The sequence below is a fragment of the Robertmurraya kyonggiensis genome (assembly GCF_005116465.1).
In the GTDB taxonomy this organism is placed as follows: Bacteria; Bacillota; Bacilli; order Bacillales; family Cytobacillaceae; genus Robertmurraya; species Robertmurraya kyonggiensis.
This window is the reverse complement of sequence record NZ_SWBM01000001.1, coordinates 1,210,627-1,268,297: the sequence shown is the minus strand read 5'-3', so window position 1 is coordinate 1,268,297 and position 57,671 is coordinate 1,210,627. Positions and strand designations below refer to the sequence as shown.

General features: G+C 38.5%; 56 protein-coding genes, 1 pseudogene, 2 riboswitches and 1 other annotated feature (1 of these 60 running past the window's edge). Of the genes and pseudogenes, 14 read left to right on the top strand and 43 right to left on the bottom strand.

The window, feature by feature from the left end:
• Positions 1-48: 48 nt before the first annotated feature.
• The 13 genes and pseudogenes from FA727_RS06445 to FA727_RS06385 form a co-directional block, all read right to left on the bottom strand.
• A complete protein-coding gene (locus FA727_RS06445; RefSeq protein ID WP_136831033.1) occupies positions 49-816 on the bottom strand; it encodes a DUF817 domain-containing protein in 768 nt (255 codons plus the stop codon).
• A 223-nt stretch (positions 817-1,039) separates the two neighbouring features.
• Positions 1,040-1,318 (bottom strand): hypothetical protein, encoded by a 279-nt coding sequence (locus FA727_RS06440; protein WP_136830065.1) that lies wholly within the window; start codon positions 1,316-1,318, stop codon positions 1,040-1,042.
• Positions 1,319-1,322: 4 nt separating this feature from the next.
• Positions 1,323-1,973, bottom strand: a complete 651-nt coding sequence (locus FA727_RS06435; protein WP_136830063.1) for a permease prefix domain 1-containing protein — start codon at positions 1,971-1,973, stop codon at positions 1,323-1,325.
• Positions 1,970-2,296 carry a PadR family transcriptional regulator gene (locus FA727_RS06430; RefSeq protein ID WP_136830061.1) on the bottom strand — a complete coding sequence of 109 codons (327 nt, stop codon included), beginning with the start codon at positions 2,294-2,296 and terminating at the stop codon, positions 1,970-1,972. Before FA727_RS06430 ends, FA727_RS06435 begins: the two co-directional genes overlap by 4 nt.
• Before the next feature lie 149 nt (positions 2,297-2,445).
• Positions 2,446-3,438, bottom strand: a complete 993-nt coding sequence (gene mgrA, locus FA727_RS06425; RefSeq protein ID WP_136831032.1) for an L-glyceraldehyde 3-phosphate reductase — start codon at positions 3,436-3,438, stop codon at positions 2,446-2,448.
• On the bottom strand, positions 3,438-4,667 hold the full coding sequence (locus tag FA727_RS06420) for a sugar efflux transporter (protein WP_158318803.1): 1,230 nt from the start codon (positions 4,665-4,667) through the stop codon (positions 3,438-3,440). Before FA727_RS06420 ends, mgrA begins: the two co-directional genes overlap by 1 nt.
• 22 nt (positions 4,668-4,689) lie before the next feature.
• On the bottom strand, positions 4,690-6,045 hold the full coding sequence (locus FA727_RS06415; protein ID WP_136830057.1) for a glycoside hydrolase family 1 protein: 1,356 nt from the start codon (positions 6,043-6,045) through the stop codon (positions 4,690-4,692).
• A gap of 20 nt (positions 6,046-6,065) precedes the next feature.
• A complete protein-coding gene (locus FA727_RS06410; protein ID WP_136830055.1) occupies positions 6,066-6,842 on the bottom strand; it encodes a Cof-type HAD-IIB family hydrolase in 777 nt (258 codons plus the stop codon).
• A 170-nt stretch (positions 6,843-7,012) separates the two neighbouring features.
• Positions 7,013-8,452 carry a glycoside hydrolase family 1 protein gene (locus FA727_RS06405; RefSeq protein WP_136830054.1) on the bottom strand — a complete coding sequence of 480 codons (1,440 nt, stop codon included), beginning with the start codon at positions 8,450-8,452 and terminating at the stop codon, positions 7,013-7,015.
• A 247-nt stretch (positions 8,453-8,699) separates the two neighbouring features.
• Positions 8,700-8,780, bottom strand: a pseudogene (locus FA727_RS24725) (GNAT family N-acetyltransferase); the annotation flags it as partial.
• 106 nt (positions 8,781-8,886) lie between these two features.
• A complete protein-coding gene (manA, locus tag FA727_RS06395) occupies positions 8,887-9,834 on the bottom strand; it encodes a mannose-6-phosphate isomerase, class I (protein ID WP_136831031.1) in 948 nt (315 codons plus the stop codon).
• 12 nt (positions 9,835-9,846) lie between these two features.
• A complete protein-coding gene (locus FA727_RS06390) occupies positions 9,847-10,728 on the bottom strand; it encodes an ROK family protein (protein WP_136830052.1) in 882 nt (293 codons plus the stop codon).
• A 16-nt stretch (positions 10,729-10,744) separates the two neighbouring features.
• Positions 10,745-11,461 carry a GntR family transcriptional regulator gene (locus FA727_RS06385; protein WP_281280853.1) on the bottom strand — a complete coding sequence of 239 codons (717 nt, stop codon included), beginning with the start codon at positions 11,459-11,461 and terminating at the stop codon, positions 10,745-10,747.
• Positions 11,462-11,862: 401 nt separating this feature from the next.
• Positions 11,863-11,970, top strand: a riboswitch (TPP riboswitch).
• 77 nt (positions 11,971-12,047) lie between these two features.
• Positions 12,048-12,137, top strand: a riboswitch (TPP riboswitch).
• Between the two features lie 74 nt (positions 12,138-12,211).
• On the opposite strand from FA727_RS06385, the gene tenA reads away from it, so the two are divergent.
• From tenA to thiE, 8 genes are read left to right on the top strand one after another with little or no spacing between them, the layout of a single operon-like run.
• Complete coding sequence (tenA, locus tag FA727_RS06380) at positions 12,212-12,886, top strand: thiaminase II (protein ID WP_136830050.1); 675 nt, start codon at positions 12,212-12,214, stop codon at positions 12,884-12,886.
• A 12-nt stretch (positions 12,887-12,898) separates the two neighbouring features.
• Entirely contained in the window at positions 12,899-13,618 is a 720-nt protein-coding gene (locus FA727_RS06375) for an ABC transporter ATP-binding protein (protein ID WP_136830048.1), read from the top strand.
• Complete coding sequence (locus FA727_RS06370) at positions 13,618-14,376, top strand: ABC transporter permease (RefSeq protein ID WP_136830046.1); 759 nt, start codon at positions 13,618-13,620, stop codon at positions 14,374-14,376. The genes FA727_RS06375 and FA727_RS06370 overlap by 1 nt, the downstream gene beginning before the upstream one ends.
• Positions 14,377-14,391: 15 nt before the next feature.
• A complete protein-coding gene (locus FA727_RS06365; protein WP_136830044.1) occupies positions 14,392-15,369 on the top strand; it encodes an ABC transporter substrate-binding protein in 978 nt (325 codons plus the stop codon).
• Positions 15,370-15,402: 33 nt separating this feature from the next.
• The gene (gene thiW, locus FA727_RS06360) at positions 15,403-15,906 is read left to right on the top strand and encodes an energy coupling factor transporter S component ThiW (RefSeq protein ID WP_438646623.1); all 504 of its coding nucleotides are present in this window, start codon (positions 15,403-15,405) and stop codon (positions 15,904-15,906) included.
• Complete coding sequence (gene thiD / locus FA727_RS06355; protein ID WP_136830040.1) at positions 15,875-16,684, top strand: bifunctional hydroxymethylpyrimidine kinase/phosphomethylpyrimidine kinase; 810 nt, start codon at positions 15,875-15,877, stop codon at positions 16,682-16,684. Before thiW ends, thiD begins: the two co-directional genes overlap by 32 nt.
• The gene (thiM, locus tag FA727_RS06350; protein ID WP_136830038.1) at positions 16,674-17,468 is read left to right on the top strand and encodes a hydroxyethylthiazole kinase; all 795 of its coding nucleotides are present in this window, start codon (positions 16,674-16,676) and stop codon (positions 17,466-17,468) included. Before thiD ends, thiM begins: the two co-directional genes overlap by 11 nt.
• On the top strand, positions 17,465-18,079 hold the full coding sequence (gene thiE, locus FA727_RS06345; protein ID WP_136830036.1) for a thiamine phosphate synthase: 615 nt from the start codon (positions 17,465-17,467) through the stop codon (positions 18,077-18,079). Before thiM ends, thiE begins: the two co-directional genes overlap by 4 nt.
• A gap of 34 nt (positions 18,080-18,113) precedes the next feature.
• On the opposite strand, the gene FA727_RS06340 is transcribed toward thiE, so the two are convergent.
• The 6 genes from FA727_RS06340 to FA727_RS24660 form a co-directional block, all read right to left on the bottom strand.
• Positions 18,114-18,632 carry a P-loop nucleotide/nucleoside kinase family protein gene (locus FA727_RS06340; protein WP_136830034.1) on the bottom strand — a complete coding sequence of 173 codons (519 nt, stop codon included), beginning with the start codon at positions 18,630-18,632 and terminating at the stop codon, positions 18,114-18,116.
• Between the two features lie 123 nt (positions 18,633-18,755).
• Positions 18,756-20,201: an N-acetylglucosamine-specific PTS transporter subunit IIBC gene (gene nagE / locus FA727_RS06335; RefSeq protein WP_136830032.1), complete on the bottom strand. Its 1,446-nt coding sequence runs from the start codon at positions 20,199-20,201 to the stop codon at positions 18,756-18,758.
• Between the two features lie 138 nt (positions 20,202-20,339).
• Entirely contained in the window at positions 20,340-20,615 is a 276-nt protein-coding gene (locus FA727_RS06330) for a hypothetical protein (RefSeq protein ID WP_136830030.1), read from the bottom strand.
• A gap of 134 nt (positions 20,616-20,749) precedes the next feature.
• Entirely contained in the window at positions 20,750-21,778 is a 1,029-nt protein-coding gene (locus FA727_RS06325) for a tryptophan--tRNA ligase (RefSeq protein WP_136830028.1), read from the bottom strand.
• 5 nt (positions 21,779-21,783) lie between these two features.
• Positions 21,784-22,030 (bottom strand) — a binding site (T-box leader).
• Between the two features lie 53 nt (positions 22,031-22,083).
• The gene (locus FA727_RS06320; protein WP_136830026.1) at positions 22,084-22,830 is read right to left on the bottom strand and encodes a hypothetical protein; all 747 of its coding nucleotides are present in this window, start codon (positions 22,828-22,830) and stop codon (positions 22,084-22,086) included.
• Positions 22,831-22,893: 63 nt separating this feature from the next.
• On the bottom strand, positions 22,894-23,157 hold the full coding sequence (locus FA727_RS24660) for a phospholipase (protein WP_220096736.1): 264 nt from the start codon (positions 23,155-23,157) through the stop codon (positions 22,894-22,896).
• Between the two features lie 174 nt (positions 23,158-23,331).
• On the opposite strand from FA727_RS24660, the gene FA727_RS06310 reads away from it, so the two are divergent.
• From FA727_RS06310 to pabB, 3 genes are all read left to right on the top strand, one after another.
• A complete protein-coding gene (locus tag FA727_RS06310) occupies positions 23,332-23,847 on the top strand; it encodes an ECF transporter S component (protein ID WP_136830022.1) in 516 nt (171 codons plus the stop codon).
• 122 nt (positions 23,848-23,969) lie between these two features.
• The gene (locus FA727_RS06305; protein WP_136830020.1) at positions 23,970-24,572 is read left to right on the top strand and encodes an anthranilate synthase component II; all 603 of its coding nucleotides are present in this window, start codon (positions 23,970-23,972) and stop codon (positions 24,570-24,572) included.
• Positions 24,541-26,253 (top strand): aminodeoxychorismate synthase component I, encoded by a 1,713-nt coding sequence (gene pabB, locus FA727_RS06300; RefSeq protein WP_136830018.1) that lies wholly within the window; start codon positions 24,541-24,543, stop codon positions 26,251-26,253. Before FA727_RS06305 ends, pabB begins: the two co-directional genes overlap by 32 nt.
• A 95-nt stretch (positions 26,254-26,348) precedes the next feature.
• Here the strand turns inward: pabB and rhaS are convergent, their stop codons facing one another.
• From rhaS to FA727_RS06250, 10 genes are all read right to left on the bottom strand, one after another.
• A complete protein-coding gene (rhaS, locus tag FA727_RS06295; protein WP_136830016.1) occupies positions 26,349-27,407 on the bottom strand; it encodes a rhamnose ABC transporter substrate-binding protein in 1,059 nt (352 codons plus the stop codon).
• Between the two features lie 67 nt (positions 27,408-27,474).
• Positions 27,475-28,497: an ABC transporter permease gene (locus FA727_RS06290; protein WP_136830014.1), complete on the bottom strand. Its 1,023-nt coding sequence runs from the start codon at positions 28,495-28,497 to the stop codon at positions 27,475-27,477.
• 3 nt (positions 28,498-28,500) lie between these two features.
• Positions 28,501-29,538, bottom strand: coding sequence for an ABC transporter permease (locus FA727_RS06285; RefSeq protein WP_136830012.1), 1,038 nt, complete (start codon positions 29,536-29,538; stop codon positions 28,501-28,503).
• Between the two features lie 48 nt (positions 29,539-29,586).
• Positions 29,587-31,101, bottom strand: coding sequence for a sugar ABC transporter ATP-binding protein (locus tag FA727_RS06280; RefSeq protein ID WP_136830010.1), 1,515 nt, complete (start codon positions 31,099-31,101; stop codon positions 29,587-29,589).
• A 99-nt stretch (positions 31,102-31,200) separates the two neighbouring features.
• Positions 31,201-31,962, bottom strand: a complete 762-nt coding sequence (locus FA727_RS06275) for a DeoR/GlpR family DNA-binding transcription regulator (protein ID WP_136830008.1) — start codon at positions 31,960-31,962, stop codon at positions 31,201-31,203.
• Positions 31,963-32,072: 110 nt separating this feature from the next.
• Positions 32,073-32,387, bottom strand: a complete 315-nt coding sequence (gene rhaM / locus FA727_RS06270) for an L-rhamnose mutarotase (RefSeq protein WP_136830006.1) — start codon at positions 32,385-32,387, stop codon at positions 32,073-32,075.
• A gap of 18 nt (positions 32,388-32,405) precedes the next feature.
• A complete protein-coding gene (gene rhaA / locus FA727_RS06265) occupies positions 32,406-33,659 on the bottom strand; it encodes an L-rhamnose isomerase (protein WP_136830004.1) in 1,254 nt (417 codons plus the stop codon).
• Between the two features lie 17 nt (positions 33,660-33,676).
• Complete coding sequence (gene rhaB / locus FA727_RS06260) at positions 33,677-35,095, bottom strand: rhamnulokinase (RefSeq protein WP_136830002.1); 1,419 nt, start codon at positions 35,093-35,095, stop codon at positions 33,677-33,679.
• Positions 35,096-35,223: 128 nt separating this feature from the next.
• A complete protein-coding gene (locus FA727_RS06255) occupies positions 35,224-36,189 on the bottom strand; it encodes an AraC family transcriptional regulator (RefSeq protein WP_136830000.1) in 966 nt (321 codons plus the stop codon).
• A 77-nt stretch (positions 36,190-36,266) separates the two neighbouring features.
• Positions 36,267-38,336: a bifunctional aldolase/short-chain dehydrogenase gene (locus FA727_RS06250; protein WP_136829998.1), complete on the bottom strand. Its 2,070-nt coding sequence runs from the start codon at positions 38,334-38,336 to the stop codon at positions 36,267-36,269.
• Between the two features lie 258 nt (positions 38,337-38,594).
• Between FA727_RS06250 and FA727_RS06245 the strand changes: the two genes are divergently transcribed.
• Positions 38,595-38,984: a cupredoxin domain-containing protein gene (locus FA727_RS06245; RefSeq protein WP_136829996.1), complete on the top strand. Its 390-nt coding sequence runs from the start codon at positions 38,595-38,597 to the stop codon at positions 38,982-38,984.
• 47 nt (positions 38,985-39,031) lie between these two features.
• Here FA727_RS06245 and FA727_RS06240 read toward each other — a convergent pair whose 3' ends face one another.
• Together FA727_RS06240 and FA727_RS06235 are read right to left on the bottom strand one after the other, a co-directional pair.
• The gene (locus FA727_RS06240) at positions 39,032-41,026 is read right to left on the bottom strand and encodes a penicillin-binding transpeptidase domain-containing protein (protein WP_136829994.1); all 1,995 of its coding nucleotides are present in this window, start codon (positions 41,024-41,026) and stop codon (positions 39,032-39,034) included.
• 25 nt (positions 41,027-41,051) lie between these two features.
• Entirely contained in the window at positions 41,052-43,079 is a 2,028-nt protein-coding gene (locus FA727_RS06235) for a peptidoglycan D,D-transpeptidase FtsI family protein (protein WP_136829991.1), read from the bottom strand.
• Between the two features lie 192 nt (positions 43,080-43,271).
• Here FA727_RS06235 and FA727_RS06230 point away from each other — a divergent pair, with 192 nt between their 5' ends.
• Positions 43,272-45,050: a BlaR1 family beta-lactam sensor/signal transducer gene (locus FA727_RS06230; RefSeq protein ID WP_306461655.1), complete on the top strand. Its 1,779-nt coding sequence runs from the start codon at positions 43,272-43,274 to the stop codon at positions 45,048-45,050.
• Between the two features lie 16 nt (positions 45,051-45,066).
• Complete coding sequence (blaI, locus tag FA727_RS06225) at positions 45,067-45,459, top strand: penicillinase repressor BlaI (protein WP_136829989.1); 393 nt, start codon at positions 45,067-45,069, stop codon at positions 45,457-45,459.
• A 101-nt stretch (positions 45,460-45,560) separates the two neighbouring features.
• Here the strand turns inward: blaI and FA727_RS06220 are convergent, their stop codons facing one another.
• The 12 genes from FA727_RS06220 to FA727_RS06160 form a co-directional block, all read right to left on the bottom strand.
• Positions 45,561-46,064, bottom strand: coding sequence for a DinB family protein (locus FA727_RS06220; RefSeq protein ID WP_136829987.1), 504 nt, complete (start codon positions 46,062-46,064; stop codon positions 45,561-45,563).
• Positions 46,065-46,156: 92 nt separating this feature from the next.
• Positions 46,157-46,510 (bottom strand): hypothetical protein, encoded by a 354-nt coding sequence (locus FA727_RS06215; protein ID WP_136829985.1) that lies wholly within the window; start codon positions 46,508-46,510, stop codon positions 46,157-46,159.
• 318 nt (positions 46,511-46,828) lie between these two features.
• Complete coding sequence (locus FA727_RS06210; RefSeq protein ID WP_136829984.1) at positions 46,829-48,565, bottom strand: methyl-accepting chemotaxis protein; 1,737 nt, start codon at positions 48,563-48,565, stop codon at positions 46,829-46,831.
• Between the two features lie 716 nt (positions 48,566-49,281).
• Positions 49,282-49,767, bottom strand: a complete 486-nt coding sequence (locus FA727_RS06200) for a GyrI-like domain-containing protein (RefSeq protein WP_136829982.1) — start codon at positions 49,765-49,767, stop codon at positions 49,282-49,284.
• 516 nt (positions 49,768-50,283) lie between these two features.
• Complete coding sequence (locus FA727_RS06195) at positions 50,284-50,508, bottom strand: hypothetical protein (RefSeq protein WP_136829980.1); 225 nt, start codon at positions 50,506-50,508, stop codon at positions 50,284-50,286.
• Positions 50,509-50,599: 91 nt separating this feature from the next.
• On the bottom strand, positions 50,600-51,361 hold the full coding sequence (locus FA727_RS06190; protein ID WP_136829978.1) for a hypothetical protein: 762 nt from the start codon (positions 51,359-51,361) through the stop codon (positions 50,600-50,602).
• A gap of 134 nt (positions 51,362-51,495) precedes the next feature.
• Complete coding sequence (locus FA727_RS06185; RefSeq protein WP_136829976.1) at positions 51,496-53,316, bottom strand: LysM peptidoglycan-binding domain-containing protein; 1,821 nt, start codon at positions 53,314-53,316, stop codon at positions 51,496-51,498.
• Between the two features lie 189 nt (positions 53,317-53,505).
• Positions 53,506-54,297 carry a nuclease-related domain-containing protein gene (locus tag FA727_RS06180; RefSeq protein WP_158318802.1) on the bottom strand — a complete coding sequence of 264 codons (792 nt, stop codon included), beginning with the start codon at positions 54,295-54,297 and terminating at the stop codon, positions 53,506-53,508.
• A gap of 67 nt (positions 54,298-54,364) precedes the next feature.
• Positions 54,365-54,688: a nucleoside triphosphate pyrophosphohydrolase gene (locus tag FA727_RS06175; protein WP_136829972.1), complete on the bottom strand. Its 324-nt coding sequence runs from the start codon at positions 54,686-54,688 to the stop codon at positions 54,365-54,367.
• A gap of 39 nt (positions 54,689-54,727) precedes the next feature.
• Positions 54,728-54,958 (bottom strand): HTH-like domain-containing protein, encoded by a 231-nt coding sequence (locus FA727_RS06170; RefSeq protein WP_136829970.1) that lies wholly within the window; start codon positions 54,956-54,958, stop codon positions 54,728-54,730.
• Between the two features lie 166 nt (positions 54,959-55,124).
• Positions 55,125-57,587, bottom strand: coding sequence for a restriction endonuclease-like protein (locus tag FA727_RS06165; protein WP_136829969.1), 2,463 nt, complete (start codon positions 57,585-57,587; stop codon positions 55,125-55,127).
• Positions 57,559-57,671: the end of an MrcB family domain-containing protein gene (locus FA727_RS06160; protein ID WP_136829967.1), read on the bottom strand. Its footprint extends 2,464 nt past the window's final position; only the last 113 of its 2,577 coding nucleotides appear in the window; the start codon falls outside the window, past its right edge — the gene reads right to left on this strand; its stop codon occupies positions 57,559-57,561. Before FA727_RS06160 ends, FA727_RS06165 begins: the two co-directional genes overlap by 29 nt.

Here is a 57,671-nt window from a genome sequence, read left to right as displayed (position 1 = left end):
AAATGGTTTTGATAACCCTTTTGCAACAGCTTTTTTTTGTCTAAGAAATTATCTATCTCTTTTTCTTTTTACTAGCTTTAACGTTGCTACGATAAGAAAGCTAACAATCACCAATAAGAGCCACGAACTTACCTTTCCTAGATGAACGAGACTCCATGCTTCGGCTTGGTTTGGATATTCCCATGCTCCAAAGAACGTGGCGATATTTTCTGCTATCCAGATAAAAAAGCCAATGAGTACGAACGATAGAGCTATTGGCATTCGATAGCGAGTTCCATTTACCTCATATGTGACCCATGATTGCCAAAACACGATTAATACTAGGGCAGATAACCACCATCGTATATCAATCCAATAATGATGGGTAAAAAAGTTCAAGTATATTGCAGTAGCTAGTGGAACAACCAACCAAAATGATGGCCACTTAATCAGTTCAACCTTCAACCGTCGCCACGCCTGGCACAGAAAACTTGCAACACTTGCATACATGAAGCCACTATACAAAGGTACTCCAAGAATTTTGAAATATCCTTCCTCAGGATAAGACCAAGAGCCCATATGTGTCTTGAAAAGCTCAAGCCCAAGTCCGATCAGGTGAAATAAAGTGATAACCTTTAGTTCATCGCGTGTTTCAAGTCCAGAACGTACCATCCACCACTGCATTAGAAGGCAGATGAGAAGTAACCAATCATACCGTGGCAAGAAAGGAAGAGGGATAATTTTTGTTATGGCCAAGGAAGCAAAAATAACGACTGGAAACAAACATGATAGTGCTTGTTCCCAGCCAAAATATACAAGTTGCTTTAATGACCTGATGAGTTTTGATTCCGTTGTTGAATATTCTATTTCCACAAATAACTCCCCTTACTTTAATTACAAACTTCTGAATAAGAATCTTTCGCAAAAAGCAGATTACCATTTTCGTCTACTTGAATTTATCACATAATTTATCGTTTTACAATAAATTTTTATTAATAAATAAACTATTTTTAATGCTTTAGGCAAAACAAAAAGCAATCCTTTTGAAAAGGAATGCCCTCTAAATCATGATTAAGACTCCATAAATGAATAAGGTGACTAAAAAAAGTAGGATTAATACATTCAATGTAAGTATCATTATTAAGATCCCTTTTCTATCTATTCCTTTTCGTAATTTTCCTAATATCAAAATGCAAGAGACGATTGATATTATTGGTGTGAAAATCATTGTAAAGTAGCCTGCATTGGGATCAGAAGCATCTTTTAATTCTTCAAATAAGGGTATCATGAAAATGAAATTAAATATTAATAGAACTGTAACGAACCAAGTAAATTTCACTACCTCAACCCCTGATGTTTACTTTTATTTTGTTTTTTCTATTAACAAACATCAATGTAAAGATCCCTCTTGCGAATAGATGTGCTATTGTTCCAATTGGTAGCACAAACAAATCCAACCATAATCCGTCTACATAATTTTCAGGATGTAGAAAAAAGGAAATGGATAAGAGGCCTGTAATAAACAAGGATGGGATCAAAAAGAAAAACCAAGGGTTTGTAATCCATTTTGTTGTATACTCTTTGCTAGCTGCTTCATAGGCAACTTCGCAAATTCCTAAAATAACAGCAATCATTAGAAAGACTAGCATGCCACCTTCCTGAAAAAAATCTCCCATTTGACGATGGTAAAATTCATTCCAGTAATATGCGAGCGTCCAAATAAATGTTGTAACCAAAAAAGTACACCAAACATATCGAACGATTTTATAAAATGGAAAAATAGATTTTTTCATTTCATGATTTAATTTTTGATGGTCACCAAAGCTTTTTATAGCATAGCTGATAGCCTCATCTTCTGAATATCCTTTAATCAAAAGTTCGTTTATGTGTTCAGTAAGGTGGGCAGTGAGTTCTTCCCTGAACTCCTCTTTTGCTACTTGCTCCATTGGTAAACCAGAAACGATTTTTGTGACATAGTTGTCGATCTTTTTCACGACAATTCCCCCAACGTCTTCTTGATTAATTGATTTATTTGCTTCCAACTATTTAGCTTTTCATCTAGGATACTTTTACCGTCTTCCGTTATCGAGTAATACTTTCTACGTTTTCCATCTAACTCTTCGCTCCAATAATGAACCACATAGTTTTTTTTTTCCAAACGCTGCAAGGCAGGATAGAGTGTCCCTTCGTTCATATTGTATGATTCATTACTTAAATTTCTTAGTTTTTTTGCCATCTCATAACCATAACAGTCTTTTTCTACTAACAATGAAAGCAATAATATGTCAATACTTCCTTTCATCAATTCCCTGTCCATCCAATAACCTCCATATTTTTCTATATAGATTGTATAACAATGCACCTCGTATAACAAGGTATATGTAAAAATTTATCTATTTTATTATTTTCTAGTCAATAAAAGGAATCCATCACTCGGATTCCTTTGATCTTCATTGTTTACTTAAGTTATTTATTCAAAATATTTTCGATTAACATTAGCTCCTCATCCGTAAAATGCAGATTATCTAGGGCCTTCACGTTTTCTTCGATTTGACTTACCTTACTTGCTCCAATCAACGCAGAGGTTACTTTCTCTCCACGTAATACCCATGCTAGAGCCATCTGCGCAAGACTTTGACCACGTTCGGCGGCTATAGCATTGAGCTTTTGGACCTTACCGACAACTTCCGCAGTTACTTGATTCTCCTGAAGAGCCCCAGTTGATTTTGCAGCGCGGGACTCCTCAGGAACGCCGTTCAAATATTTATTTGTTAATAGCCCTTGTGCTAACGGGCAAAAAGCAATAGAACCTACTCCATTATCCTCTAATACATTCTGCAAACCGTCTTCGATCCAACGATTAAACATCGAATAGTTTGGTTGATGAATAACGAGTGGAGTGCCTAGTCGATTCATAATTTCAATCGCCTCTGCTGTTTGCTCTGCACTATAGCTAGAAATTCCAACATATAACGCTTTCCCTTGACGCACGATAGTATCCAATGCTCCCATCGTCTCCTCTAATGGTGTATTCGGATCAGGGCGATGCGAGTAAAATATATCTACATAGTCTAAGCCCATGCGTTTTAAACTTTGATCAAGACTAGCAATCAAGTATTTTCTAGAACCCCATTCTCCATATGGTCCTGGCCACATATAATAACCAGCCTTAGAAGAAATAATCATTTCATCACGATATGGAGCAAAATCGGTTTTTAACATTTGTCCAAACATTTCTTCTGCTGAACCTGCTGGTGGGCCATAATTGTTGGCTAAGTCAAAATGTGTGATGCCAAGATCGAACGCTCTTCTTAACATGGCACGGCCGTTTTCATATGTGTCGACCCCACCGAAATTATGCCAAAGTCCAAGAGAAATGGCTGGAAGTAAAAGTCCAGAACGACCAGTCCGATTATATTTCATTGTCTTATAACGATTATCATCAGCTTGATAAACCATCATTTCATCCCCATTTCATTTATTTTTGGAGGTGGTAGTGTAACCTTTTGCTTTCCTAAAAGGACTAGGAATAGTAATCCAATACCCACAAGCAAAGCATAAATCAGAACAAGATTATCATAATGAATGAACTCTGAAAGGAAACCAAAAAGTAGATATCCGACTGTTTGACCAATTTGAGTCGCATTCATATATAATGTTGTTGCGGTTCCTTGTGCTTCTGGGATAAAATCTTGAAAATACGAAACTGCAATTCCAGATGTAATCGACACCTGTGCAGCGCTTAAAATTTGCAACGGATAGATTTGCCATGTTTCTGAGACAAAACTGAATAGAAGAAAATAAGTAAACGCAATACCGAAGCCGATTTTTACGAGTTTACCATTATCCATTTTGGTGGCGATGATGCCAAGAATAATCATAAATGGCACTTCAAAAATCGGTGGTACGCTAAATATAACCCCTACATCCATTTCTGTTCCACCCAATACTTTCGTCACCAATTGTGGCACGTTGAGCATATGGATGGAAGTGGCTGCAGCTAGTAACAAAGCTGCTGCAAGATAAGCAAAAATATGAGGTTTGGTTATATGATTTTTAACTGCTAAAGATGTTTTCGCTACACTTGGTTGTTGTTCTAACTCTTTTAAAGAAAAAACGATAGTTAAAAAGGCTAGAGAATAACCAGCTGCTGCAAATAGAAATAATCCTTTAAAGTCAACAGCGACAAGTAACCATGCACCTAGTGCTGGCCCAACCGTCCATGCTAAAGCGAAGAACATACGCAGGACGTTCATGATAAAAGGTGTATCTTTCCCTGGAACTTCCGCTGCCTTTAAAGCGTCTCTTGCATACGCCCACAACTGTGGAACAGCAGCTGCTGTTGTTCCAAGTAGAATGAAAGCTACCACCATTAGGGTGAAATAATCGCGGATAAAAGCAAAACCTGTATATCCGAGTACTCCTGTGATGGAGGTGATCATCAACAGCTTTCTCCGACTTGTTTTCGTATCAGACCGTTTTGCGATATAGCTACTGATGGTCACGCCACCTATAGCCATAACCGTCATAAAGATTCCGAAACTCGCATTACTCATCCCAACTTCGTCAATTCCAAACAATGACGAAAACGGAGCAAAAAAGGACATCGATAAACCAAAAATCGTGTTAATCAAGAATAGCACTGGAAATGAAGGGATTTTCCAGATAAATAGTATTTTCTGTTTCATAATGAACTCCTTTGGGAAGAACTTATAGCACTTCCCCATTCGATGCAATTACATTTTTATACCAATCAAAGCTTTTCTTCTTAAAGCGCTTTAAATCACGTAAATCTGTTTCACCACGGTTTACATAAATGAAGCCGTAACGCTTTTCGAATTGCCCCCCTGAACTGATAAGATCAGTCGACCCCCAAGTGAGATAGCCAAAGACATCTACCCCTTCTTCCATTGCAAGCTTCATTTGTTTGATATGTTCACGTAAATAATCAATTCGATAATCATCTTCCACCGTTTTGTTTTCATTTAACTCTTCGCGTACCCCGATGCCATTCTCCGTAATAAAAATCGGCAAGCGATAGCGAGCATACATATTCTTCAAACAAACTCGTAATCCAATCGGATCAATGGCCCAGCCCCATTCATTTGTTTGTAAGTGTGGATTAGGAATTAATCCAGTAAGTGGGTTGTCGCCCACCACCTTATCACCACTAACTGTTTGACTTTGATAATAGCTGATGCTTAAGTAATCGACAGTATTCTCCTTCAGAAGTTCTGCATCTCCTACTTCAAAAGTAGGCATGATTCCTTTACGTTCAAGGTCTTTCGTAATATAAGTTGGATATTCCCCATGGGCGAACACATCAAAATAGAAATCAGCGAGCAATTCCTTTGCTTTCAAATTGGCAATTGCATCATTAGGCTGTGGTGTATGCGGATAAGTCGTGGTATACGTAACCATGCCTGCCATTTGACCACCAGGCACAAGGTCATGTAGGGCTTTAACCGCTTTCGCATGGGCAATAAAGGCGTTATGAGTCACTTGATATTTCAAAGCCTCTTCGCTTTCTGCTCCTTCTAGCGACACGCCCCATAATTCTGGATGCATTAAAACAAGATTCTGTTCATTAAATGAGAGCCAATATTTTACCTTTTTTCCGAATCTCTCAAAAACAGTTCGAGCATAGCGTTCAAATAAATCGACAACTTTTCTAGATGCGAAGCCGTTGTATTTTTCCGCTAAAGCTAGAGGTAGATCGAAATGGTACAAAGTAATGACTGGTTGAATTCCATTTGCTAACATTTCATCAAAGAGATCATCATAAAATTGTAGGCCTTGCTCATTTACTTCTCCTTCACCATCTGGAAAAATTCGAGACCAAGAAATACTGGTGCGGTAGGCGTTAAATCCCATTTCCTTGAACATCGCGATATCTTCTTTGTAACGATGATAAAAATCGACCGCGCTTTTCCAGTCGGACTGTCCTTCTTTGACGGGTCTTGCATCGACAATGGAAGGACCTTTGCCATCTACATCCCAAGCTCCTTCAGTTTGAAAAGATGTAACGGCTCCTCCCCATAAAAAACCATCAGGAATAGTTTTCATCTACCTCATACTCCTCTCGATTATAAGATCCCGACTAACTCTAATCCTTTTAAAATCCCATCCTCGTCAACAGCTGTAGTCACATATTTTGCCACCTGTTTCACTTCATCGATGGCATTTCCCATCGCGACACTATTTTCGACGAATGTCATCATTTCCATATCGTTCAAGGCATCGCCAAAAGCATAGACATTTTTCATCGGAATTTGTAAATGATTGATCAATACTTCGATCCCTTTTGCCTTAGAGCCGTCTGCTGGAAGGACATCGACCGCATACTCATGAAATCTGACAAACTTCAATTTTTGAAACTTAGAATGGTATAGCGACTCATGTTCTTCTGTACAGAAAAGCAAAGATTGATAGATTTTTCGTTCTCGAAAGGAATTTGGTTCATAGATCGGTGCGACCTTTAATTTAAAGGAACCGATACCTTCGTCTACATACAGATTCGCTTCCTTCGTGCTATACATTTGTTCATGATTTTCAAAGATGAGTGGATGATCTAATTCGTCAGCAAATGCTGAATAGCGATGAAGTTCTTCGATATCGAGAGGATGCTCATAAACGACCTGATTGTTGTGAACAACATATTGTCCGTTTAGTCCTACATATGTATGAATGCCTAATTCTTCTCGGAGTTCTTCAAACATAAATGGTGCTCGCCCAGTCGCTATGGCAAGTTCATGCCCTAATTCTTGTAGTTTTTCAATTGCTAGCTTTGTAGACTTAGGCAATTGCTTGTCATGGTCTAAAAGTGTTCCATCAATATCAAAGAATATTAATTTTTTATCCATTTATCTGCCCTTTCAAAAGTAAAAAGTCACAATCTATGAAGGTAAATTAAAAAACGAACAATTTAATATCCAGTATCGTAAAGTTCGTTTTTTAACTAGAAATGAGCCATTGTGATATTAATTAAGTACTAAAATAAAACCCCCTCACATGATGAGAGGGTTCAATATGTTTAAAGTTTTTCACCGTTCGATTCAATGACTTCCTTATACCAGTAGAAGCTCTTCTTTTTCACACGGCGAAGGTCATGTTCACCTTCTTCATGCTGATTCACATAAACGAATCCATAACGTTTTTGGAATCCATTTAACCAGCTTAATAGGTCTGTGAAGGACCAAACGCAGTAACCAAGAAGATCGACTCCGTCTGAAATAGCTTCCTGCATGGCCTTGATGTGGTGACGGATGAAATCGATGCGGTAATCATCATTTACCACGTCGCCATCTTCGAGTTTATCAAATGCACCTAGACCATTTTCACTGATTAATATCGGTAAGCTGTAACGATCGGTAATTCTTCGTAAGGCAATTCGTAAACCTTGTGGATCAATATTCCAATCCCAGTCCGTTCTTTGCAGATTTGGATTTGGGGAGGTTTTAAATACACCAGGAATACCTGTGTCCTTAGACGTTCCTTTTTTACCCGTCGTATTCATTTCCCCAGCACCTACGCCACCTTCTAATGGGTTCATTTCATAAGTAGTGGTTTGGTAATAGTTCAAGCCCATGAAATCAGGTGTTCCAGCCTGCAATAATTCGAAGTCACCATCTTCAATTGACGGTGCTAAACCATTTTTTTCTAAAAAACGCCATGCCGCCTGCGGATATTTTCCCCAAGCATAAATGTCCATCCACCAGTGGTTGTTGATTTCCTCCGCGTTTTCAGCAGCTAGAATATCCTCTGGTTTTGAGGTTAACGCATACGCTGGTGAGTAAGCGAAACTCGGTCCGATTTTCCCATTGGGTACATACTTTCGGAATGCTTTGATGGCGCTTGCATTTGCAAGATTAGCATGGTGATTCACTTGATAAAAAAGCTTATCATCTTTCACACCGGGTGGATGCGCTGCCATTCTGTAGCCAAACATCGTAAAAATATTTTGCTCGTTTAAGCTGACCCAATATTTGACGCGGTCACCGAAACGTTTAAATAATTCCACACTATAGTTTGTAAAATCTTCTACAATTTGGCGTGACTCCCAACCGCCGTATTCCTCTTGAAGAGCTTGTGGTAAATCCCAATGATATAAGGTTAAAACTGGCTCTATTTTATTCGCAATCAGTTCATTAATGAGATTATCGTAAAACTTAATCCCTTTTTCATTTACTTCTCCTTTTCCGTTTGGAAAAATACGCGTCCAAGCGACAGAAAAACGATAAGCTTTCATGCCCATCTCGGCCATTAGCTGAACATCCTCTTTATAACGGTTATAATGATCGACTGCTACATCACCTGTTGTGCCTTTAAATGTTTTTCCTGGAATTCTTACAAATTGATCCCAGTTTGAAACGCCTTTTCCATCTACATCCCATGCTCCTTCTACTTGATAAGCTGCAGATGCAGCACCCCAAAGGAAATGGTTTGGAAACGGACTTAAATTATTATGTATCATGATTGCCACCTCATCTTTTCACTAAAAATTGGTACGCTTACATTCTTATTATAAACCCCTTATTCTATATGTCTATACTTTTGCATTTATGCGTATAGACATAGATAGAATAATCCAATTACCTATCTTTGAAGAAATATTCTTATCGATAAATGCTGGTGTTAATTTACCAAAGTATGGATATGAGAATTCGATTTTGATGATTTTTTAGAACATCAAAAAAGGTGAGTTCGTCTAATCCAAAATATTAGATTATAGTTTTAGTCATGATAAAGTCTACTTGTTCTTCATCACCCATAAAAAACGAGTGGGATCCGTTTTGTACAAAGGAACTATTGGATAATAAAAGAAAACGAGTTAAAATCATTTTGATTCCAAACTCGTTTTTTATAGTCATAAAATTTATCTCATTAGGATTTTCTAAGCTTTGTGGATTAAGCGTGTGAAACGATGACCTGGCAATCACCTTCTAATTCAAATTCACCCATACCAATAGGAACAATCAGATGTACTCCCTTCTTTAAGGAATAGCTGTTAACGCCATGCTTAAGAGACCCTTTTCCATTTAAAACGCTAAGAAGCAAATAGTGATCGTTATAATTGAATGATGTTGTCCCATTTACGTCCCATTTACATACTGAAAAGTACTCTGATTGAACATAGGTTGTAATCGTTGCATCCTCTTTTGTTTCGATAGTCGGTTTGATAGAAGCTGCCTGATGTGGAATTGTTGTAACCTCAATCGCTTTGTCTAAATGCAGATCGCGTAATTTCCCTTGGTCATCACGGCGATCGTAATCATAAACACGATAAGTCGTATCAGAGCTTTGTTGTGTTTCTAATACAAGCGCACCTTCGCATAGCGCGTGAATTGTACCACTTGGAACGTAGAAAAAGTCGCCTGGCTTGATTTTGACACGTTGAAGAAGGTCGTTCCATTTTCTTTCATTGATCATCTTAACAAATTCTTCTTTTGTTTGGGCCGTGTGTCCGAGTATCATTTCTGCCCCTTCTTTACAGTCGATGATGTACCAGCATTCGGTTTTTCCGAGTTCACCGTTTTCATTTACTTTTGCGAAAGAATCATCAGGATGAACTTGAACGGAAAGGTCCATATTAGCATCCAAGATTTTTGTTAAAAGTGGAAACCCTTCTTCCTTCGGATTTCCGAATAATTGTGGCTGTTCCTTCCAAAGTTTGTCCAGTGACATGCCTGCGTACGGACCATACTTAATAACAGAAGGACCATTTGGATGAGCAGAAATTGCCCAGCATTCGCCGGTTTTGTCGTTTGGTATTTCATAGCCAAATCCATCTCTTAAAGTGGTGCCACCCCATATTCTTTCTTTAAACACTGGTTGTAAAAATAAAGGTTCCAAGATGACGACCTCCATTTATGAGTTTTGTAGCGTTTGCTTAGAAAGTAGTTCTTCTTGTGCAAGCATTAGGGAACCGGTAATTCCTGCATTGTCTCCTAGACCAGGACTCACGATATAATCGGAAAGCTCAGGAAGTTCTACGTAACCATTTCCGAACTCTAGTAAATGCTTATGAATATATGAAAATACTTGTTTTTGTTTCATGACTCCACCGCCGAGAATGATTTTTTTCGGTGATAGTATTAAGATATATTGCATCAAGGCTTGAGCAATATAATAGGCTTCTAGATTCCAAACTTCCTCACGATTGGAAAGCTGAATCCCTTTTTCGCCCCATCGTTCCTCAATAGCTGGTCCAGCAGCAAGTCCTTCTAAACAATCCTTGTGATACGGACATTTTCCTGCATATTGGTCCTCTGAATGACGGCGGACTAAAATATGCCCCATTTCAGGATGAGTTAAGCCTTGAAGAATCTTGCCTTGTACGACTGCACCAGCACCAATGCCTGTGCCAACGGTTATATAAAGACAGCTATCTAAACCTTTTGCAGCCCCTAGTTTCGCTTCCCCTAATGCGGCAGCGTTTACATCTGTATTAAAACCAACTGGCATATCGAACGCATCTTTGATTGCTTGAACAAACGGATAGTTTTTCCAGGCAGTTTTCGGTGTGGATGTAATATAGCCGTAGGTTGGACTTTCTTGGTTTACGTCAATCGGTCCAAAGGAACCAATTCCCATGGACTCAAGTGGATATTTTTGAAAAAAAGCGATAACTTCCACCATCGTTTCTTCAGGTACGGTTGTAGGTATTTGAATACGCTCGAAAATATTCCCTTCAGCGTCTCCTACCGCACATACAAATTTCGTACCTCCTGCTTCAATTGCCCCTAACATTGTCATTCCTCCAAACTCATCGTCTTATATTAATTGTGGTGATTTCGAACTTATCATAGCGATGACGCGAAAAAGAATATTCAAATGGTAATCCATTATTGAGGAACCCCACATGCTCGACTTCTAGAATCGGGTCATCTGATTCGCAGATCAAATGCTCCCGATCGAATTCATTGGATTTACAAGCTCTAATTTTCCGATGCGAACCTGCAATGGTTAATCCTAGGTGGTCATTAATATATGAATAAATAGAACCATTAAGAACTTCATCATTAATTCCTGGAATAATCGTTGTAGGCATGTATGTTCTTTCTAAAACATAAGGCTCATTATCTACGAGTCGGACTCGAGCGATAGCATAGACTGGTGTATTCTTATCTATTGCTAAATGGATGGAAACTTCTTCAGTTGGAAATTGTACTTGAAACGAAATTACTTTACTTTTTACATTCTTATTCTCTAGAAGCTTAGAAAAACCAAGCATTTCGTTACTTTCAACATTGACTATTCCACCGTTGAACGCTGATTGAACAATGAAGGTACCATGACCTCGTTTACGATAAAGCAAGCCTTCTAACACTAAAATATCAAGCGCTTTCTTCATCGTCATGCGGCTACAATTGAATTCTTTTGCCAAAGAAATCTCATCAGGAATGGGATGCTCGATGGAGTAAGCCTTTTCTCTAATTCTTTTTCTCATCTCTGTAGAAATGATTTCGTATTTTGTCTTCAATCTATTCCACCCTATCGAAATATTCTAAATCTATCATACAATGAAACCGAAATAAAAATATAGCGTTTTCATGAAAGCGTTGTATTTTAGTGGAGACATTTTTGAAAAATGGGTATTAAGCTCTTTTCGACTATGAGTCTTTTCTATATGAACCTCTATATGAAAACACGTTTGATTGACTAATATCGCCTCTACACTATGATTCTGTCAATGAAAAGTAAGTCGGTTGACACTATTCTCTCTTTTCTGGTTGATTTTATCATTCAAATTCTATTAGATTACTAGTTTCACCTTTCAAATGGGAAACAAGAGTTTTCAATTACCCATTTCTAGAACAAACCAAGATTCCCTCTTGATTGGAATTTTAATCCATGGTACGATGAGTTTGTTAAAAATAATTGAAGACGCACTAGGGGAGTCTTTTTAGAAGACTGAGATTGAACGAGAGTTCTAGACCCTCAAGACCTGATCCAGTTAGTACTGGCGTAGGGAAGTGGCATGGTTGTTTAAGAATTGTTATATCAGCCTCCACTTTTGTGGAGGCTTTTTGTGTTTAGCTAAGCTAGGCACGTTCACATTTTTTATATAAATCTACTAGGGGCGCCCTTTTGGCTGAGACGTACCCTTTGAACCTGATCTAGTTTGTACTAGCGTAGGGAAGTAGGTATTGATGCATGGTCCACTCATGTGCTTACCGCTTTCCGTTACAGGGAAGCGGTTTTATTTTTGCATTAAAAAGGAGGAATACATATGGGGAAATTCACAGAACGACTATTTAAAAATGTACAGCCGATTTGGGAAAAGAACCACTACCACCCTTTCGTCCAGGAACTCGGGAACGGAAGTCTCAAACGGGAAAAATTTATCCACTATATGAAGCAGGATTATGTGTACTTAATTGATTACGCGAAGCTTTTTGCTGCAGCTGTTACAAAAGCCCGTGACCTAGAGACGATGGACAAATTCGCACAAATTCTGCATGAAACGCTTCATTTTGAAATGGAGCTTCATCGTCAGTATGCGGCGGAATTTGGGATTACACGTGAGGAGCTAGAAGCAACAAAGCCAACACCAGTCAATCTTGCATACACCCGTTACATGTTAAATGTGGCGCAAAAAGGCAATCTTGCTGAAATCGTCTCTTGTCTCCTCCCTTGTGCTTGGGATTATTGGGAAATTGGCAAGCTCCTAAGAAAACAATATGGAGACAAAATCGAAAACAATCCTTATAAACAGTGGATTGAAACGTATGATTCTGAAACCTTTGGTGAGGGTGCAAAATGGTTGATTGATTTAATGGATAAACTAGCTGAAGGATTACCTGAACGTGAACTTGCCATTCTCGAAGAACATTTTCAAATCACGTCAAAATATGAATACCTATTCTGGGAGATGAACTACCTCGAACAGGATTGGCCAATTTAAGCAGGTGAACACATGACACTTTTACTGAAAAATGTTACCTATACCTTCCCGAAAGAAAAGAAGCCGATTATTTCAGACCTCAATCTGAAGATTGAGAAAGGCGAATTTGTCTCACTCATTGGGAAAAGTGGTACGGGAAAAAGCACAATCTTAAAGCTTATCACTGGACTGCTCAAACAGGCACTCGGTGAAATTACGATTAACGGGCAGCCAATTTCTCTTGGCGATGTTGGTTATATGCCGCAAAAAGACTTACTTCTTCCGTGGCGAACCGTCATGGATAACATCATGATTGGTGCAGAAATTCAGAAAGACTTACAACTCACAAAAGAAGATGCACGAAATTGGTTGAAGCGCGTTGGTCTAATAGATTATGAGCAAGCCCTCCCGAACCAAATTTCCGGTGGGATGAGACAAAGGGTCGCATTCTTACGAGCGATGTTAACGGGAAAAGAAGTCCTCCTTTTAGATGAACCGTTTGGTGCGCTGGATTCGATCACGAAAAAGGAAATGCAAGCATGGTTATTGTCGATTTGGCAGGAACTCGATAAAACGATCGTCTTCATCACCCATGATTTAGAAGAAGCTAGCTACTTGTCCGATCGAATCATCTTACTTAAACAATATTCAGTAGAAGAAATCGAAGTCCCTCTTCACCGACCCCGTCATGCAGATATGTTGCATTCGAGTGAGTTAGTCGGGTTAAGAAGAGAATTGGAGAAAAAGATCTAATGAGAAATTTTTTTAAAACTTACGGTTTATTTATTGTCTTTATGGTAGTTGCTCTTATTGCATTGGAGTACTTGGTACAGAGCGATATCATTCCTGCCTTTATTGTTCCTGCTCCAACTGATGTCGTCATCCATATAATTGAAAATTGGCGACCACTTATCTTTGAACATCTAGGAGCGACGATGCTTGAATTTGCGATTGGGTTTATCCTTGCAGTTGTCGGTGGTGTTGGTCTAGCAGTGAGCATGTTCTTTTCGAAAACAATTGAAAAAATGCTTTATCCAGCTGTATTGATTTCGCAAATGATTCCGATCATTGCCCTCTCACCCATTTTCGTACTGTGGTTTGGGTACACGATTTGGAGCAAGGTAGCCGTAACGATACTGATGTCATTCTTCCCGATTGTTGTCGGAGCGTACGACGGATTCAAATCGACGGATAAAGACTACATCGAACTACTTCGCTCGATGGGTGCGAGTAAGCGTCAAATTTTTACAAAGCTAAATATTCAAATGGCCTTTCCCTCCTTTTTCTCTGGACTGAAGATTGCTATTGTCTATTCTCTTGTTGGAGCAACGATTGGAGAATGGTTGGGAGCAAGTGAAGGATTAGGCTATTACAGCCGGCGGATGTCCGGTGATTTAAATGCAGATGGCGTCTTTGCTGCCATTGTCATTTTAACAATCGTGGGGATTATCCTTTTTGCCCTCACGGCGATGCTTGAAAAAAGAACATTACGTTGGAAAGAGACAGAATAAGGAGTGCAATTATTGATGAAAAAATTATTATGGTTATGCATGTTAATACTAGTGGTAGCAGGTTGTTCTAAGGAACAGACAAATGAAAAAGAAGAACTTACGATAATGCTTGATTGGTATCCAAACGCGGTACACTCAGCCCTATATACAGCTCAGGAAAAAGGCTATTTCGATGAAGAAGGCTTGGATGTCAAAATCGAAATGCCGGCTGACACAAATGACCCGTTAAAGCTTGCGGCTACAGGGAAAGTGGATTTGGCCATTAGCTATCAAACACAGCTGCTTTTATCTAGAGGCGAAGATATTCCTGTCGTTTCAATTGGTGCATTTGTGCGTCATTCTTTAGACGGCATCATGTATAAAAAAGGCAATGGGATTGAATCTCCAAAGGACTTAGTTGGGAAAAATGTAGGTTACCCGTCTTCATCTGTAAGTGAAGCAATTTTAAACACAATGGTAAAGCATGATGGTGGAGACCCAGAACAAGTGAAATTAACAGATGTAGGTTGGGACTTAATGCCTTCCCTTGCAACAGATAAAGTTGATGCACTTGTTGGTGCTTACGTGAATCATGAGTTGGTTCTATTGAAAAAAGAAGGCTATGACGTCGATATGTTTCCCCTTTCTGAATATGGTGTACCAGAAAACTATGAGCTAATTATTGTTACTGGTGAAAAGACATTAGAGAAGAAAGAAGAATCGATTAAAAAGTTCTGGAGTGCACTTTCTAAAGCTCAAGCTGATGTAAAAGCAGATCCGGAATCCGCTTTAGATGTTCTTTTTTCTCATGAAAATGAAAGCTTCCCACTTGAACGCGACGTAGAAACGGAAAGCTTAACTACACTACTTCCTTTAATGGTTGATGATGCTGTTCCATTCGGTTATCAAGAGGAAAAGGTGTGGCAGGATGTAGCCGATTGGTTATATGACAGTAAGGTTTTACAAGAAGAAGTTGATGTCAAAGAGGCTTATAAAAACATCGTCACAAAATAGAGAGGATGATTTTAAGTGAAGAAACTCAATAAGATGACGCTAACAGCCCTTATTGCTGCGATTACGACATTATCTAGCAGTTTGATTTACATCCCAGTTGGTTTTGCAAAAATCTTTCCCGTACAGCATTTTGCGAATGTTCTATCTGCTGTGCTACTTGGACCATGGTACGCGGTAGTTCAAGCCTTTCTTTCATCGTTACTACGAAATATTCTTGGAACTGGTAGCCTATTCGCCTTTCCTGGCAGCATGATTGGTGCATTACTGGCAGCAATTTTATACCAAAAAACGAAGAAACTTGCCTTCGCTGCTGTTGGTGAAGTCATTGGAACAGGCATCCTTGGAGCAATGGCAACTTACCCAATTGGTGTATTGTTGCTTGGTCAGGAAGCGAGCCTGTTTGGACTTGTCCCTGCCTTTGCTATTAGCTCTGTAACAGGTGCCATAATGGGTTATGGTCTATTAAAAATTCTAGCTAAGAATAACGCACTTGGAGGGATACTTCATGAAAACAGCACTCACAATCGCGGGCTCTGATTCTGGTGGTGGCGCTGGAATTCAAGCAGATTTAAAATCTTTTGCAGCAAATGGTGTGTACGGCATGTCTGTCATTACTGCAGTGACCGCACAAAACACACAGGAAGTTCGCTCAGTTCAAGACATTGATAATGAGATAATTCTTGACCAAATTGAAGTGGTTTTTGACGATATCCCAGTTGATGCGGTGAAAATCGGGATGCTCTCATCCCCTGCTACTGTAGAAACGGTGGCCGATGCTTTGAAGAAATACGAGCCTAAGCATATTGTCCTTGATCCAGTGATGGTTTCCAAAGGCGGACATCATCTATTAAGACAGGAAGCTATTCAGTCGTTGAAGGAGAAAATGATTCCCCTTGCGACGATTATTACGCCGAATATACCAGAAGCTGAAGTTTTAATTGGCGGTGAGATTGTCTCTTCAGAAGATATGCTTTCAGCCTGTAGGCAATTGCGAGAACTTGGAGCAAAGACTGTTTTATTAAAAGGTGGACATCTGGAAGGTGCGCCAAATGATTTGTTGTATGACGGAGAATCATTCCATTGGTTTTCGGGAGAACGCATTCAGACCAAAAATACGCATGGGACTGGTTGTACCCTTTCTTCTGCGATTGCAGCTAATCTTGCGAAGGGTCACACACTATATGACTCTGTCAAACTAGCAAAACATTATATTACGATTGCGATTGAGCATAGTCTAGCACTAGGTCATGGTCATGGCCCGACGAATCATTTTTACGAGTTATATAGAAAGGCTGGTGTGAAAAATGAACTGTAAAGATATATTTGCACGCGTAAAGGATGTTCAGCCTCTTGTTCACCATTTAACAAATAATGTAACCATTAATGACTGTGCCAATGTGACTCTTGCCATTGGTGGGTCCCCTGTCATGGCGACAAGTATTGAAGAAGTTGCTGATATGGTGCAGCTTGCACAAGCGCTTGTGATTAATTTCGGAACGATTGATGATACGATGTATGAAGCAATGATTGTCGCTGGTCAAGCAGCGAATCGAAAAGGGATTCCTGTTGTGTTCGATCCAGTTGGTGTTGGTGCTACTCCTTTCCGTACGAATCGAGCGAATGATTATTTGGAAAAAGTGAAAATTTCAATCGTCAGAGGAAATGCTTCGGAAGTATTCGCTTTGATTGGTGGTGAGGTGCAGACGCGCGGGGTTGATGCTGGAGATGTGTCTATTTCGAAAAAAGAGCTTGCTGTTGAAGCTGCTAAGAAGTTGGATGCTATTACTGTTATTAGTGGTGAAGTCGATTATGTTTCCAATGGTACGGATGTTGTGGGGATTGAAAACGGCGATATTTGGTTAACGAGAATTACGGGTACTGGTTGTACGACGGCTTCTTTAATAGCTGCTTTTGCTGGTTCAACTGATGATTGGTTTGCAGCTAGTGTTGCAGGCATGTCAACGATGAGCCTTGCTGGTGAACGAGCGAAAAAGCATTTGAAGGAACATGACGGTATCGGTACTTACAGAATGAAGTTAATGGATGAAATCTCACTCATGAACGGCGACGTTTGGGAAGAAGGTGTACGACTCGTATGAAAGAAACACTGAAACTCTATTTGGTGACAGAAGAATCAGTCCCGCTCGAACAACTTTTAACAATTGTAGAAGAGGCCATTAGAGGTGGCGTGACTTGTGTCCAGCTTCGCGAAAAAAAGAATTCTGGGAAGCTATTTTTCGAAAAAGCCGTGAAGCTGAAAGAATTAACTTCACGCTATGAGGTTCCCCTCTACATCAATGACCGTGTTGATATCGCCCTTGCAGCAAATGCAGATGGCATCCATGTAGGCCAAGAGGATCTTCCTTTGGCAGAAATTAAGAAGATTGTCCCTTCTTCTATGCTTGTCGGCGTTTCTGCTGGAACAGTTGAGGAAGCTCTTGCAGCTGAAAGGGACGGAGCTGACTATATTGGTGTTGGTGCTGTCTTCCCTACTAAGTCTAAGGACAATGCGAAGCTTTTACCTGAAGGTGAGCTTGAAAGAATAATAGATGCAGTTTCCATACCAGTTGTGGCAATTGGCGGCATCCAGCTCGAGAATATTTCGCAGATACGGGATATTGGAATTGCTGGTGTTGCGGTTGTGTCGGAGATTATGAGAGCGGAGAATCCCTTGGAAGCGGCAGAAGCTTTGAGAAAAGATATTTTGTGATTTTAAAGGAGCTTGGGAAATTTCAAGCTCCTTTTTACTCAATTACGATTTCACCTTCTTGAGAAGGTACCTCAAATCCATTCAGGAAAGATGTTAAGATATCTTCAGTGATCGTGAATGCTGCATTTGCATCAAATCTTTTACTGCGTTCTTTCAAGCGTGCCCGTAGAACTTCTGGACTCACTTTCAAATAGATAAGCCTCCATTCCCCGCCAGTATTTTCGATTAACTGCTTATAATCATTTCGTTTGGCTCTTTGCCAAAAGCTAAAATCGATAACAACATTATGTTTGTCCTCAATCAGACGAATCAATTCAACACGTAGCCTTATTTCAGCTTCAACTTTATAATTTTCATAGTTTTCAACAGGATAGTCGATACCAAAGCGTCCATTGACTTTCCAAATCTCTTCATCAATCGAGAGGCGTGCAAACCCTTTTTGTTCTAACTCTTGTGCAAATGTAGTCTTTCCTGAACCTGCGACCCCACACATCATAATAATGAGTGGCTTTAATGTCTTTTGTTTTAAAAAGTCATCTAGAGTAGCTGTCATCATGACCTCCTATTAAACGCGTGTACGCTTCCCTTCGCTAAATTTGATATCTATTACGGAATTTTCCAACTAAAGTTTCAAGAAAAAAGGCTAGTATCGAATCGAATACTAGCCTTTCTATTGTTAGTTTTTACGAATCTTTTTCACTTCATCTGCTACTGCTTGAACCTGCGGTCCAACAATAACTTGGATATTATGTGCTCCTACCACGTTTATACCAGGAACTCCTGTTGTCTTAATCTTATTCTGATCGACAACATCCATATCTTTTACTTCAACACGTAGACGAGTTGCACAATGGTCAACTGAAACGACGTTGTCATCGCCACCTAGTGCTGAATAGATGGTTTCTGCCATTACTCCAAAACGATCTTTAGATCCACTTTGAACGATTTGCTCATCAGCAACATCATCATCTTCGCGACCTGGTGTTTTTAAGTTCAACTTCACGATAAGGAAGCGGAAAATGAAGTAGTAAATCACTGCAAAGACTAAACCCTGAACGATAAGCATGTACGGTTTATTTGCTAATGGAAGCTGTGAACTTAGGACAAAGTCAATCAAACCTGCACTAAATCCGAAACCAGCTGTCCATTCGAACATAGCCGCAATGGCTAATGAAATACCTGTTAAAATGGCATGAACAAAGAATAAAACTGGAGCTAAGAACATAAATGCGAATTCGATCGGTTCTGTTACCCCTGTTAAAAATGCAGCAAGACCACCTGCTAAAAGTAGAGAAGCTGCTTGCTTTTTACGCTTTGTTTTTGCTGTATGATACATTGCAAGGGCTGCGGCAGGTAACCCAAACATCATAACTGGGAAGAATCCAGCCTGGTATCTTCCTGTAATACCTAGCTCTCCCTCACCTGACCAGAAGTTTTTAATATCATTGATTCCAGCTACATCGAACCAGAATACATTGTTTAAGGCGTGGTGTAAGCCTGTTGGGATCAGGATACGGTTAAAGAATCCGTATAATCCAGCACCTAATGCGCCTAATCCACTAATGAATTCACCAAATGAAACAAGAGCTGTGTAAATGAATGGCCACACAAATAACATTACTAGCGATACAACTAGCATTACTGCTGCTGTTAAAATCGGTACTAAACGTTTTCCGCTAAAGAATGCTAATGCATCTGGTAGCTTCACTTGACTATAACGATTATATAAGGCCGCTGAAATACCACCTGAAAGAATTCCAATAAAGACGTTTTTAATACCATTAAATGCAAGGTTTACTTCTTCAAGTGGGATTTGTTGCAGATTCGCAACTGACTCAGGTGAAAGTAATTTTGTGATAACGAGATAACCAACTAAAGCACTTAATGCAGATGGTCCATCCTTTTCCTTCGTCATTCCAATCCCTACCCCAACAGCAAAGAGAATAGGAATGAAATCTAAAATCGATGACCCAGCACCAATAAAGAATGCTGCAAATGGGTTTCCAGAGCCCCAACCTTCACTGTCGATGGCATACCCAATCCCCATAAGGATGGCAGCAGCCGGTAAGACAGCAACTGGTAGCATCAAGGACTTACCAAGATTCTGTAAATATTTCATCATGGTAAAAACCTCCTTCTTTTATGTAGTTTTTCTAGTAAAATGGTAAAACTGCTTTGATTATAGCATTGTCGGAATTGGTTGTACATACAACTGAGGCAATGAGTGACTGTGAGGATATCGTGTGTATGTTAGAAAAGCTTACTTTGTACAGATTTTACAAAAAACAAAGGAGTCGTCTCGAAATTTTTTCACTTCTTGTTGTAATGCATCAAGGTCTGTAGAACAGATTTTTTCGATTACTGTTTTTCTCCCAGCATCTGTAGGTCTATGAAGGATGTGGCAATCTGCGAGATGAATAACGTTGTAATTGTACTGCACCAAAGACCCTCCGAAATGATTAAACACGAAACCAGTTGGATGTTCCGCTAGCCAGTTTTCGTATTCTGCTTCATTTTCTTTAAATCTTTGAATCATGTTATCTTCTCCCTTCTTGATTATTTATATTGAAGTAATGAGTGATAGTAGTCGCTATCCCTCATTACTTAATACCCTCTAAGTTTTAGGTGGCTAATACTAGCCCCTATCCTTTATATATTCTCTTCTTTCCATTAAAATCCTACTTTGTCTTTAATTTCTTTCAGAAAGGGGCGGCTAATCGTTCTTGCTTTTTCTGCCCCCTCTTTCAAAATACGGTCGATCGTGGCAGGTGAAGCCATTAGTTCCTTATACTTTTCACGCGGCTCTTCAATGAACCGATTGATCACTTCAAACAAATCTCGCTTCACTTCTCCCCATCCAATTCCGTCCGCATAACGTTCTTTCATCTCTGCAATTTCAACATCCGTTGCGAATTCTTTGTACAGCATGAACAGAATAGAATTCTCGGTGTCCTTCGGTGCTTCAGGTGGCAGTGAATCTGTTTTGATTTTGTTAATATGTTTTTGTAATTTAGCAGGATCTTCAAACAATGGAATTGTGTTGCCGTAGCTCTTACTCATTTTTCGACCATCTAATCCTGGTAAAACAGCTGTATCTTCCTGAATTATGAATTCTGGTAAAACGAATGTCTCCCCATACTGATGATTAAAGCTTTCCGCTAGATCCCGTGCAATTTCGATGTGCTGGATTTGGTCTTTCCCTACAGGCACAACTTCTGTTTTAAACATCAAGATATCTGCAGCCATAAGAATTGGGTAGTTGAATAAACCCATATTTACACCATGATCTTGCTCTCTTCCTGCTAATCTATTTTCATCGACAATTGCCTTATATGCATGGGCGCGATTCATTAACCCTTTTGACGACAAGCAACTTAAAATCCAATTTAATTCGAAAATTTCTTGGACATCGGATTGTCGGTAAAAGATCACCTGTTCTGGATCAAGTCCGAGGGCTAACCATGTTGCCGCAACTCCGTATGATAAGCGTTTAAATTCTGCAGCGTCCGTTTGCTTTGTTAGACCGTGATAATCCGCCACGAAGTAGACGGGTGCATAATCATTTCCCTGAGCTAATTCTAGGGCAGGTTTGATAGCCCCCATATAATTACCTAAATGAATTTCTCCAGTTGGTTTGATACCTGTTAAAATAGTTTTCACTTTTTCCACCTCCAAAAAAATAAAAAAAGGGCTACTCATCCAAAAATAAGGAGAGTAACCCGTGGTGCCACCTTCATTCGTTCACATTCGTAAACGCACTTTCTGTACAGAAACGATCAAACGTTTCGATACATAGTCTTTTTTATCGGTAAGACAATCCGCTATGCCTACTAAGAAGGTTCAGCCTAGTCGCTCAGAAGCCCATTCACCATTTATCCCGCGCTGATTCGCACCATCCATCAGCTCTCTTAAGCGTTCCAAATGCCTACTCTTCTTCGTCGTCGCGTTTGAAATATTATTGTTATTCTAAATTATGGTAATTGATTGGTCAAGAAAAAATTCAACTAATCTTCTCGTCGACATTGTTTTCTACTTTCTTGTTCAGAAATGTTTTTATCAAGGGAAATATCATTTATACGAACCTCATTCTCTGGAGTATCCGTCACTGAGAATCTTAGTGTATGATAAGGACCATCATGATGTCCAGAATAATTGAGCGCACTGGCATAAACGATGTGTCTGGATGTACTTCCTCCGATTCTAACGATTTTATCGATTTTCGGGCACAAAATGTAGTCATTAAATTCATCGCCAACATACGTTAAATATCTTTGGTACAATGTTTCCTCCAATAATTCCTCTTTTGGTGCACCTTTACTTTCGTATTTCCACCCTACCAATAGCCAGTCAAATAGTTCGATTGATTTCAATCTTGTTTGAACATGGTCTACGGTGTAAATGACCTCACCGTCTACTAACGTGCAAACCCTTTGGCCATTATCAGAAGTACAATTGTATGCCGGCTCTATGGTAGCAACCGTACCTGATGTCAAATTGATTTCAAGTGTAGCTGGAGGGTTTTGTTCTTTTATACTCGTTGTTTCAGGAGACTTTTCGGCGTTGTTAATCCATTTAAGAACTTTTTCAATGACAACTTCTTCATACCCATCATACCTGCTAAAGGTCCGATTCCCACCGGAGGAACGTTTAACTTCGATAGTATTAACATCTTCAAAAATTAATGCTTGAAAATTTGCATAAACTTCATGTGGTAAAAAAACGAACAGAATCAATAGAACCATTTTTTTCAAGAGAATCTCCGCCTCTGTTTTAGGTTTTGCAGATATTTTCTCCTGAATAAGCTATTACATTCATTATCTAAAAAGACAGTTAAACCCACGAAGGATTCGCATATGATTTAACATCACTCTCGCATGCCGCCCTTCCGGAGTGTAAGGGTTTTGCAATTGTTCAAGTCTGAACATAAATTCATTGTCACACATACAACGATCGCGCGTGTACATGTAGCACATATCATGCCTTTGACATGCAGCATCAACCGCATTAATAGGTGCGGCAGGCCCACTACAGCCAGGACCACACCAGTTATAACCTGGAAACAAACAAAACCTTGGCATCCTCCTCACCTCCTTGCACACACTTTTTGTAATCAAGATATGTCTGGCAAGAAGGTGTGGATATAGTCATTTATCTTCGGAAGTGATATTTTCTAACATTAATATGTTATTAAGTATTTATTGTTCTACTTTTTCGTAGTAAAATATTATTTAAAAATAGAAAGAGGTACATAAATGAATTCATCAAAGATCAAAGAGTTAGTCATTACAGCTCTTTTCATTGCTTTAACTTTTGTGGCGACAATGTTTATCAACATCCGCCTTCCGTTAGTGGGGAGCGGTGGTCTAGTCCATCTAGGTAATCTACCGCTTTTCTTAGCTGCTTTCATGTTTGGTAAAAGAACGGCTATGATCGCAGGTGCTTTTGGAATGGCGCTATTTGATTTAGTTTTAGGCTGGACACTATGGGCTCCATTTACGTTTGTAATCGTAGGGGCAATGGGGTATGTAGCTGGACTAATCGCTGAGAAGGTACCAGGTAAAAAAGTATGGGTATACAGCCTAGCGATTTTTATTGCGATGGTGATTAAGGTTGTAGGTTACTACTTTACTGAAGTTATCCTGTATGGAAACTGGGTTCTTCCTTTCGGTTCAATCCCAGGAAACATCATGCAGGTTGTTCTAGCTGGTATTGTTGTAGTACCACTGGTTGCTAGACTAAAGAATAACAAAGCTGTACAAATTAACTAAACCAAGTGATAAAAGGACCGTTTACTTAAATTGAAAAGTAGACGGTCCTTTTTTATTATCTTTCCAACTAAATACCACATCTATTATAATGAGAGAAAATACCGAAGAAACGGAGAAAACCAGTGATACTCGTAATTGATAACTATGATTCTTTTACCTATAACTTAGTTCAATACATCCAGCAAATTGGTGAAGAACTAGTGATTGTTCGCAATGATCAAGTGACGTTGGACGAAATCAAACGCTTGAACCCTGATTCGATACTCATCTCCCCTGGTCCTGGTAATCCTCAGTCTGCTGGAATTTGTTTAGATATCGTGACGAGATTCCACCAAGTAATCCCGATCTTAGGAGTATGCTTAGGTCATCAAATCATCGCAGAAGCGTTTGGTGCCATTGTAAAAAAAGCGAACCAGCCTATGCACGGGAAGGTTTCACAAATTGAGCATGATCAACAAGGGGTCTTCGCAAACATTCCGAGGCGGTTACAGGTGACACGCTACCATTCGTTAGTTGTTGATAAAAATAGTCTCCCTTCTTGTCTTGAAATTACAGCACAAAGTGAAGATGGCGAAATTATGGGGATTCGTCATAAACAATATCGAGTTGAGGGTGTCCAATTCCATCCAGAGGCCATTTTGACAGAACAAGGCTTACAGATGGTTCAAAATTTTTTCAAAAAGGAAAACAAGCATGAAAATAAAACAGCCACTTTTAACATTTGATTTTGCTAACAAACCTCTCACATTTACAAACCCAATAAAGGTCATCACTGCTCATACGATTGAAGAAGTCATACCTTGCTTCGTGCAGATTCAGGAGGCAATTGACCACGGTTATTATGTTGCTGGTTACCTTTCTTATGAAAGTGCCCCTGCCTTTGATTCAGCTTATAAGGTAAATGCCAAGCCACAAATGCCTTTGCTTTGGTTTGGAATATTTTCAGAGCCACAGCAGCAGTCTTTGCATAGTGAAGGTCCCTATTCAATTACTGATTGGACTCCATCGGTTTCAATGGATGAATATGAAGCTTCTATCCAATCTATTAAAAATGCCATTGAAGATGGCGATACGTATCAGACGAACTATACGATTCGCCTTCATTCACAGTTCGAAGGAGATGAGATTGCTTATTATACGAAACTTAAAAAGGCCCAATCCTCCAATTATTGCGCGTATCTAAATACTGGAGAATATAGCTTCTTGTCTGCGTCACCAGAACTATTTTTCCACCTAAAGAATGACGAGATAACCACGCGTCCAATGAAAGGCACGATCAAGCGAGGAAAGTCTTTTGAAGAAGATGAAAAAAACGCACGTTGGCTCTATCAATCTGAGAAAAACCGTGCGGAAAACGTGATGATTGTCGACCTGCTTCGCAATGACTTGGGGATGATTGCGGTACCTGGTACGGTTCAAGTTCCGGAGTTGTTCAATATTGAACAGTACCCTACTGTTCACCAGATGACATCTACTATTACTGCAAAAATAATGCCTACCACAAAAATCGTGGATATTTTCCGTGGTCTTTTTCCGTGTGGGTCCATTACGGGTGCACCGAAGATTAGTACCATGGAAATTATTGCGGATTTGGAGTCTGAGTCGCGTGATGTCTATTGTGGTGCGATTGGATATATTACTCCGTCTAAGGAAGCAATCTTTAATGTGCCTATTCGTACGGTTGTGATTGATCAAAAATCAGGCGCTGCTACTTATGGGGTTGGTGGTGGGATTACTTGGGATTCGACCACTGCAGGTGAATATGAAGAAATACTAGCGAAAGCAAGTTTGTTAAAGGCGGAGAAACCAGAGTTTCAATTACTGGAGAGCTTACTCTTAAAAGATGGTGAGTACTTTTTACTTGAAGAACATCTCTCTCGTCTTGAAAATTCGGCAAAATACTTTAACATTCCTTTTGATTTAGATGAAGTACGTAGGAAATTGACTTCATTGTGCAATGAACAAGGTGAATTTAAAGTTCGTCTCGTACTAGGTGAAAACATCAAGGTTGAGGCTCAGCCGATAACAAGATTCAGTGAGCCGTTAAGAATTGTTTTGGCAGATAAACCGATCGATAACTCCAATCTATTTTTATATCACAAAACTACTCATCGAGAGGTGTATTCTCAATTTCAAAAACGATTCCCTGAGGTGTTTGATGTTCTTCTATGGAATTCCGATGGTGAATTAACCGAGTTTACGAATGGAAATGTGGTTGTAGAGCTCGATGGTCAGCGATACACCCCTCCCATTAGCAGTGGTTTACTTGGTGGTACTTATCGTCAAAGACTACTTGCTGAAGGTGAAATTCAAGAAAAAGTTCTTAAAGTCGAGGATTTGAGAAATTGCACGATAATCTGGTTTATTAATAGTGTACGAAAATGGTTGGAAGTTGAATTGAAATGATTTTTAGAAACTGACATACAATACATAACATACAAAAAAACAATCCTGACTCAAAGCTACAAAGAGACGGGATTGTTTTTTACTATTTTTATACTCTAGTAAACATCTTTCCATTCAGCAATGTTATCTTTATCAAACTTGAATGGATCGCCAAGCATGATTTGTGTACCATCGCCATCTTCGACTATTTCTAATGTGCCTTGGTCGCCTGCTTCAAGTTTGTCTCCAATCGATCCAGTAATAGTACCTTCTACTAAAGCATTTGCTGCATAACCAGTTACTTTTCCAACATCAATCGGATTCCATAAGTACATCCATGGTGAAACATCGTTTTCAATATAGCTCGCCATCTCACTTGGTAGACCTAAGCCAGTTAAAGCAACTTTTCCTTGTAAACCTTTATCAGTTAAAACTTTACCAGCTGCTGCAATCCCTACAGTAGTAGGTGCGATAATGCCTTTCAAATCCGGATAAGACTTTAATAATGCTTCTGCCTCAGAAACGCTCTTATCACGTAAGTCATCCCCATATGCTACTTTAACAAGTTCTATCTTGGAGTACTCTGGTTTTTCTAATTCTTTTTTCATCCATTCAATCCATAAATTTTGGTTCGTTGCTTGTGAAGTTGCGCTTAGGATGGCAATTTGCCCCACTCCACCAATCATTTCGGAAACAGCCTCTACTTGTACACGACCAATTCGTTCAGGGTTTGCTTGGTTCACATGAAGTAGACGACTGTTAGCGTTTACAGCAGAGTCAACAGAAAGTACTTTAATTCCTTGATCCATTGCTTTCTTTAATACAGGCTCTAAAGCATCTTGATCATTTCCTGCTACAGCAATAGCTGCAACCTTCTGAGTAATAAGCTGTTCAATAATTTGAATCTGACCTTCTGCTGTTGGTTGATCTGGTGAACGTAGAATGACCTCACCACCGAGTTCTTCTATTACCTCTTGGAAGCCTTCCATCATCTTTTCACCATAAGGATTTCCGGTGTTTTTGAAGACAAATGCATACTTATTTGAGGCAGATTCTCCCTCGTCTCCCCCATTTTCGCTAGAAGATCCACTTGTTTCTGGAGCCCCTTGGCTACAGGCTATGAGCATCGTTGAAAGTAAAACCATTGAAAGAAACATCGTTAAGTACTTCTTCATTTCTTTCTCCCCTTTTCAATTTCGTTTTATATGCATATCAGTTTTTGAAAAACTGGATATACCTTGGTTATTTTTTTCTGAAAATCTTCGGTAATCTTACTTTTGGAAGTGCCACTGCAAAAATTAATAACGCACCCACAACGATGAGCAGTGTTTGTGCAGGAATATTGATGAGACCGAGACCGTATTGAAGATACCCAATAATGAACACGGCGATGACTGTGCCAATAATTTTACCTTTTCCACCTGCTGTACTAACTCCTCCAAGTGCGGCCATGGCAATCACATCTAGTTCATACATATTGGCTACATTTGGTCTTGTACTTCCCATTCTTGAGGTTAAAAACAATGCGGTTACGCCAGCCATTAAACCAGCAAGGACAAAAACAATCACTTTTATCCGATCCACTTTTACACCAGAAAATCGACTCGCAGTTGGGTTCTTTCCGATTGCAAAAATTTCTCGACCAAAAGTAGATTTGTGGAGAATAACTCCAAATACAATTGCTACACAGATAAATAGGATTAGAACAAATGGAGTACCATAGACATATCCCCATCCGAAGAAACCAAACCATTCTGGAAAATTACCAGATGCCTGATCTTCTAAGATGACATAAGCGATTCCTCGATATAAAATCATTGTTCCAAGCGTGATAATAACTGCTGATAATTCTTTAAACTTGATGATTAACAATCCATTTATGAGTCCACATAATGCCCCAACTACAAGACATATCACGACGGCCAGTTCCATTGGAACACCAAGACTATTGTACATGGTTGCCATCACCACGGACGATAAAGCTACTGTTGAGCCCACAGATATATCAATATCACGGAGAATCATGATCATTGCCATTGGAAAAACAATAAATGCCTTATCTAAAAAGGTCATGGTTCCATCTCGTAAACTGGGATAGTTTAAGAAATATGGTGATAGAGTTGCATTGATGATCATAACCGCAATAAGAATAATAACCAGCATCCATTCCCATTGGAGAAAGAAGCCTTTAAAAGTAAATTCTTTTTTATCAAGAAGGGAGCGTTGAATATAACCTTGATTATCAAGTTCTGTTTTGTGTTCCATGACTTATATCTTCCTCCTCATAAGGTTATTGCGGTCGACCCCTCTTTTAACGAGAGTATTCATGATGACGGCAAAGAGGATAATAGCCCCTTGAATGGCGTTTTGCCAGAAAGGAGAAACGTTCAATAACGGGAGGGCGTTATTGAGTATTCCGATGAGAATCGCACCTAAGATGACACCTGAGATTTTTCCTGCTCCTCCTGCAATACTCACACCACCTAGTATACAGGCGGCAATGACAGTCATTTCATAACCGGAAGCTGTATCCCCTTGAGCGGACGCGAATTTTGAGACCCATAAGACGCCGGACAATCCAGCAAGTCCGCCCATGATGGTGTAGACGAGCATAAGAATTCTATTTTCTTTTATCCCACTGACTCTTGCTGATTCAGGGTTACTTCCCACAGCATATATTTGTCTTCCTGTGCGTGTATGATTGATAAAATAGAAGAATATAAGATAAATGACAATGGCAATAACAATTAAATTATTGATTCCAAATGTTTTACCTGTAGCAATCGAGACAAAGCTTTCCGGCATTTGATAGGAGCTAACCCACTCTCCACCGCTAATTTTGTAAGTAATCCCTCGAAAAATATTCATCGTAGCAAGAGTTGCAATGATCGGTAATAGACCGACCTTGGAGACTAGGAATCCATTAATAAAACCGGCGACCATTCCAATAACAATTCCTAGTAATATGACTAAGATAGGGTTGAGGTTTTGGTTCGCGCTAACGATTTGGGCTGTAATCATCCCTGAAAGAGCAATGACGGAAGCGATCGATAAATCAATTCCTCTTGTGATCAGGACAATCATCATTCCTAGAGCTAAAATACTAAGAATGGCTGTATTCGTAATCATGTCGTTGATGTTTTCCCCACTCAAAAAGCTTGAGTTTCTGAGCTGGACAGCAATAGCCAGAATGATGATAAATGCTAGCAATCCAAGCTCTCTAAATTTATAGAGACTAGCTAATTTGGAGGTCTTAACTATTTGAGCATCCACCTGCGTCGCGTTAGGTATGATATTTTCTGGCATGCCTTTCACCTCACTTATGTTAGAATTTTGCAAAAATAATTCCCGTAGTTAACCTATTTCCACTTTCTTCGATTCACTCATGGCTGCTTCTAGGATTCCCTCTTGTGTAGCATCTTTTTGTTCAATAATCTTCGTAATTCTTCCTTCACGCATAACGACGATTCGGTCACTCATTCCCAATATTTCCGGCATCTCCGATGAGATCATGATAATACTGTAGCCCTGAACTGCTAGATCATGAATAATTTCATATATCGCTGATTTTGCTCCAACATCTACCCCTTTTGTTGGTTCATCGAGAATAATAATATCGAGATCTGCCGTTAATAATTTGGCCACGGATACTTTTTGCTGATTCCCACCAGATAGGGAGCTTACTAAGTCAAAAATACTGTTGGCTTTGACATTTACTTTTTCAGCTAATCTTTTCGCTAAAGAGGCTTCTTTCTTCTCACTAAGCCACCCTTTTCGTGATAATTCCTTTAGGGCTGGCAATGCAATATTTCTTCCAATACTCCAATCGAGTACTAATCCTTGTAATTGTCGATCTTCAGGGAGATATCTAATTCCTAGATTCATAGACTCTTTTGGATCTCTAATTTTAACCTTTTTCCCTTTTAAGAATACTTCTCCTCGATCATAGGTAGTAATGCCGAATAGAGATTGACAAACTTCTGTCCTTCCCGCACCTACTAATCCTGTTAAACCAAGAATTTCTCCCTTATGTAGGGTAAAAGAAATATCCGCATAGTAGCCGATTTTGCCCAACTCTTTTACTTCAAGAATCTTCTCACCCTTTTTGTTCGTCTTAGTCGGAAAAACTTGCGTAATTTCTCGTCCGACCATAGCCACAATCAATTGTTCATGTGAAATATCATTTACGCCCCACGTGCCAATATACTTTGAATCTCGAAACACTGTCACTTGGCTTGCTAATCGATACATATCTTCAAAGCGGTGTGAGATAAAAATTATAGAAGCTCCTTGGTCTCGTAAGCGTTCAGTAATCTTATAGAGTTCTTCACTTTCTCTAGCAGTTAAGGCTGCAGTCGGTTCGTCCATAATGATGATTTTTGCATTGGTTGAAATGGCTTTGGCGATTTCCACAATTTGCTGTTGGGCTACACTGAGTGATCCCATTTCTTCCTTCGGATCTATCGATGAGCCTAAATCCTGCAATATGGCTCTAGCTTCAGCGTGCATTTCCTTCCAAAGCAACCGTTTGGTCCCTTTATGCACCTTTTCATGTCCCATGAAGATATTTTCAGTTACACTTAAATCAGGGTAATTGGTGACATGTTGATAGATGGCTGCAATTCCATTTTTCTGTGCATCAAGAGGGCTTGTAAATTGGACATTCTTTCCATTAAGGAACAATTCTCCAGCATTCGGAGGATGAACCCCTGTAATCACCTTGATAAAAGTTGATTTTCCAGCACCATTTTCTCCCATTAGGGCATGAATTTCTCCCTTTTTTAGCCTGAAATGAACATTATCAAGAGCCTTTACACCAGGAAATTCCTTAGTAATGCCTTTAAGCTCCAGTACATATTCTTCGGACATGTAATCCCTCCTAACCTGTGCAATTGACGTTAACAATAAAGATTAAGCAATCGCTTACATATCGTGTCTAATAGTTACCTCCGATGTGGAGGTAACTTGCTATTTTGCAATAGTCATCTTTATTGATTTTTCTTTTAATGCTTTTTTAATATTTTCATCTACTCGGGTATCGGTAATAATATAATCAACGCTTGATAAAGAACTAATCTGAGAAAAGGAGCGCACTCCAAACTTACTTGAATCGGCCACCAAAACAGTTTCGTCAGCAATATCGATCATTTTCTTTTTCACTAGAGCTTGCATTTCGTTTAGATCGCTTAGTCCACTTTCTAAATGAATCCCGTTACAAGACAAAAAAGCTTTATTCACGTGATACATACTTAAAGATCGTTCTGCGAGAGGTCCAACGTATGAAAGGGATTGTGATAACAAAGAACCTCCCGTTGAAATGACCCTTATTTGTCCCTTTTTACTGAGTTCGATGGCAACCTTGATCGAATTCGTTAGTACAGTTAAGGGCATGTCTGGCAATTCCTTTGCCATATACCAAGCAGTGGTGCTAGCATCCAATACAATTTGGTCTCCTGGTTCTATGTAATGAAGTGCTTCTAATGCAATAGCTCTCTTTTCATTTGAATTGGTAATTTCTCTTTCGATATAAGAAGTTTCTTCATGGTCTTCCGCTAAACTAACAGCGCCACCATGAGTTCTCATCAAGAAATGCTCTTTTTCAAGCTTTTCAAGATCTCGTCTTATCGTTTCTTCTGTCACTCCAAAAATATCACTTAACTCGGTAACTCTTATACTTGATCTTTCATTTACTAACTCCACAATCCTCCGGTGACGTTCGGCAACAAGCAAAATCAATAACCCCTCTTCACTTTTATTTATGTTTGTTTGTGTTTATTTATTTGTTAAATTATAACATATTTGCACATAAACAAAAGTATATCCTCACTTTTTATTTTTAGTTAATCCATATGGAATACTTCACTTAATTCTCTCGTAACTGGACTAGCGTCAGGATTTGTTATCATAACAGGCTCCATGTACCTCCACCATTTTTGATTGGTTTCGGTTAAAGGCATTTGCTTCCATTTTTCTTCATCGTCAATCTCTAGATAACCAAATAGTTGGTTGGTCTCTTTATCTAAAAAAATGGAATAATTTTTTGCTCCATGATTTCGTAATTCTTCGATCATCTCCGGCCAGATTTCACGATGACGTCTCTCGTATTCTTCATGCATATCAGGATACACTGTCATAATAAATGCTTTTCGAATCATCTGAATTTCTCCTTTCACTTAGCGCTTTAACAAAACTTCTTTTTCATATAGTTTGATTTCTTCGAGCCAATTTTCTTTGATTGGAACGCCCATTTGCTCACAGTAGTAATCCCATACGGCTCCAAACGGATAAGTTTTGAACTCTTCGTAAAGTGCTAATCTTTCCGTGAAATTTCCATCCTCTTGAAGCTGTCTTAGATAATCATTTGGTGTTAATAATGCGTAGAGTAAGGCTTTGAGCATATTTCGTGTGCCGATGATCCAAGCTGCAACTCGATTAATGCTTGCGTCAAAGAAATCGAGTCCAATAATGACCCGGTTTAAGGCTTCATTTCGAACAATCTCAAGTGCAATTTCGCGAAGCTCATCATCTAGAATAACAACATGATCACTGTCCCAGCGAACAGGTCTAGACACATGCAAAGCTATCTTTTCACTATAAAGAAGTAGAGATGAGATTTTGTTTGAGACGGTTTCTGTTGGATGATAATGACCAGTATCTAGTAGGCAAAGCTTATTATTTTTCAGAGCATAGCCAATATAGAATTCATGAGAGCCTACCACATACGATTCTGAACCAATTCCAAAAACCTTACTCTCGACAGCGTCTAAATTATACTTTTCATCCACTGCATCAGCGAAGATCTGATCTAAAGAATCTTTCAATCTCACTCTAGGGGTTAAGCGGTCACTCGGAATATCTTTGTAGCCATCCGGAATCCATATATTTGTTAAGGCTGGGGTGCTAAGCTCTTTGCCAAAATACTCCCCGATTTTTCTACAAGCGATGCAATGATTGATCCAGAATTGACGGATTTCTCGATTCGGATGAGAAAGGGTAAGACCTTCCTCTGCTTTTGGATGTGAGAATAAGGTTGGATTGAAATCTAATCCTATGCCTTGTTTCTTTGCCCACTCTACCCAGTTTTCGAAATGCTTTGGAAGAAGTTGATCCCTGTCGACTACTACTCCGTCTGTTTCTGCATAAATAGAATGGAGGTTAACTCGATGCTTTCCAGGAATGAGCGACAATGCCTTTTCTAAATCCTGTCGTAATTCTTTTGGACTTGTGGCTTTGCCTGGATAATTCCCTGTTACATCAATTCCTCCAGATAACTCACTTGGATTTACTTCAAATCCGTTGATGTCATCTCCCTGCCAGCAATGTATGGAGATGGCAACCTTTTTCAACGTATTGATTGCTTCATCTACATCAACACCCCATTTATTATAAGCTTGTTTTGCAAGTTCATAATTTTCAAGTATAGTCATCCTATTCTTCCTTTCTACTAATTTCTTGAACCTTGAGTCGATATGTATCTTTTTACCTCGAAGGATTTATTAATAATAGAGCGTGCTTCATTAAGATCAGCAATTTCTCCTATGGCCATCAATTGTGCCACCACGTTACCAATCGCTGTAGCCTCAATAGGTCCAGCAACAACTTCTTTGCCTGTGACCTCGGCAATTTGCTGATTAAGCATTTCATTTTGACATCCGCCACCTATGACATTGATCTTAGAAAAAGTTTTTTCAAAAATTTCTTCGATTTCCTTAACGGTTTGAAAATAGCTATCTGCCAAACTATCATACACACATTTAGCTACTTCACCTGGTGTACTCGGAATCGATTGCTCAGTCTCAATACAATAATTTCTGATTTCCTCTATCATATTGTCCGGTTTTAAGAATCGGTCATCATTGACGTTCACGATTGCGCTAAAATCCTTTGCTTCTTTCGCTAGGCGCACCAAATCGGCAAAGGTATATTCATCCTCATAATTTCGCTTAACCTCTTGGATTATCCAAAGGCCCATAATATTCTTTAGAAAACGGAAGCGATAATCGATCCCGCCCTCATTGGTAAAATTGTATTCTAGTGCTTTTGGGACACAGATTGGGAACCTATTTTCTACTCCCATTAAGGACCACGTGCCAGAACTTATATAGATGGAATCATCTTGCTCTGGAACTGAGATGACAGCTGAAGCCGTATCATGGGTGGCTGGAAGGATTACCTTCATATCAAAGCCAAGTTCAGCAACCAGCTCATCTCTCAATGTTCCAATCACACTCTTCGGGCGCTGTATTGACTGGAAGATTGATTTTTTGATACCGAGTGTATCCAGTAAGATATTATCCCATTCTTTTGTAAAAGCATTCACCAGCTGTGTTGAGGATGCATTTGTGTATTCATTTGTCTTTCTTCCGCTTAACAAGAAATTCAAATAATCGGGAATCATTAAGAATGAACTGGCTTTATCTAGTATTTCAGGATGATTCTTTTTTAAAGAATACAGCTGATAAATCGTGTTAAACTTTTGAAACTGAATCCCTGTTTCTAAGTAAAGCTCCTCTTTTGGAATTAGTTTGAAGACCTCTTCCATCATTCCATCTGTCCGTGGATCTCGATAGGAAACGGCTTCCGTGATACGGTGATTTTTATCATCCAAAAGAACAAAATCAACTGCCCATGTATCAATCCCAATGCTTACAGGCTGAATCCTCATTTTCATACATTTTTTTAAGCCGATGATGATTTCTTGAAAAAGTAAATCAACATCCCAGCAAAAATGGTTATCTTTTTGAATGATTTCGTTTTCAAAACGATGGATTTCTCTCAGTTTCAATAGTCCGTTTTCAAGATTACCCATAATTAATCTTCCACTTGAAGCACCAATATCTACCGCAACACTATAGCTTGCCAAGTACGACACCTCTCACTCGTTGTAAACGCTTACTATAGATCTATCTTACTAAATCTCTAAAAAAATCCTATGACCTCATTCAACTAAATTTTGTCCTTATTTGCACAAAAAGGAAGCAAATGTAATCGTTAAATTACAATCTGCTCCCTTAATTTTTTCGGTGTTAATCCAAATTTACTTTTAAAAATGCGATAAAAATAGCTGATATTGTCATAGCCAACCGTTTCAACTATTTCCATTATCGGAATTTCCGATTCCATTAATAAATGTCTTGCTTTGTTCAATCGTTTTTCTTGAAGCAATTCTTTAAATGTGAAATTCGTTGCATTTTTGATTTGTTTACTTAATGTGTAGTGAGGTAAATGTAGCATCTTAGAAAGTTCATATAAAGTAGCATTCTGGTAATGCTCATCCACATATTTCATTGTTTCAACGACAATAAAGTGTTGATTCGAATTCTCGTTATTTTGCTCCAATAAGTTCGAGTTCTTAATGAGTTCAATCATGAGTAATCCAGCGTAAAGCTTAATCGTTGAATCAGACAACAAGGAGGGATTCATGATTTCCTCGATCATTTTCTGTATAATCTCTTGAATTTCATTGACTTCGGAAATTTTAAAATAAAGATATTGTCCATTTTGGGTATGATCGTAGAGGCTATTGATTAAGAAATTGCTGACGATATTATCAGTAGAAAGGTACGAAAAGATAAATTCAAAGAACTTGGGCTGAACAATAAAATTAATGATGATGTCTTCCTCAGAGCTTGCCTCAATTTCATGATAAATATGTTGATTTAGAAAGAGCAACTCGCCCTGTTTTAAACAGATTCGTTCGTTCCCGACCTTTTGTTTCAGCTTGCCGTGGAATACATAATTGATTTCAATATAGTCATGGCGATGCATGGGAAAATTGATGAATCTTGTATGCTTCCTGAGCTCAATCATTTTGTCTTTGCTTAAGAATTTTTCACTCTCAATCACAAAAGCAGTCTGACTTGTATACAACTCTTTTTTTACTTCTTTTCTTAGGCTAAGTATTTCTTGTTCTTCTTCTGTTAATTTCATCAATTCTTCTAAGAGAGCTTGGTTCATCCCATCACCCACTCTACTATTGATTTAATTTTAATTATAGCAGACTCCTAGAAAAATCTAGGAGTCTTTTCTACATATTATCTAGTGAACGCCGCCGGTACTCCGCCATCGACGGTTATCATACAGCCTGTTGTTCTGTCTGATTTGGATGAAGCGAAGAAAGCAATTGCTTCTGAGATATTACTTGGATAAATATTCACTTTTAGAGTTGTTCGCTGCCGATAATGCTCTTCTAATTGATCAGGTTCAATTCCGTATGCAGCCGCACGCTCATTACGCCAGTTTGAATTCCAAATCGCTGAGCCTTGAAGAACGGCGTCAGGAAGAATGGAGTTGACACGGATTCCGTATTCTCCTCCCTCTGCTGCGATACATCTAGCCAAATGGGTTTCAAGAGCTTTTACAGAGCTGTAGGCAGCTGCGTTTTTACCAGCATAAATGGAATTTTTTGAACCAACAAAAACCATACTTCCACCTAGAGCTTGTTGTTTCATTAGTCTGAATGCAGCACGAGCCACAAGGAAATACCCTGTTCCTAGGACATTCATGTTCAAATTCCACTCTTTTAGAGTTGTTTCGTCAAGGGGATTTCCAGTTGCAAGACCGGCATTGTTCACAATTATGTCAACACCACCATAGGTAAGGGAAGATTGATCAAAGGCAGATTGAACTTCTTCTTCGCTCGTAACATCCATTTTTATAGCCAATGCACGTCCATTGCCATACTTTTCATTGATTTCTGAAGCAACCTTTTCTGCTCCTTCAAGGTTTAAATCGGCAATCACAACATGAGCGCCTTCAGAAACAAAACGACGGCAAGTTTCACTCCCGATTCCACCTGCTCCACCAGTCACAAAGGCAATCTTACGAGAAAATTCTGCTTCAGAAGGAGCCAAGCTTAATTTATATAACTCAAGTGGCCAGTATTCGATATTATAGGACTCGTTTTCATTGAGAGAAACAAAGTTTCCTAGAGTAGTAGCCCCTTTCATCACAGCAATGGCACGATGGTATAGTGCACCGCTTACACGTGAATTATTTATGTCCTTGCCTGTGTTCACCATCCCGAGACCTGGGATAAGGATGACACGTGGAGCAGGCTCGAACATTTTGTCGTCTTCATTTTTGTTTTGTTCAAAATAGGACCTGTATGCTTCTTTGAAATTTTCAATCTCAGATTTAATGCTTTGGATTAGTACATCAACATTTTTAGTTTGTGGATCCCAATCTATATATAATGGAACTCGCTTTGTATGTACAAGATGGTCTGGACATGCAGCCCCTACCTTGGAAAGTACTGGTGCATAATGGCTATTTGCAAACTGTAGGATATCTTCTCCGCGGTCATATGTCAGAATCATTTTCTTTTCATCGCTAACAGCTCCACGAATGACAGGTAAGACTTTTGCTAAAATGGCCCTTGCGTCTTCCTCCAGTAAGGATTGATATTTTTGACCTCCAAATATACTGTTTTCAGTGATTCTACTATTAATATAGTTTTCAGCTTCATTTATTACCGCAATAGTTTTGTTATAGCTTTCTTCAGCCGTGTCACCCCATACCACTAACCCATGCTTTTCCATTAGGACAAGCTCAGCGTTGGGATTGTTTTTGACTCCTTCAGCAATCATTTTGGAAAGAGTGAAGCCAGGACGTATGTAAGGAACCCATACAAAACGGTTACCAAAGATTTCTTCAGCAATCTGTTTCCCATTATCAGCACAGCAAATACTAATAATCGCATCTGGATGTGTATGGTCGACATGCTTATACGGTAAAAATGCATGCAATAATGTTTCAATCGATGCTCTGGGGTGCTTGCTGTCAATCATACAATGGGAAAGGTAGGTAACCATCTCTTCGTCGCTCACCTCTTCACGATCGATAAGAGGGAGAATATCATCCAAAATAAGTCCTGTGAAATTATGCGCTTTCATTGTAGCTAAATCAGAGCCGCTTCCTTTGACCCACATCACTTCAATATCGCGTCCTCGAAAATCCTTTTCTAATGTCTTTATAGAGGTATTTCCTCCACCCCAGTTGCACACAGCGCGATCTGATCCGATCAAATTGGAACGATAAACAAGTTCTTCCAGTCCTTTTGTAAGTTTTGAAGCTTTTGCAGAATCCCAATAATTCTTAACCATCCGAATTCCTCCTTTTATTTTTATTTTTTCTTCTGTTTAATTGTATATTATTTTTGTTTATTTTTGAATATTTATTTTATTTAGTTTTGTTTTCGTTTGATTCATCTAATGATTGATTAAAAGATTTCAATTTGTTCTAAATAATTTTAATCAACTTGATCTAGATCACACTCCTTCTTGATTTGTTTCCTTACAATAAGGGTGGCTAAACAAATTACATTCGTTTAGTACGAATCCAACATAAAGGAGTTAATTACAATGAAAAAACTAGGAGTTCTTTTATTTGCAGGTTCCTTAACACTAGGATTAGCAGCTTGTGGAGGCGAAGAATCAAAAACTTCTGAACCAGCTACTGAAACGGCATCTACATCAGGTGCAGAGGAATTTACAATTACAGCAACGAACTGGGAATTCACTTCAGATAAAGAGTTAACGGTTAAGAAAGGTACGAACGTTAAGCTTAACTTGGTGAACGAAGAAGGTCTACATACTATTAAAAGTGAAGATTTAGGATTCGACTTAACTGTTGATGCTCCTGCAGAATTTACAGCAGACAAAACAGGAGAATTCGAACTTATCTGTTCTACAGTTTGTGGAGCCATAGAGGATCATGAAGGAATGGTTCTAACATTAAAAGTAGTAGAATAATGATAAAAGAGGAGTGCATAACAAAAGTTTGCACTCCTCTTTTATCATTATTCGACCGTTAGGAAAACATTTTTAACTTTTTTGACTACATAACTGCTTCCGCCTCTATTCTTGACATCTTCCACCATCATCGCAACTAAGAGGTTAGGTTGTTCCAAATCAAACCCAACAAACCAACCATTTTCCGTACCGCTTTTATCATCTTTGCTTGCTTTTATTTCTGCAGTACCAGATTTTCCAGCCATTGCCTTACCAGAAATTGTGGTTCCATGCCCTGAACCACCTGGATCTTCGACAACCTGCCGAAGATTTTCCTTAAGTAAATGGACTGTTTCATGGTCTATTAACCCTTCTTTCCACACCTTTGGCTGCTCGTCTTTTAGTAAAGACGGATAGAGCATGTCGCCTTCATTTAAAAGCGCGGAATATATGGTTGCTAAATGAATCGGACTCATCAATACCTCTCCTTGTCCGTAGGCTGAGTCTGCTAATTGAACTTCTGTCTTAATTCCATCGTTGGCAAGCTGAGAAGGTTTAACCGGGAACGGCAGATTTAATTCATCACCAAAACCAAATGCACTAACCTCTTCCACAAATTTTTCTACCCCCATCTCAACAGCTTCCTGAGCAAAATAGATATTATCAGAATAAACAAAGGCATTCCGTAAGTTTACTGATGCCTTGTCTTTTACGCGTGTCACATAATATCCGCCCCAAGATTCATCTTTTGACCAACGAATTCCATCGATTTCTTTCACGTCATTTGGAACGGTGATTCCTGTCTTTAAGCCAATAGCTGCAGTAATTGTCTTGAACACCGAACCAGGGGCATTCCGATTTACAAAGCGATTGAAGAATGGTTTTTTCGGATCGGAATTCCACTCCTCCCACTGTTCGTCAGATAATCCCCTTACAAAGGCATTTGGATCAAATGAGGGAGTGCTAACTAATGCAAGCAGTGCACCATTTGTCGGATCGAGTGCCACAGAAGTACCTGCATCCCCATCCAGTTGTTGAAATAGTTCATTCTGCAGATTGGCATCAATGGTAAGTTCCAGATTCTTTCCTTGAACAACCTCTTTTTCTGCGAGTGTTTCTTTTAAACTACCATCTTCCTTTTTAATAAAAATATGGACTCCGTCTTGTCCTCGTAATTCCTCTTCGTATATACTCTCTAGACCTGAGTTTCCTACCACGTCTCCGGAAGAATATCCTTTCTCTTTCAACTTCTCTAATTGCTCAGCCGTCACTTCTCGAACATACCCAACTAAATGAGCAGCTGAAGCCCCGAAAGGATAAGACCGAACTGTTTCTTCTTGAATCATCACGCCAGGAATTTCTAAGTACGGCTGTATGTCTGTTTCTCCATAAGGTAATGTGGCAAGGGGAACAAATAATTCTGGTTTTACCCATGTCGCACTTAGCTTGCTATTGATTTCCTCTTCCTCAATGCTCAGAATGCTAGCTAATTTTTCTATGGATTGTTCCCCTAGTTTTCCAGGTACCACTCCAACGACATTAGCTGGTGCATTAATGGCAAGTCCACTCCCGTTTCGATCACGTATTTCACCCCTTGTTGCTTTAAGTGTCTTTACGCCTACGGTATCTCCTGCCAATAATTGTGGAAAAATAAGAGAAGGCTCCCAGTTTACGAACCATTCTTGTTCAGTTTCATTCTTTTCCTTTACAAGAGTAGCTTTGTGAGTGAATTCAAGCGGTCCAGCACTTGTCTCCATTTGAACAGAATACACAAGTGAAGTTGTAGCTTCTTTTGGTTTATCTTCTGTTTTCTTAAAGATCCCCTTTATCTTTAAATTCTCAGCATTGATTCCTTGATAGATCTTTTCATATCTTGCAACAAAATCTTCTTTTGAAATCTCTCCTTTTGCTTCTTGAGAAAGAGACTTATACATTTCTTCAAAGTTCATGTTCTGCCAGCTTTCGAGATAAGCATTGAAGGACTCTTCAGGGGTTAACTTTTTCGAACATCCAGCAAGAAGAATTAAGAAAACGATGATTAGATATAGAGATAAACGTTTCATCTTTATCAACTCCTATACTAGTAATCTACTTATTAAAAAAGGTTCTAAAGATTCTTTGGCTAATCATATTGGCCGTACTATGAGGTGCAGAGTAGCCATCTATATAAGCATTTGGAACAATCACCGCAAGGGCAATTTGTGGATCATCAAAGGGTGCATACCCCGCAAAAGATTGATTCCATGTTTTGATCCCATTTTTAAAAGACTCAGCAGTCCCCGTTTTTCCAGCTACATTATAGGGTTCGTTCATAAAGTATCGGCGCGCTGTTCCTTGAGAACCATGAGTTACTTGCCATAAACCTTGTTGGACACGTTTGATGTATTCATCTTTCATATCCAAGCGATTTAACACAACAGGGTCGAGACGTTCGATAACATTGCCCAATGGTTCTCCATTATTATTTTGTTCCCGAATTTCTTTTACAAGGTGTGGCTTCATCCTGTAGCCATCATTGGCAATAGTGGAAATATACTGTGCTATTTGCATAGGAGTATATGTATCTAGCTGTCCGATCGCGATTTGAAAATAGGTACTTTGATTTGTTCCTTTAACTCCAATTGCTTCATTTTCAAAACCAATTCCCGTAGGCACACCTAAGCCAAATTGATTGAAGTAATAACGGATGGTCTCTATCTTTTCAGGATCATACTTCAATGGACCATTTCGTACATACTTGCCATTCATAATCTCAATCGCGGTTAACCACATGTATACGTTTGATGAACTTTCAATCGCCCTTAAATCATTGATACGATTCATAACATGGGATGAAGAAAAGGTTCCAGAGCCTTTAATATGTAGGACCTCATCCATTTCGGTTTCCCCTATTTTTCTTACTCCTGTTTGATACCCAGCTAATAGAGTCGCACCCTTGACTACTGAGCCTTGTTCAAATGCATATGTAAAGGTACCTGGTGTATAGTCATAAAATTTTTTTGATTTTCTGTCATATACCTTTCCCGACATAGCGAGGATATTCCCTGTTTTAGGTTCCATTGCCACTACGAAGGCTGTATCGAGTGTTTCCGTGTGAGGCTTTCGAATAGCGGTCAAGAGCTCTTCTTCCATAATCTTTTCTACTTCGGCTTGAAGTTTCATATCAATTGTAAGAACAAGATCTTTTCCTGGTTCCCCTTCCGATATGACCTCTCTTTCTACAACATCGTCTTCTTGATTGGTTGCAATTCTTATTTTGATCTTTTGGCCTTGTAAAAGATCATCATATTGTTCTTCTAAATAGCTTTTTCCAACTCGATCGTTTAATTTGTAGTCTCTTGCCTGATAGTACTCTGCCATTTCTGCAGGAAGACCCTCATCAGTCGATGTAACTTCCCCGATCATATTCCAAAAAGTATCCCCATAGTGGCTACCACGTTTCCAATCAGTGGTGACATCGACGCCTGGTAAGCTAGCTAGATTTTCACTGATTCTAGCAAATTCTATATCTGTTACATTTTCATTTTTAATAATAGTAGGTGTTAATGCAACCGCAACTGATAACTTGCGAAAAATAGCTGCTACATTTCGATCAAGCTCTTCCAGGTTCTTCTCACTAATACGTTCGAGTTTCACTTGGTATAATTCTTGATCATTTAGCTTTTTCTTTTCTTTTTCTGTTATAAGCTCTTCCCCGTTTTGATGTTGTAAGAGCCACATGTCTTTCAAATCACGTGTTGTTACTTTTTGAACATCTTTTTCCGTCATTGTAATCATCTGTGCAAGCTTCTTTGCTAAATCAAATAGTTCGTTAGACTTTGGATGCTTTGGTGGCGTAAAAGTGATTGCATTTTCAGGAATGTTATACACGATTAAATGGTGATTCCGATCATAAATCTTACCTCTTGGGACTGGATTGTAGATGATCGTTGTCTCTTCTCGTTCAACTTCACTTCGGTATACTTCTCCTTGGACAATCTGCACGTATCCCAAGCGAACGATTAAAACAGTAAATAGAACAAATATGATGAAAAAGATCAGGTTCATCCTTCTAGCAAGTTGCTTCTCCTGATGAGACTTTGAGTCATCTTTCTGCATTTTTTGTTTAAGGAACATTGCTTTTCCTCATTTCTAAATCGGATTACATTTGTAGTCGACTACGTTTGTAGTATAATACTACATGCGTAGTCTTATGATGTCAATTTTTTGTTTTCCATGTTCCGTTCAATTGTGAAATTCACATGAGAATGCTAGAATGCACTTATATTCAACTAGATACATAGAGGCTATATGTAGAGGAAAGAGAGGTTGACTGAACGTATGCTCTTAAATCATTTAATCATCGGCGTGATTGTGTCTTCGTTTTCCGTAATGGTTATTTTGACTATGAAAAAGGTGTTTCAAAACCATTTAGCCGCGAAATGGAGTTATAATATTTGGTATTTCCTGATGATCCTTTTATCTCTACCTTTTTTTCCATCACACACATTTAAATTTGATCAACTATTTTGGGGGAATTCTCAAGGAAACGCGTCTGTATCCTCCTTCGCTCATAATGGAAACCAAGTGACGAATAGCTTCAATTGGGTCCAAGATTTTTCTGTTTCGGTTAATCGAACAGATATTTCATTTGTTAGTTATGCGCTTGTAGCCATCTGGATTGTTGGAGTGCTGATTACTTCTTTCATGACCTTTCATGCATGGTTGTCCATTCATAAAATCAAAAGAAATTCAATTGTGATAAGGGATGAGAAATATCTTCTTCTATTTGAGGAATGCCGAATACGATTAGGAATTTCAAAACCGATCAAGCTTACGTTATCCTCTCTTGTTTCATCCCCGATGACTTTTGGACTTTTCCAAACTTACGTAGTGTTGCCGAAACGGTCTGAAGCATGGTTAACCATGAAGGAAATGGAATATATATTTTTGCATGAGCTTAATCATTACAAGAACAGAGATATTTTGGTCAATTATGTGATGGTCTTCTATCAAATCATTTATTGGTTCAATCCTCTGATCTGGATTGCATTTAGAGAAATGCGATTAGACAGGGAGATTGCCTGTGACACAGCCGTATTGAAATCGTTGGACACATGTTCCCATGCCGACTATGGTAATACGATCATCAATTTCATTGACCGCACAATCCGCAAACGAACTTTCTCTTTCGCAACCGAATTGAACGGTTCAAAGGAGCAAATCAAGAAACGGATTGAACGAATCGCCAATTTTGCTCCAGAATCAATGGAAATCAAATGGCGAAGCATCCTTATCTTTGGTTTGGTAGGATTATTAGTATCCCTCCAATTGCCATTTGTTTCAGCTTTTGCAGACGAGAATCAACGTTATGATTTTGCTAGTAAAAATATTGTGTATGAGGATTTAGGAAAATATTTTGATGGATTTGAAGGCAGTTTTGTTTTATTTGATGAGAAAAATGACCAATACTTCATCCATAATAAAGAAAGAAGTACGTTGAGAGTTTCTCCAGATTCGACGTACAAAATATATAGTGGCCTATTTGCACTTGAATCGAATGTGATTACCGCGGACTCTTCCATTATTTCTTGGGATGGAGCGCCAAATCCTTATGAATCTTGGAATACGGATCATGACTTAGCCTCTGCCCTAGAGAATTCAGTGAACTGGTACTTTCAAGCATTGGATAAACAAACTGGACTTGATACGATTCAAGCAAGCTTAAACCAGATAAACTATGGAAATGGTGATGTTTCTGGTGGCGTGGATTCATTCTGGCTCGAATCTACGTTGAAAATTTCTCCAGTTGAACAGGTTAAGATTTTGAGAGACTTCTATCATAATGACCAAGGCTTCAAGCAGGAACATATTAATACTGTCAAGGATGCGCTGCAACTTGAGGAAAAGAATGGGGCCATCCTCTCTGGGAAGACGGGTACAGGAAATGTTAACGGAAAGAATATTAATGGCTGGTTCATTGGATATGTAGAAGCAAAGGACAATACGTATTATTTTGCGACGAATATCCAAGATGAAACGGATGCTACAGGAAGTAAGGCCGTTGAAATCGCATTATCGATCTTAAAGAAAAAGAATTTATATTGAAGAAGGAGGCAAATAGCTGGTGAAAGATATCCCTAGCATTTCAGAATCAGAATGGGAAGTCATGAATATCCTTTGGAATCATGCTCCCCTCACAGCAAACGAAGTAATTGCATCCTTGCAGGAGAGTACCGATTGGAAGCCAAAAACGATTCGTACTCTTTTGGATCGATTAGTGCATAAAGATGTAGTGGGAGTTCATAAAGATCGGAAAATCTATACCTTTTATCCCCTCTATTCTCAAGATGAGTGTCAACGTGCAGAGACTGAATCCTTTGTGAAACGAATTTACCGAGGGGCATTGAAATCGATGCTCGTTCAATTTATCCAGGAAGAAACGCTTTCTGATGAGGATATTAAAGAATTACGTTCCATTTTGGAAAAAAACCCAGAGAAAAAAGGACTCGAGTGAGTCCTTTTTTCTTTGGGTTCGTACTAAACAGTTTTTGATTCCATTTATATTTGGCTCAAATGAAACTCTTCTTATTTTTTCCTCGTATCATTACAGAGTTCTTAAAGTGGTGGATTCTCCACTCCGAGCTGACTCCAATCTTCCTTTGGAGGTCCATATACTCCAAATGGTTTGATTCCAGCTTGTCGTAAAAGAACCGTCATTTGTCCACGATGATGGGCATTATGCTTAATGAGTCCCATAACAATTTGTGCATTCGTTTCTTGTCGTCCAAACGCATTTTGGACCATTTTCAAAGATTCGTCAGTCCATTGTTGTTCAAGCGCGATGGCCGCCTTTTCGCATACATCCCTCAGTGTAACTTTGATTACCTCAGCGGATGTCGGGACATCTGCACTGTTTTCAACAAGGTCTATCTTCAATCCAAATTCAGCTAAGTACTCAGGAAGACCTGTTGTAATATGCCACGCAATTCTACCTAACGTACGCCCTTCTGGGTAAACCTTTTGATTTAAGGATTCATCTGTTAAGCCCTCGAATACTTTTTCAGTTAACATAGCTTCACGATTCCACTCTTTTAAAATATCGGAAATAGTTGTGTACATTGTCTTCGCCTCCACTATCATTATAAAACATTTGTTCGCATTATGCGGATTGGATCAAAAAGACCTCCCAAGGTTTTAGGAGGCAAGTTTTCTTATTTTGTCGATACCCAAACTAATTTCACATTGTATCTGGTGTTTCCCTTTGTAAAAATACGATTAAATTTTCCTTCGGTAATGAGCGTTTTCAAGGAGATTTTCGTTTCATTGGCCCACTCATTAATTTTCCCTTCCCCATTATACGGAAACACCGAGGACTGCTTGGCATTAATCTTCACGAGATCATCACCGTCAAAGTGATGTCGATAATGATAATTGAAAGGCTCAGACTTCGTTTTAAGCTTCAATGGGGCACGGTCAATCAATTTGTTGTTTCGGTAAAAGGAAATAATATTAGCCTTTCCTGACTTTATTTCATCAATTTCGATGACAATTTCTTTTTGATTCATCGTATTTGCTCCTTTTTTGACCATATTTTGGCGCGTATAATCCTTAGTATCCCCTAATCGACTAATAGGAAACCGTTTGACTTTAAAAAGGAAATAAAAAAGCTTGTAGACCTGTTTTTCATAAAAACTTGCCTACAAGCGGTGTGAACGTCCTTATTACTCTTATTATACTCTAATTTTACAAAATTTGCTGATTTATATTTCAAAACAAGCGTTGACCTCATTTTCTAATTAGTTTTCTCAGATTTCTACTTCACATCAAATCATAAAATGACCCGATTCCCTAGTGTTTTTGCACCAGAATCGGGTCATTCATGACTAGATTTTAAACTGACTAATGATCATCTGTAGCATTTCTGCATTATCAGATAACATTTGTGCTGATGCTGTGATTTCTTCCATAGAAGCAAGCTGCTCTTCAGTAGCCGATGTAACCGTATGTGAACCGTTTGCAGTGCCTGCTGCTATCTCTTTCACACCATGAATCGAATACTCAACTTCTTTCATACCTGTCGATAGTTGTTTTACTAAATCGCCGACTTCATCAATTTGTACTACAACGTTTTCAATTGAACCCTTGATGTTACTAAAGATTGTACCAGCCTCTTTTACAACACCTAAGCCTTCTTGAACTTCTGAAGTAGCGGTTGTCACATTATCCATAGTTCTTTCTGTGTCAGCCTGAATAATATTAATGAGTTGAGAAATCTGTGTGGCAGATTGTGCAGATTGTTCGGCTAATTTTCTAACCTCATCAGCAACAACGGCAAATCCTTTTCCGTGTTCGCCTGCACGCGCAGCCTCTATTGCAGCATTTAGTGCTAGTAAATTGGTTTGGTCCGCAATACCAGTAATGACTCCTGTAATATTGACAATTTCGTACAAACGACCTTTTAACCCATTAAATGCATCCGCTAAAGAAGTGACGGATTCATTAATGGATTCCATTTTTTCACTTACTTTTTCCACGGACTGGTTTCCTTGTACGGACAGTTGCGCCGTCTTTTCTGCATTGGATAATACTTTTTCTGTATTATTAGAAATACTTTCCGTGGAATCGGCTATCGCTTCAATTACTTCGACGCTTGCATTTAAACTGTCCACCTGATGGTTCGCACCTTCAGATAGTTGTTGGATCGTCTGAGAGATATGTTCACTTGCTTTTGCACTTTCTTCAGAACTCGCACCTAGTTGTTCGGAAGAACTAGCTAATTGATGCGATGTTTCTCGAACGGTCATGATGATCGCTCGAACGGCAGTAATCATATTATTGAATGAAGTCGTCAATTGACCTATTTCATCTTTGGCCTGATACTTTCCTTCAGCTGTAAAATCACCCTGTTCCGCTTGTGCAAAGGCATCTTGGAGCTGCTTAATCGGTTTTACAATCAGTCTTGAAATCCAATAACCGACAGTAATAGATAGAATGATTGAGACGACAATTACGATAAGCAAATAGATAGATGTCTGCTGTGCTTCCTTTTTATCAGATTGATAGATTGCTTCTGCATTTTCCGCATTTAGAACTTCAATCTCTTCCAAATATTGATTATATTCATCGCTAATGGGATCGATTCTATCGTCATAGATGGATTGAACTTCTTCATTTTTGTTTGCCATAGCAAAATCGCTTACTTCTGAACTAATTTCTTCAAGTTCAGCCATTGATTGACTCATGTATTCATATTTATTTTTGATATCTGTTTGTAAATAAATTTTTTCAATTTGTTGTGCCAATTCTTTATTTTCTTCAAAAACAGATTGAATTTCTTTAATTAGTACTTGCTTTGTGCCCATATCGGGAGCAGCAATTATTTCTAAAATAGTTGAATCTATTACGTTAACATTACTTTTCAATGCAGAGAACAACTGATTTGGTATTAATAGCTCTTCATAAATGATTTCTTGACCTTTAGAAAGCTTATTAATAGCAGCAATTCCGCTATATCCAACCATGCCTAGTGCCAAAGTGGAAATGATTAAGATTACGATTAATTTTTTGAAAATACCGAGGTCTTTAATGCCTTTTACTTTTATTTTTGATTTTCTTTTCATTTGCCCATCCCCTGATTTCGTAAATATTAGAAAAATATGTATATATAATTAGTCATATTTATTATAAATTAATCTAATAGAATAATATAGGTATTTTTCAGTATTTTATCTGAATCCAAAGGCTTAAGAACATAGGGGGAAAAGTACAGTTAGTGGAACAAGAAAAAGAGCCGCCACTACGACTCTTTATTAAACTCAAGCTATCTACCCGTTAGTGAAACAAGCGCAGCTAAAACTTGTAGAAATTATAACTCTTTATATTCATATCCAGTTAATTTAGCTTTTTTAATTACACAATGATGGTGAGGTTTTTTATCATTATTTAAAGTAATTGGTAAATATTTAGGTATCATTTCTCCCACACCATAATTTTTTTTCTGCTAGTAACCAAGAAATCATTTTCTTCAGTTTTTTTAGGTGTTGGATACACATAGTTTCCTACAATATCAACTAAAAAAACATACCCCTATTTAACACTAGCAATTCATCATTTCTTCCAATAAAGCACAAAGTTTGTTTATAAATCTAATCTCTCCAAATTTGCATTAAATATCATCTATATTAATCAAAAGTCTTACTTTATCTAAACTGCTTCGTTCAATAACTTCAACAATAAAGGGCACTTCTCCTTATTAAAGGAAAGCCCCGTTAGTTTGAAAATTTATAGATTGATAGTAGCTAGGTTAAAACGTCCGCCCATGAGAATTACGTCAACATTATTTTTTTACAATCGGTATATAAATATCAAAATGCGGATCATTTGGATCTTGATTAGATGGATAATATTCGTGTTTTATCGGCATATAAGGATCATAGTAATCTACACTAGCTTCTCTAAATGCGGTATAATCACTATCAAATAACCATTGATGTAAATCCGTATAGGTCTTTTGTATATCTTCTCCTTTATTATGTGTCGTCATCACATAAGTCCATTCTGGAACCCTTATTTCAATCATTCCTTCAGGTATCTCCTGCTCCTCACTCACTTCATATACCGCGTAATGTTCGAAACCATTCTCAATTACATGATAAGATAAACCCAATTGAACATTGGGATTCACCCTATTCTCTAATTCATCAGCACGGTCTTTAACTTGTTGAATTACGTTTTTTAAATTTGGTACAATTTCAGAGAAAGTTCCCTCCCATTTCAATCCAACTGCCCGATAGCTTGGTAACGTTATAATTTTGTAGTTCAATTTATTTCCTCCCTTTTTCAAACTTGATTTACTGTGAATGCCATAACACTGGAAAAGGACCAGTTGTAACCCAAATGCCAGAGTTACATTTAATATCATTTTTTCAACCCTTATATTGCGCAATAATTAAGTGTCTTCTCAACGAACCACGATTGTTATACACTGTTAATCGTTACTCTTCACTAACCTGCTCCTTCAATACAATAACTTCAACAAAATAAGCGATAATCCTTCTTGGACTATCACTTCCCGTTAAGTACAGGATTCACAATCTTCGTTTTTATTCCTTCAGCATGTGGAAGTGGCTGCATCTGCTTTGCACAAATTAGTGTACCCTAATTCAGATTCTCCCCTTTTGTTACTAAATCCTCAGTTTATCATTTTTATGAATTATCTCGATGCCTAGCATAACCTTAATCTCCTAAATTGGAATGATAGATCTTCGCAGAAGGTTTCGCATAAATTATGGTCCTTTATGTAAAAAAACAGCCCTCTGAAATAGAGCGCCATTTAGTCCTATAGAATGTTCTTTTTGTCTTTATGATCTTCAAGAACCATTTGTTCTAGTTCAATCCTCATTTTTTGTGTTTCGATTAAAAAGTTTTCATGCTTAAGTTTTTCTAATTCTATCTGGTCTTGGAGCATTTGGTGTTTGGCTTTCGTTTGTTTTTGTAAGTGATCTGTTATAATCCCGACAATTGGGATACCGAAAATTAGGATAACAGCTATTGTTCCAGTCATATTGAGCCTCCTGACGAATTAGCATTTTATTCTATCTTACACAATTCACTACCAAATTCCTACAAATATTGGATATTTATGCTAATTGTTTTTAGATATTCAAATCAAATTCCAAGGACTTATACCTTTCCTCCATCCATCGAAAAAGTTCCTCAAAAATCATTTCCTTTACCATTTTTCTTCTCGTCTTATAGTTACTACGAAAAAGTTTCCTCTTGGTTTCAGAAAGATTGGAACTTTCTTGAAGAAGGTAGCGCGCGATCTGGAGCGTATCCTCTAATATTTTTTCAAGATCCCAGTCGACATCAATTTTTTTCGCAGTGAAATCAATCGTATCCATGTCCGTATTTTTCAGATACCACTTATAGTTAAATACAGTATCGTGAAACTGTTGTTGAAAAATTAATTGAAACCATGCTGCATTATGTTTACCACTGAACGCGATGAGAGGTGCACGCTTCCCATGTCCATCACAGCTAGAAATGGTCACAATACCCGCTGTACTCAATGCCTTCGTGAGTAAGGCTACACCAGTCTCTAAGACAAATGTATTGATCTTCGGACCGTGTTCTCTCCTGCTAAAATATCTCCAGCTATACCAACCATTTCCCCCTCCTGCTTCATGATTTCTGGCAGGATACCAAATGAGTTTCTCAAGTTTTTCTGATTTAATAAGTGGCTCTTGTTCATAAATCTTGTTCTCTTCCCATTGAACAGGAATGTTTAAATCGATCAAAAGTTCTTCTAATTGGTATCGTTCTTCTGGTGTATTACCGTGGGAAAAAACTATGTAATCTTCTTCTTGTTTAATTAAAAATCCTCGTTTTTCCAATGCTTGTGCTAGTGTATACATATAAGAGTAGTCTCCTTTAAACAAACTAGTAATTTATATATATATAGCAAATGTTTCCAATGGTCAATAGCATCAATATGTGAAACTACTAGAAAATACAGGTGTCCCTAAAAATAGGAACACCCGCATCCATTTTATAAAAACCGCAGTGTTGAAGTAATCTGATTGATATGCCCTACATCCGCCCATAGAATAAAGAATCGGTACGTATTGCCGCTAATGACAACAGGTGTTGGATATTGAACAATCAGTGCTGCTTGATTCTGCATTTGTGTTGGTTGGTCTGCTGAAGGGAAAATCATACAGGCCGGTTGTCCTTGGATTTGAGTCGAAACAATCTGTGGGTTGGTTCCGTATGGGCGAAGTTGATGATAGGCATCACTTTGACACACATCCCCTAATGGACCATCATATGCAATCGCGCTTACTTGAAAGAATCCGTTCGCTCCTTCATAACGTTCTCTTCCGTCTATTGCTCTTTGCCAGTTTGCAGGGAATTGTAGCTGCACGCGATAAGTTGAGCTTGTAAAAGTCGTTGTTTCTGTCGTTAGTGTCGTTTTCGACCAGGCTAGTGCTGTGATATTACCATTTGTAACAAGCTGAATCGGTACTGGATGCTCTAAATCGACCATCCAAATTTCACTGGCACCGCCTTCTGTATCACATTCAGATAAGTAGGCAACTTTCGTGCTATCAGGTGAAAAAGTGACAAGCGTCGAAAAGCAATCAGAGATCGCCCTTATGCGATCATTCTCTCCTTGCCTTCCGGATGTGCGAATTTGTGAAAAATAACCCCGATCCTCATTAGCCGTTGCACTGTAGGCAATAGAAGCTGAATCTTGCGACCAAGTTGGATCATAGTTTTTCGCAAGAGGTCCGCCCGTTACCTCGAATACTTGCCCCGTTGCAAGTTCAACTGCATGAATAATAGAAATGCTTGCTCCAGGACTTGTATAGAGCAAATAGCGACCATCTGGAGAAAGTCTAACATTGTTAAATGGTTCTCCTGTGTTCTCAGTTATTTGTTGTAGTCCAGTTCCGTCAGTACGAATTCTGTACAATTGACTAATGCCTGTATTATCAGGAGCTTCGAAAAGTAACTCCTGTCCGCTTGGGAACCATTGTACGTCCCTTACATTTGGCTGATTGATCCTTTGGGCTTGATGGGTTACAACATGATAGATGATGATTTCATTCCTATTGGAATAAACAAGCCGTTGATTATCAGGAGCCCAGTTTATGAAGGCACCTTCAGGTTGTGAAAACTGATCAATCGCCGTAAATCTGTTGTTTGTCAAATTGACGGCGTATAGGATGCCATTTTTTCCAATAAAAGCAATCCTGCTACTATCAGGTGACCAATAAGGAACTGAGTACGATTCCCCTAATCCGAATGTGACTTGTCGATTCGTTCCAATACTTGGATCATACATCCATAAATCATAGGTTCCAGAACGATTCGAAATATATGCAAGCAATCCATCCTCCCCAGGTGGCGCGTATGGGATCACCAATCGCTGTCCAGGAAAAATCGTTGTGGATGTAAGATTATTCGCTTGCATAATCAATTGGTAATTTACTCTACCACCCGTTACGACATTAAAACGTTGTGCAATGGAAAATAAGCTGTCGCTAGGCTGTACGACATAAAACGGAACACCTCTAGGAATCGTTAAAAGCTGACCTGGATGGATGATATAGGGGGACTGAAGTTGATTCGCAGCAATAATGTCTGCAGGAGGAACTCCATAAAATTGGGCAATCCTATAAACGGAATCGCCTGCTTGGACCCGATAACGATCGACCCCAGGTGGTATGGATAGTTGCTGCCCAATAAAAATGGTATCAGGTGCAACAAGATTATTCGCAGCAATCAACGAATCCACCGGAATCCCCCAACGTTGCGCAATCTGCCAAACCGAATCACCAGCCCGCACCGTGTAGAACATTTGCATGGTGAAGTCCTCCTTTCATTAAAAGTGCCTATACACAAATTTGAAGTAAAATATCCCTCTGCACTAGGCTATTCAACTAAGGAGAACAACGTTTCTTTCTAGGCAAAAAGAAAAAGCCTATTTTGGTGGAATAGGCTTAAGATCAAGAGAAGAACGTTTAATTAGAATATTCTTCTCTGATTCTATTCTTTATTTTTGATGCTCATAGCAATATACATTTCCCTTAAAACGGTTAACGTTGGCAAGACAAAACTGATGTACCTTTTCGGATACTTCTTTTCCACAAGTCTTACAGCTTGGTTCACTCGAAGATGTTGCTGGCTTTTGTATTTTTCCGCTCAGTAAGTCTACATGCAGTTCCCTTGTTTTTGGATCGGTATTGTTACTGTCCTTTATAATATTGAATATGGATGAAACTTCATCATCAGAAAAAAGTGGTTTATCATTCAATAATTTTAGGACATTTATTTTCCTTGTAATGAATTCTGACAGTTCAGTATCGTATACAATCAAATCGTTAGACTGAATTTTTCTCAACTCTTCATTAACTTTAAAGGTACTTCTTCGATTAAAAGAAATCATGGAAATATAAGCTTCTTCTGATACAGTTGGTAAGAGTGACTGGATTGCTTTTATATGTCCAATATTTTGATGAAAAGGATTCATGAATTGGAATTTCCCATTAAGCGACCACTTCATTCTATTTCTATCCCCGTAAATGGTACCTGTATAATTTTTCGTTTCAACTACTAAAATGGCGTGTGAAGTAAATATAATATGATCAATTTGAGAGTATCCAGATTTTGATTGAGTATTTGGAAGCATCACATCACTGAGATACTTGAAATCCTCCTTAGGCAATTGGTCAAGTTGAATATTAATCTTATACTCTCCAATATCACCAATTCTTGTGTTTTCGACTTTGGGTTTCTTATCAATTTTCTTTGGAAGACTTTCTTGCTTTGTTTTCTTTGAATTCATGAATAATTTGCTGAACATTTCGCTGCCTTTCTTATTGCCAATTAGTTATATGTTATATAAGGGTTTCTTAATCATCGACTGCTATTAAGAAAATTTTCTTTTGAAAACGTCCTTTTTTGTCAGCCTTCTGTTTACGGATTTCCTCTACCTTATTAAAATCACCACCGTGGCATTCACTTAGTGCATAAATAATCTCTAACAAATCGGCTAATTCTTCTAAAGCATCGCCATCACTCGTTGCATCCATATATTCCTGCAATTCCTCGAAGCTTTTCTTTCTAAGTTCTTTTATGTAATCTAAATTGTTTAATATACTTGTCGAGAAACTCTTACCTGATTTCTCGATAATCTCAGGAATACCATCTCGAATTAATTTGTCGTAAATAGGCATTTTAGACCTCTATTTTCTCCTTCACGGATTCGATAATGACTAATCTTCATTAGGAATAACATATCTTGATAATTTAATACCTTTGCTTACTTCAGTTGAGTAAGATAGGCTAATATCGGCTTCAGCAACAATATTTTTTACATTAAAATTATTTCTCTGAATTACAGATGCATATTTAATTCCAAACAAATGAATATTTGCTACCTGATAACCTGTTGGAGCATTATGATACATTCTTCTTAATTCTTGTCCTAAATCCTTCTCGTTCATAGCACACTTCCAATCTTATTATAAATAGCAGTTATATTAAGCTCTCTCTACCTATAATAGGGTTTAATCCTATTTTTCTTATAAGACTATTCGATAAATAATTGTAAAATCCTTCAAAAAAATCCTGTAGGTAAATGGTACGCCACTTAGCCTACAGGATTATGATTTATTCCGATATTATTTCAACTATCTTCTTAAACACAGTTGTCGGATTTCTGTTCAATTTTTCTAAAGGCACTCTTTCAGTACGCATGTTTCTTCTAAGCACAATTACCTGTTCCGTAGAATTGAGTTCAATGGAGATATCTTTAATTGTATACTGCTTTACCTTTCTAGCCTCATCCAAGTTCAAGTTATCTAAATCGAGTTTAATTCTATCAGAAACCCTTCTAAGCATTCTCCACAGAACAAGCTCTTCTTTTGACTTCATAAACAGTTCCGGCAGCTCTTTAGCCTCCTTTAGAGCAGTAAGAGATGTCATCGTATAATTCGCAATACCGTACCCAACAGGCTTAATTGCATCTTTCAACTGATTCCATTCTTTAATTTCAAAATGTACAGTATCTCCGTCCCACTTCACTTCATTGATTTTGCCATAAACAACAACGCCATTTTTAGAACCAATACCATGCTTCAGATAAAGAGCAACATACTTCGCTTCCTGCCAACTTTTTCTTAATCGGTCAACAGCAATCGTATAACGTCCTTTTTGAATACACTCTCCATACTCTTCCGCACTTGAAACCAAACCGACGAAGACTTTTTCTTCGAAGGTAGATTTCCAATCCGCAAGTGTTCCTCGAGGTAAAATACCATCATTCTGAATTTCTTCAGGTCCTGCTTCAATTAATCGCTCCACGAATTGCTCTACTAAGGTTGTGGCATTAGGAAGAAATGGCAAACCGCCTATATTCACCCTATCAATACTTTTATAAAAATGATGCTCCTGATAAGTATGTTCATCGAACCAGGGAAAAAGCACATAAGCCCCAAATGCTGTTCTCTCATATGGCCCATTATTCGCTGACACGATCGAATCCCGATAACGGTGCATTGTATTAATGTCATCCTCCATCGGACCAGGCGTCTTATATCTAGTATTGTAGTAGCTACCTTCCTGAGCATAATCAATCCGATATTTTGCATCAAAAACATAATTGTAGGAATAGTCCTTCCCCTTTTTTGCAATTGAAAGCATTGTATCTGGCTTCTGAGGAATAGTTGGAAGATTCCCTTCGTATTTTTGATAAGTGAGAATAATCTTTTCCTTTGTAACTGGATGCTGAAAAATCCTTTCGGCCGTTTTATTCACATCAAGATTGACGTAAAGTCCATCACGATTTACTTTGATAATGTCCTGACTCACCAACTCGTATTTTTGGTTAAGAATTTGTCCGAGCTTCAAGAATGTCCAATATTCATATAGGGTTGCGACGTCCTTTACAGACATTTGATAAAGCTTCCCTTGAAGAGCTAAACCTTTCGAGACAGTTAAAAAGATTTGAAATGCTTCGCGATAGCCTGGTGCCATCTGCATCACTAAGCTCATTACCGAACGTTCTAGTTTTCCAATTTGTTTCCAGAAATATTGCTTACACTTCTGTTCTAGCTGTTTTTTCATCGAGTGTAATTTTTTAAGTAACTCCGGATCTGGTACCTGCTTCCACCGATTGTTTTCATTTTCAATAGTAGTAATTAAATCCGTTAGCTTATGGATAAGTCTCTCCATCATCCATTTCACATAACGATTTTCCAAGGTATCATAGGTTAATTCCTTCTTTATCCTTAGGCCCTGGTATGGCATCAAATGTTTTTTGTCTATCTCTATCCCATCTTGAACTTTTATAAATAAGCTAGTTCGCTTACGTAAATAGCTTCGACTAGTGGAATCAAGTTTTCTTAACTGATCCCCACGAGCCCTTTCATGAATCGTTTGCAACTTGTGGTGTGGCTGCCGTTCGATTCGCTCGATTGCTTGTAAAAATTGTTGGAAATGCTTGCTAATTAATCGATAGAACTCTGCTTTAGATGGATTCCCTTCAAGCCTTGCTCTAGCACCCAAATAGGTTTTTCGAATAAAGTGATAGGCTAAATTATAAATCTCATCATTTACTTCTTCTAATAGCTTTTCATAGTCTTTTTTATAATCGAGTTTTACTGGAAAAATCTCAATTGTGACGGTTAAAATAGTTTCATACTCATTACGAATTTCAAAGGTACTATATCCTACCTCATTTTGGAACTGGAGATTGCCCATTAATACTGATTGATTTCCGATTTTTACGGGAGAAATAGCTTGTCTTAAAATCGGATGCTCGTGGTAAAAGGATAGCTCTTCTCCTGATTTGGAAATGACCATAAGCTGATAAATGCCATTTTCAAAAAATATCGGACGTAGATTCTCAGGAATGACAAGCTCACCTATTTCAACGTCATAAACTTTGTAATCCTCTAGACTTTGCCCTACAACAGAGAATTGCATGACATCATGTGAATCCATGGACCGATACTGCTTCAATCCTTCATAGCGCGCATGATAGGGTCTTCCTTTTATAATAAGTGAACAAGTTTCCGTTTCTATTTGTACTAGTTCGACATCCTCACGAGATCCAGAAGGAAGTAAATCCATCTTCCTGTAACCTCCTCAGCATCTCAGCCACTTTTTCAGCACTTCGAGGATATTTGGCGTGTTGTAGTTCAATAGAATCTTCTA

What these genes read in the sequence shown, in the direction of transcription:
- FA727_RS06430 (WP_136830061.1), bottom strand. Translation starts at nt 2,296, where the DNA reads ATGGACAGGGAATTGATGAAAGGAAGTATTGACATATTATTGCTTTCA.
- mgrA (WP_136831032.1), bottom strand. Translation starts at nt 3,438, where the DNA reads ATGGTTTATCAAGCTGATGATAATCGTTATAAGACAATGAAATATAAT.
- FA727_RS06420 (WP_158318803.1), bottom strand. Translation starts at nt 4,667, where the DNA reads ATGAAACAGAAAATACTATTTATCTGGAAAATCCCTTCATTTCCAGTG.
- FA727_RS06415 (WP_136830057.1), bottom strand. Translation starts at nt 6,045, where the DNA reads ATGAAAACTATTCCTGATGGTTTTTTATGGGGAGGAGCCGTTACATCT.
- FA727_RS06410 (WP_136830055.1), bottom strand. Translation starts at nt 6,842, where the DNA reads ATGGATAAAAAATTAATATTCTTTGATATTGATGGAACACTTTTAGAC.
- FA727_RS06405 (WP_136830054.1), bottom strand. Translation starts at nt 8,452, where the DNA reads ATGATACATAATAATTTAAGTCCGTTTCCAAACCATTTCCTTTGGGGT.
- FA727_RS06390 (WP_136830052.1), bottom strand. Translation starts at nt 10,728, where the DNA reads ATGTTAGGGGCAATTGAAGCAGGAGGTACGAAATTTGTATGTGCGGTA.
- tenA (WP_136830050.1), top strand. Translation starts at nt 12,212, where the DNA reads ATGGGGAAATTCACAGAACGACTATTTAAAAATGTACAGCCGATTTGG.
- FA727_RS06375 (WP_136830048.1), top strand. Translation starts at nt 12,899, where the DNA reads ATGACACTTTTACTGAAAAATGTTACCTATACCTTCCCGAAAGAAAAG.
- FA727_RS06370 (WP_136830046.1), top strand. Translation starts at nt 13,618, where the DNA reads ATGAGAAATTTTTTTAAAACTTACGGTTTATTTATTGTCTTTATGGTA.
- FA727_RS06365 (WP_136830044.1), top strand. Translation starts at nt 14,392, where the DNA reads ATGAAAAAATTATTATGGTTATGCATGTTAATACTAGTGGTAGCAGGT.
- thiW (WP_438646623.1), top strand. Translation starts at nt 15,403, where the DNA reads ATGACGCTAACAGCCCTTATTGCTGCGATTACGACATTATCTAGCAGT.
- thiD (WP_136830040.1), top strand. Translation starts at nt 15,875, where the DNA reads ATGAAAACAGCACTCACAATCGCGGGCTCTGATTCTGGTGGTGGCGCT.
- thiM (WP_136830038.1), top strand. Translation starts at nt 16,674, where the DNA reads ATGAACTGTAAAGATATATTTGCACGCGTAAAGGATGTTCAGCCTCTT.
- thiE (WP_136830036.1), top strand. Translation starts at nt 17,465, where the DNA reads ATGAAAGAAACACTGAAACTCTATTTGGTGACAGAAGAATCAGTCCCG.
- FA727_RS06340 (WP_136830034.1), bottom strand. Translation starts at nt 18,632, where the DNA reads ATGACAGCTACTCTAGATGACTTTTTAAAACAAAAGACATTAAAGCCA.
- nagE (WP_136830032.1), bottom strand. Translation starts at nt 20,201, where the DNA reads ATGATGAAATATTTACAGAATCTTGGTAAGTCCTTGATGCTACCAGTT.
- FA727_RS06330 (WP_136830030.1), bottom strand. Translation starts at nt 20,615, where the DNA reads ATGATTCAAAGATTTAAAGAAAATGAAGCAGAATACGAAAACTGGCTA.
- FA727_RS06325 (WP_136830028.1), bottom strand. Translation starts at nt 21,778, where the DNA reads ATGAGTAGCCCTTTTTTTATTTTTTTGGAGGTGGAAAAAGTGAAAACT.
- FA727_RS24660 (WP_220096736.1), bottom strand. Translation starts at nt 23,157, where the DNA reads ATGCCAAGGTTTTGTTTGTTTCCAGGTTATAACTGGTGTGGTCCTGGC.
- FA727_RS06310 (WP_136830022.1), top strand. Translation starts at nt 23,332, where the DNA reads ATGAATTCATCAAAGATCAAAGAGTTAGTCATTACAGCTCTTTTCATT.
- pabB (WP_136830018.1), top strand. Translation starts at nt 24,541, where the DNA reads ATGAAAATAAAACAGCCACTTTTAACATTTGATTTTGCTAACAAACCT.
- rhaS (WP_136830016.1), bottom strand. Translation starts at nt 27,407, where the DNA reads ATGAAGAAGTACTTAACGATGTTTCTTTCAATGGTTTTACTTTCAACG.
- FA727_RS06290 (WP_136830014.1), bottom strand. Translation starts at nt 28,497, where the DNA reads ATGGAACACAAAACAGAACTTGATAATCAAGGTTATATTCAACGCTCC.
- FA727_RS06285 (WP_136830012.1), bottom strand. Translation starts at nt 29,538, where the DNA reads ATGCCAGAAAATATCATACCTAACGCGACGCAGGTGGATGCTCAAATA.
- FA727_RS06280 (WP_136830010.1), bottom strand. Translation starts at nt 31,101, where the DNA reads ATGTCCGAAGAATATGTACTGGAGCTTAAAGGCATTACTAAGGAATTT.
- rhaM (WP_136830006.1), bottom strand. Translation starts at nt 32,387, where the DNA reads ATGATTCGAAAAGCATTTATTATGACAGTGTATCCTGATATGCATGAA.
- rhaA (WP_136830004.1), bottom strand. Translation starts at nt 33,659, where the DNA reads ATGACTATACTTGAAAATTATGAACTTGCAAAACAAGCTTATAATAAA.
- FA727_RS06255 (WP_136830000.1), bottom strand. Translation starts at nt 36,189, where the DNA reads ATGAACCAAGCTCTCTTAGAAGAATTGATGAAATTAACAGAAGAAGAA.
- FA727_RS06250 (WP_136829998.1), bottom strand. Translation starts at nt 38,336, where the DNA reads ATGGTTAAGAATTATTGGGATTCTGCAAAAGCTTCAAAACTTACAAAA.
- FA727_RS06245 (WP_136829996.1), top strand. Translation starts at nt 38,595, where the DNA reads ATGAAAAAACTAGGAGTTCTTTTATTTGCAGGTTCCTTAACACTAGGA.
- FA727_RS06240 (WP_136829994.1), bottom strand. Translation starts at nt 41,026, where the DNA reads ATGAAACGTTTATCTCTATATCTAATCATCGTTTTCTTAATTCTTCTT.
- FA727_RS06235 (WP_136829991.1), bottom strand. Translation starts at nt 43,079, where the DNA reads ATGTTCCTTAAACAAAAAATGCAGAAAGATGACTCAAAGTCTCATCAG.
- FA727_RS06220 (WP_136829987.1), bottom strand. Translation starts at nt 46,064, where the DNA reads ATGTACACAACTATTTCCGATATTTTAAAAGAGTGGAATCGTGAAGCT.
- FA727_RS06215 (WP_136829985.1), bottom strand. Translation starts at nt 46,510, where the DNA reads ATGAATCAAAAAGAAATTGTCATCGAAATTGATGAAATAAAGTCAGGA.
- FA727_RS06210 (WP_136829984.1), bottom strand. Translation starts at nt 48,565, where the DNA reads ATGAAAAGAAAATCAAAAATAAAAGTAAAAGGCATTAAAGACCTCGGT.
- FA727_RS06195 (WP_136829980.1), bottom strand. Translation starts at nt 50,508, where the DNA reads ATGACTGGAACAATAGCTGTTATCCTAATTTTCGGTATCCCAATTGTC.
- FA727_RS06190 (WP_136829978.1), bottom strand. Translation starts at nt 51,361, where the DNA reads ATGTATACACTAGCACAAGCATTGGAAAAACGAGGATTTTTAATTAAA.
- FA727_RS06185 (WP_136829976.1), bottom strand. Translation starts at nt 53,316, where the DNA reads ATGCAAATGTTCTACACGGTGCGGGCTGGTGATTCGGTTTGGCAGATT.
- FA727_RS06180 (WP_158318802.1), bottom strand. Translation starts at nt 54,297, where the DNA reads ATGAATTCAAAGAAAACAAAGCAAGAAAGTCTTCCAAAGAAAATTGAT.
- FA727_RS06175 (WP_136829972.1), bottom strand. Translation starts at nt 54,688, where the DNA reads ATGCCTATTTACGACAAATTAATTCGAGATGGTATTCCTGAGATTATC.
- FA727_RS06170 (WP_136829970.1), bottom strand. Translation starts at nt 54,958, where the DNA reads ATGAACGAGAAGGATTTAGGACAAGAATTAAGAAGAATGTATCATAAT.
- FA727_RS06165 (WP_136829969.1), bottom strand. Translation starts at nt 57,587, where the DNA reads ATGGATTTACTTCCTTCTGGATCTCGTGAGGATGTCGAACTAGTACAA.